The organism is Halomonas sp. HP20-15, from assembly GCF_033446685.1.
Lineage (GTDB): Bacteria > Pseudomonadota > Gammaproteobacteria > Pseudomonadales > Halomonadaceae > Modicisalibacter.
This window is the reverse complement of sequence record NZ_JAWQLY010000004.1, coordinates 285,127-339,385: the sequence shown is the minus strand read 5'-3', so window position 1 is coordinate 339,385 and position 54,259 is coordinate 285,127. Positions and strand designations below refer to the sequence as shown.

The following is a 54,259-nucleotide window of genomic DNA, read 5'->3' as shown; positions in this document are numbered from 1 at the left end:
AGCACGGCCGGCTGGACCCTGCTGAGATTGCCCCGCGAAGTGGCCCCGCTGTTCGAGGATTGGCTCGGGCAGCACTACCCGGAACGGGCCGGCAAGGTCATGAGCCTGATCCGTCAATCGCGAAACGGCGCCGACTACGATTCGCGCTTCGGTCAGCGCATGCGTGGCGAGGGCGTGTTTGCCGAGATGCTGGCTCAGCGTTTCCGCCATGCCAGCCGTCGGCTGGGATTCGCGGCACGAACCGACGGCACATTGGATTGCGAGAACTTTCGCCCGCCTCGACGACAGGGCGACTTGTTCGGGTAACATGGTCGGCCCCTTTCAAACCGAGCGGTAGCCATGTCCGTCAGCAAGACCCGCACCAGCTTCTACCGTCGCCTCTATGTCGCCTATCTGATCGATCAGGGCACGGCCAGCATCCCCGCCATCACCCAGGCGACCGGGATGCCGCGTCGCACGGCCCAGGATACGCTCAATGCCCTGGCCGAGCTGGATATAGATTGCGTCTTCGAACAGGCTCCCGGCGAACGCCACCGGATCGGCCGCTACGTGATTCGCGACTGGGGGCCGATCAACAAGCGCTGGGTGGCCGAGCACCAGCAGCGACTCCGCACGCTATTGGGTTATCCCTGAGTCCACCCTGGTGAACGCTCACCCGATCGCCCCCCGCATACTTGGCGCTATACATGCATCCATCGGCGGCACTGAGCAATGCCTGGGGCGTGGCGAAGCACTCACCGTAGCCATGCGTGGCGATGCCATACGATGCGGTGACCGGCAACCCGCTTGCCGAGGCGCTGTTCCAGGGCGCATTCGCCAGCTCCCGACGAATGCCCTCGACGCAGCGCCACGCCTGCTCGCCGTCGTGATCGCTCAACACGATGACGAACTCCTCACCGCCATAACGCCCCACGTGCGCCTTCGAAAGCGTGCATGACGTCTCGAGAAGCGCGGCCAGCTTGCACAGAATGGCGTCGCCGAAGGCATGGCCATGGGTGTCATTGAGCATCTTGAAACGATCGAGGTCGATGAATACCACCGATACCCCCTGGGACGCAGCTACAAAGGCCTTTTCCAGGGTTTCCTCGAGGTAACGGCGGTTGCCAAGCTGGGTCAACGGATCGCAACGCACCTGCTTGCTCAGCGATTGCTGCTGATCCTTGAGCCTCTCGATCTCCTGTTGCTGACGGATCAGATCCTGCTGCAATTGGGCATTCTGCTCCGCCAACAGCTGCTTGGAGGCGTATAGCAGACGCTGGCCATCGAGACGCTTGGGCGGCTCGATGCGATACGCCGCAGCGATCGCCGGCACGTCTTCCTGCAGGGCCATCATCGCCTCGACCAGGGTCGGCGTATCGACGCCAAAGGTCACCTCGATCTCCCCCAGTGCCGCGCTCAACGCGGTTTCACCCTGCAACCAGGCATCGGCGAGCCGTCCCGAGGCGATGATGCAACTGGCGGCACGGCATTCGTCCACCGCCGTGCCCTGGAGGTGTTCATGGCTGGCTCCGATCCAGCTGACCGTGCGCTCGGACAACCGCCAGCGTTGCGCCAGCCAGGCACCCACCGCCGCATGATCGACCCCATAATGGTCGCGCTCGAGTTCGACCAACTGAGCATGGTTGGCGGCTCGCGTACAGAGGGCGCGATAGTTGTCCCGGTCGCTGGCATATAGCGCGAGCATGCCGATATCCTGTAGCAGCGCGGCGGTGAACAGCACGCCGCTATCCACGGCTTGCTCGAGCGTGGTCGCCAGTTGCCGGGCGATAAGCGCACTGACTAGCGAACGTTGCCAGTAGTTGTCGAATGTCGTGCTGGGGTCGGCGTCGCTTGTCGTCGCCGCGGCCAGGCTGCAGCTCAACGCCATGGAGAGGGTTCGCTCGAGGCCGATGCGATTGATCGCCTCTTGAAGATGCTCGACGGGCCGGTGACTGGCGTAAAAAACGCTATTGGCCAACGATAGCAGGCTTGCCGATAGCGCCGGGTCGCTATGCAGTACAGCAACGATTTTCTGCAGGCTGACGTCCGGATCGCGGGCCAGTTCGATCACCCTGAACACGACCGAAGAGGGGGATGGCAGCGTCTTGCAGCGTTCCAGCGAGTCGCGAAGTGCATCGGGTATCAAGCGAATTCTCCTTTATCAAGAGCAACATGGACTTTCGCAAACCCGCTCCAGCCCATCGAACCCCGCCGGCTACCGCCAATCCGGGAGGGCAGATAAGATGTGCAACTTTGGTGGCGCTCAGTTCATGCTGGCTGTACGGTCAGCGCTCGCCATCCGTGACGAGTCGGTATTTTTCTATATTCGCTCGCCGAAATAGTTACCTTTTACGCTGTAGGCGTCAACTTAAAAAGCAACTAATTAACGAACCTAAAAGGCATTATTGTTATTTATATTACACAGCCAAAACACGTGTTATATAGGTGAAAATTCTCAGCCCTTGGTATTTTAAAACAATCGTTTTACATACAACGATTTATCGATCAAAACTCTCATAGAACACACAAGGCAAATCGCATGTCAGATCGAGACGCACGCCACCGCCAGTCGATGCAAAAACTCAAGGCCCATGTCGATGAGCGCGTCGCCGCAGCGACCGAGCAACGCGGCCTGCTCATGGTCTTTACCGGCAACGGCAAGGGCAAGACCACCGCCGCCTGGGGCACCGTCACCCGTGCGCTGGGCTACGGCTACCGGGTCGGTGTGGTGCAGTTCATCAAGGGACTATGGGAATGCGGCGAGCGCGAACGTCTGGACGGAGACGCCAATCTCGAGGTCGCGGTGATGGCCACCGGCTTCACCTGGGAAACCCAGAATCGCGACAGCGACATCGCCGCCTGCCGCAGTGTCTGGCGCGAAGCCGAGCGCATGCTCGCCGACCCTGCCGTCTATCTGGTGGTGCTCGACGAGATCACCTACATGCTCAAGTTCGGCTATCTGGATTTCGCGACGCTCAAGCAGGCGCTCGATAATCGCCCCGCCGAACAGACGGTAATCGTCACCGGACGCAACGCCCATCGCGATCTGCTGAGCATGGCCGACACGGTGACCGAGATGCAGGAGATCCGCCACGCCTTCAACAGCGGTATCCAGGCGCGCCGTGGCATCGACTACTGAGCGGCGTCCGTCATTTCTGACCCTGCCGCGCTGACCGGCGTAGCGCGCTACACACCTGATCCATGGCATCGAGCAGGCGCGGGCCCGGCCGGCTGATCCAGTCAGGCTCGAGGGTATACAGCTGGCCGCTCGCCACCGCCGGCACCAGTGGCCAGCGCTGCCACGCCGCCTGCCAAGCGTCGTCGTGCGCGGCACTTAGGATGACCGTCGGCCGCGCGCTAATCAGCGCCTCGCGACCGACCTGCGGCACCAGCACCGGCTGCTCGGCGAATAGCGGCGCCCCGCCGCACCCGCGAATCACCTGAGTGACGATATGCCCACCGGCCAGCGTCGTCAGCGGACTGGCCCCCAACTGATAGAAGACCCGCGGCGGCTCGTCGAATGTCTGTTCGAGAGCCGCCAGGCGCGCCAGATAGACCGCCGACTGATACTCACCGCGTTCGCCGTGTCCGGCGAGCCGGCCCAGTTCGCGCAGGTTTTCGGCGATGTCGGGTAATGCGCGCGGCTCGCTGGCGTAGACCGGGATGCCTATCGCGTGCAGTCGCTCGACCAGCGCTTGCGGCGTGCCGCTCGCCCAGGTCACCACCAGATCGGGCCCGCGAGCCAGCACCGCCTCGAGGAGAATGCCACGGTAACTGCCCACCCGCGGCAATAGCCGCGCCGCCGCCGGGTAATCGCTGCCGTCGATCGCCCCGACCAGCGCATCCCCCGCGCCCACCGCGTAGAGCATCTCGACCGCATGCGGCGCCAACGCCACGATACGCCTTGCCGGCGCATCCAGGGTCACCTGGTCGCCATTATCGTCGATGACCGTGACGGCCGCCGGCGCCTCGACGGCCAGGCCGAGACCGAGCGTCAGCGCGGCCGCTCCTGCCACTGCGCGTATCAAGCTTTTAGCCACCGGGGTTCTCTCTATTGTTCTCTCTGTTTCGCTGGCCAAAAAAGCCGTGAACGGGGAAACAGGATCAGGGAAAAACTGTGCAACACTGATGCCCAGCGGGAACCGTCGCGGCTCCCGGCGATCCATGCTTTCACCCATGTTCGAATCACTGCAAGGAGGCTCTATGCCGTCACGTCATGCCCTCGTTCCACGACTCCAGCCCCGCTCGCTGCTTGCCGCCCTGCTGTTCGGGGGGCTACTCGCCGGCGCCGCTGGCGCGTCGCAGGCACAGAGCCTACCCGGTGAAGCGCTCGAACACCGCCTGCAGGTACAGGCACGCTCCGAACTGAGCGTGGCGCCGGACATGGCGACGCTCAATGCCCGACTGTGGGAGCGTACCCCGAGCGTCGCCCAGGACGGCAGCGAACAGGCCGATCCCAAGGCCCTGGCCGAAGCGCGCGATAGGCTGGAAACGCGAACCGGCGAACTGATTCGTCGACTTGAAGGCCAGGGCATCGACAGCGCGGCGATCAGCGCCGGCTCGTTAATCGTGCGCCCGGACTACATTCAGCAGCCGGGAGACAACGGCAACCCCGGCGAAACCCTGGTGCGCACCCAAATCGAACGCCCGCTCAGCCTGCGTATCGACGACCTGTCGCGGCTGCCGGCGATTCTCGATGCACTGACCCAGGCCGGCGTCGACGCCCTCGACGGTGTCACCTACGACCTCAAGGACCGCGACGCGGCCACCGACGAGGCATTGAGCCAGGCACTGGAAAAGGCCCGACACAAGGCCCAGTTGATGGCCAAGACGCTGGATATCCAGCTCGGCCAGGTCATTCAGGTCGAGGAAACCGGGGCGCCGAGCTATTCGCCGCAGATGATGTCGATGCGCAGCGATGCCATGGAGAGCAAGGCGGCCCCTGAATACCGTCCCGGCGAGATCACCCTCGACGCCAGCGTCAGGGTCGCCTGGTCGATCGCCGAAACGCCGGCCCGCTAAGATCCCGGTCTGCGCGCAAGCGGCGACGACCACGACATGGCCGTCGCCGCGTCCGCCGAAGCTTACTCGACGTTGAGTGTCTCGAGCCCGCCCAGGTAGCCGCGCAGGGCCTCGGGCACCCTTACCGAGCCGTCGGCCTGCTGGTAGTTCTCGAGCACCGCCAGCAGGCAACGCCCCACCGCCAGCCCCGAGCCATTGAGGGTATGCAGCAGCTGCGGCTTCTTGATCGCCGGGCTGCGGTAGCGCGCCTGCATGCGCCGCGCCTGGAAGTCCTCGCAGTTGGAAACCGACGAGATCTCGCGGTAGGTCTGCTGGCTGGGCAGCCAGACCTCGATATCGTAGGTCTTGGCTGCACCGAAGCCCATGTCGCCGGCACACAGCGTGACCACCCGGTAGGGCAGCTCGAGCGCCTTTAGGATCGACTCGGCATGACCGCGCATCTCTTCCAGCGCGGCGTAGCTGGTCTCGGGCTCGACCATCTGCACCATCTCGACCTTGTCGAACTGATGCTGGCGAATCATCCCGCGAGTATCCTTGCCGTAGGCGCCGGCCTCGCTACGAAAGCACGGCGTGTGCGCGGTTAGGCGGATCGGCAACGTTGAAGCCTCGACGATGGTGTCGCGGGCGAAGTTGGTCAGCGGCACCTCGGCGGTGGGAATCAGGTAGTAGTCGCTGTCGCCCTCGAGACGAAACAGGTCCTCGCCGAACTTGGGCAGTTGGCCGGTCCCGGTCAGTGAGTCGCTGTTGACGATGTAGGGCACATAGCACTCTTCGTAATCGTGCTCGAGAGTCTGGCGGTCGAGCATGAACTGCACCAGCGCACGATGCAGCCGGGCGATCGGCCCCCGCATCACGGCGAAGCGCGAACCGGTCAGCTTGGCGGCCAGCTCGAAGTCCAGATACCCCAGCTTGGCGCCCAGATCGACGTGGTCGCGCACCGCGAAATCGAACGTCCGCGGGCTGCCCCAGCGGTGCAGTTCGACATTGTCGGCCTCGTCGGCACCCGCGGGCACGCTTCCGTGGGGCAGGTTGGGCAGGCTGGCCAGCAGTGCCTCGAGCTCACCGGCGACCTCGTTCAACTGCGCCTTGGCCGCATCGAGCCGATCGCCGAGATCGCTGACCTCGGCGAGCAGCGGCTCGATGTCCTCGCCGGCGGCCTTGGCCTGGCCGATCGCCTTGGACCGGCTGTTGCGTTCGCTCTGCAGTTGTTCGGTCTCGGTCTGCAGGTCGCGGCGCCGGCTTTCGAGCGCCTCGAACGCGGCCGTATCCAGGGTGAAGCCGCGCAGGGCCAGGCGTTGCGCAACGTAATCGAGCTCGCTGCGAAGCAGTTTGGGATCGAGCATGGGATCCTTTCCGTTAACGTGACAAGCGAAGAAAAGCGTGGTCGGCGCCGAACGCACGACGCGAATGTCGGACCATTGTAAGAAAAACCGTCGCCATGGGCCACGCCGGTGCACCACGGCCGCCAGACATCGTGCGACAGTCGCCGATCTCGGTTAAGGTAGACGGCCACCGACCGTTAGCTAGCAATCCCGAGATCATGATCGCACGACTGGATTCTCTCTCCCGCGTCGACGCCCGCTACCTGGCGTTCCTCGATGCCCTGCGTCACGCGGGCTTTCGCGGCGACATCGCGCCGGACTACGCCAACCGCACCGTGCTCGCCACCGACAATTCGATCTATCAGCGCCTGCCTCAGGCGGTGCTCTATCCCCGCGACGCCGACGACCTGCAACGCATCGCGCGCCTCGCCGGGGACGGCGCCTATCGCGATATCGTCCTCGCCCCGCGCGGCGGCGGCACGGGCACCAACGGCCAGTCGCTGACCGACGGCCTGATGGTCGACGTCTCGCGCTACATGAACCGGATCCTCGAGATCGATGTCGAGCAGCGTCGCGTGCGGGTCCAGGCCGGCGTGGTCAAGGACCAGCTCAACGCCGCGCTCAAGCCTCACGGCCTGTTCTTCGCCCCGGAGCTGTCGACCTCCAACCGCGCGACCATCGGCGGCATGATCTCGACCGACGCCAGCGGCCAGGGCAGCCGCGAGTACGGCAAGACCCGCGACCACGTGCTGGCGCTGGACACGATCATGCTGGGCGGCGAGCGTTTCGAAAGCCAGCCGGTGAGCGACGACGAGCTCGCGATGCTCTGCGCGCGCGATGACCTCGTCGGCGAGACTCACCGCGTGGCAAGCGCCATCATCGACACCCAGCGCGAACAGATCGAGGCGCGTTTCCCCAAGCTCAACCGTTGCCTGACCGGCTACGACCTGGCGCACCTACGCACCGCCGACGGTCGCTTCGACCTCAATAGCGTGTTGTGCGGCTCGGAAGGCTCACTCGGATTCCTCGCCGAGGCGACGCTCAACGTCTTGCCCATCCCCAAGCATTCGACGCTGGTCAATATCCGCTACAGTGGCTTCATGGATGCGCTGCGCGACGCCAGGGCGCTGATGGCGAGCGATGCCCATCCCACGTCGATCGAGACCGTCGACGACAGCGTGCTGGCCCTGGCGATGGAGGATTTCGTCTGGGACAGCGTCGCCGAGTTCTTCCCTGCACCGGACAACGACCGTCCGGAGCCGCTCGACGCGCTACCCGCTGTCGCCACCGCCCCGGCCACGCGCCGCGGCGAGCTGCCGACGATTCGCGGCATCAACCTGGTCGAGTTCAACGACGACGACCCGGCGACGCTTGAGACGCGGGTCGCCGCCTTCACCGCTCACCTGGCCGCCGATGCCAGCGTCGAGCGGCTGGGCTACACGCTGGCCGAGGGCCGCGAGGCGATCGGCCGCGTCTACACCATGCGCAAGCGCGCCGTGGGCCTGCTCGGCAACGTCAAGGGCGAGAAACGCCCGATTCCGTTCGTCGAGGACACCGCGGTGCCGCCCGAGCACCTTGCCGATTATATCGCCGAGTTTCGCGCGCTGCTGGACGAGCGCGGGCTCAGCTATGGCATGTTCGGCCATGTCGACGCCGGCGTGCTGCACGTGCGTCCGGCAATCGACATGAAGGACCCGGCCCAGGCGGCGCTGATCCGCGCGTTGTCCGATGAGGTCGCCGCCCTGACCCACAAGTACCATGGCCTGTTGTGGGGCGAGCACGGCAAGGGCGTGCGTTCGGAGTACGCGCCGACGTTCTTCGGCGAGCTCTACCCTACGCTGCAGGGTCTCAAGGCCGCGTTCGATCCGCACAATCAATTGAACCCGGGCAAGATCGCCACGCCGCTCTTTATCCGGCCCGAAGACGCGAAACCATCTCCCCGGCCCGAAACCGCCGGCACGGCTATCCCGTCCGAAGCTGTGGGGAGCCCGTCCGAAGCCACAGGCAGCGCGTCCCGGGGCGAAGATACGGTCGTCGAAGAGACCGTCAAGTGGGTCGATCCGGGGCTGCTGACCATCGATGGCGTGCCGACCCGCGGCGAACTCGATCGCCAGATCGACGAGCGCGTGTGGCGCGCCCATGCCAGCGCGGTGTACTGCAACGGCAACGGCGCCTGCTACAACTACGATCCCGACGACGCCATGTGCCCGTCGTGGAAGGCCACCCGGCAGCGCATCCACTCGCCCAAGGGACGCGCCAGCCTGATGCGCGAATGGTTGCGCCTACAGGGCAATGCCGGCATCGACGTGGTCGAGCAGTCGCGCAGGAAGAAGGCCGCAGGCGCCTGGGGCTTCGTCCGCGATTTTCCGCGGCGCCTGCGCAACACCCTGGCGCAGCGGCGCGGCGAACCGGACTTCTCCCATGAGGTCCATGAGGCGATGGCCGGCTGCCTGGCCTGCAAGTCCTGCGCCGGTCAATGTCCGGTCAAGGTCAACGTGCCCGAGTTCCGCGCGCGGTTCCTCGAGCTCTACCACGGTCGCTACCTGCGCCCGCTGCGCGACTACCTGATCGGCGGCCTGGAGTTCTTCGTCCCCTACCTGCAGCCGGTGGCGCCGGCGTACAACGCCTTGCTCGGCAACCGCCTGGTCGAGCGCCTGCTGGCCGGTCCCATCGGCATGGTCGACAGCCCACGCCTATCGCGGGCGAGCCTGGCCAAGCAGCTGCGCGCCTGGGGGATCAGCGAGGCCACGCCGACCGCGCTCGGCCTGCTCACTGAACGCCAGAAGGCGCGCAGCGTGATTCTGGTTCAGGATGCCTTCACCAGCTATTTCGAGTCGCAACTGGTGATGGACATCGTCGAACTGCTCGCGCGGCTCGATATTCGGGTGTTCGTCGCGCCGTTCTCGGCCAACGGCAAGCCGCTCAATGTCCAGGGCTTCCTCGGTGCCTTCGAGCGCACTGCCGAGAAGCAGGCAAGACGCCTCAAGGCCCTGGCCGAAAGCGGCGTGCCCTTGGTGGGTATCGACCCGGCGATGACCCTGACCTACCGCCAGGAATACGTCCAGGCGCTGGGTCCGGACAGCGCCCCCGAAGTGTTGCTGCTGCAGGAATGGCTGGTATCGCTGGGCCAACGGCTGCTGCCCGGCCACATGACGCTCGTCGATCCCGGTTTCAAGCTGCTCTCGCACTGTACCGAGCGGACCAATGCGCCGGGCTCGCCCAAGGCCTGGCAGCAGGTGTTCGCCAACGCCGGGCTCGGCCTGGAACTGCTCGCCACCGGTTGCTGCGGGATGTCCGGCACCTACGGTCACGAGGCGCGCAATCGCGATACCTCCGAGACGATCTACGCACTCTCGTGGCGCGCCCCGGTCGAGGACCCGGCCAATGCCGGCACGTTGCTGGCCACCGGCTACTCGTGTCGCAGCCAGGCCAAGCGCCTCTCGGATACCTCCCTGGCGCATCCGCTGCAGGGCCTGCTGGCGATCATCAAGCGCGCCTGACAACAAACAAGCCAGAGAGGAGCCCATGTCGCGTGCGCTGATCGTCATCGGCCTGGTTGTCGTCGCCATCGGCCTTTTGTGGCCCTGGCTGTCGAAGCTACCGCTGGGCCACCTGCCCGGCGATATCGTCATCCGACGCGAGCACTTTTCGTTCTATTTCCCCGTGACCACGATGATCCTGACCAGCGTCGCACTCTCGGCGCTGGTCTGGCTGTGCAACCGTTGAGTCAGCGACGGCGGCCGCAGATGCCTTGTACGCGCTTTGAGCATAAACTGACCTCGCTGTAGCGCTTATTCCAATAAAAAGTATGATCCGGGCTCTCATCGCCGCCTGACCGGCGATCCATCGAGGTCGTACGCGTGCGGGGAACTCCATGACCAGCCATCGCTTGAATCGCCCTTCGTTTCCTCGCGTCATGCGTTCGCTGTTCCACTTCGCGCTGCTAGCGATATTCTGGACGTCTGCCAACACGGCAAGCGCCGACGAGCCACTGCGCTTGCTGACCGAGGAGTTGCCACCGCTCAACTTTCGCGAGAATGGCGAGTTGACCGGTCTGTCGGTCGCCCTGGTGCGCGAGATCCAGCGCCGGCTGGACAATGAACAGCCGATCCAGTTGATGCCCTGGGCGCGCGCCTATCACAGCCTGATGGAAAAGCCTGGCGTCGCGCTGTTTTCGACCGCCCGCAGCGCCGAGCGCGAGGATCTGTTCCAGTGGGTCGGACCGCTCGCCAACCTGGCCTTCGTGTTCTACAAGCGCGCCGGCTCGCCGTTGACCCTCGACAACCTGGACGACGCACGCAAGCTCGAGACCATCGCCACCTACCGCAACGACGTGCGCGAGGAATTTCTGCTCAACCACGGCTTCACCAACCTCGACAGCGCGACCAAGCTGGTCAGTGGCGCGCGCAAGCTGCTCGAAGGACGTGTCGACGCCTGGCTCGACTCCAATCTCTCCGCGCCCAGCGTGATCGAGAGCCTGGGCTATCCCGCCGACAGTATCGAGCGGCTGCTCGTCGCACACAGCGAGCCGCTGTATATCGCCTTCTCGGCCGAGACCGCGCCGGAGACCGTCGCCCGCTGGCAGCGCACGCTCGACGCCATGGCCCGCGACGGCACCTTCGCGCGCCTCCATCGACGCTGGCTGCCCAACGAGCCGATGCCGTCCCGCATGGCCGCACTGAGCCCCGACCCGGCCCTGACCGGTTACCCGCTCACGCTGAAAACCGAGGAGCTGCCGCCCTACAACTTCCTGCAGGACGGCGAAGCCGACGGTGTCTCGGTCGATATCGTCAAGGAAATTCAGCGCCGGCTCGGCCGCCGCACGCCGATCGAATTCGTGCCCTGGACGCGTGGCTACCAGACGGTCATGGAGGCCGCCGGCAGCGCCCTGTTCACCACCGTACGCAACGCCGAGCGCGAGGAGCTGTTCCAGTGGGTCGGCCCGATCGGGCACACCCAGGTGAAACTCTATGGACGCCGGGACAGCGGCCTCGCCATCGACAGCCTCGCGGACGCTCGGCGGGTCGAGAGCATCGGCACCTACCAGGACGACGCCGGCGAGCAGTATCTCAAGCGTCACGGCTTCACCAACCTCTATGGCCATCGCTCGGCGGCCTCGATCGCCCGTAACCTGGCAGCCGGGCGCATCAAGCTATGGGTCTCCGGCGAGCAAAACGCCGCCGAAATCATCGCCCAGAGCGACTCGCCGCGGGCCGACTTCAAGGCGTTCTACACGCTCTACGAAGCGCGTTTCTACATCGCCTTCTCGACCGCGACACCCCCTGCCGTCGTCGAGCTCTGGCAACAGACGCTCGATGCCATGCGCGCCGATGGCAGTTTGGCCCGCATCTACCGGCATTGGGGCTTCTCGCCACCGGGGGAAGACGCGTGAATCGGTCAACATCGATGTCCGGCACCACGCTTCGCCGACCGCGCCCCAACCTGGCCATCAAGCTGGTGCTCATCGTGCTGCTGGCGACCACCGCCACGCTCGCTCTGTTCACCTGGGTCAAGTACGACGAGGCACGCCAGTCGCTCACCCGGCAACTCGCCCGCGACGCCCAGCGCGACGCCGAGGTGCTCGCCGCGGCGATGAGCGTGCCATTGTGGGATCTCGACAAGAGCGCGGCGGCGGCCATCGCTCGAACCTTCATGAATGAACCCGGTGTGCTGGGCGTGGCGGTCAGCGAGAGCGCGACCGACGGCGAATCGCCGACGGCTCGCGCCACCTGGCTGGCGCTGTGGCAACAGCCGGACGGTATCAACGAAGTCGCCTGGCTACCGGACACCGCCAAGCACGAGGCGCTCGTCGCCCAGAGCGCCATCGTCAAGCGCGCCCTCGGTGAGGAGAGCAAGCAGATCGGCACCGTCACCATCTACGTTTCCAGAGCACCTCTGGCAGCAGCGCTGGCCGATTCGCTCAAGGATCTGCTGTTGCAGATCCTGGTCCTCGACGCGGTCCTGATCCTGCTGTTGACGCTGGTGATCCGGCGCGTCCTGCTCACGCCCCTGTCATCGTTGCGCCAGACCATGGACGCCCTGCGGGCCGGCGATCTGGCAGCGCGCGCGACCATCGGTGCGCGTGACGAACTGGGCACCATCTCGGACACCTTCAACCGCATGGCCGCCGAGCTGGGCCGCAAGCAATCGGAACTCGTCGAGAAGACCCAGCGCCTCGAATCGCTGACCACCTACCAGGAGGAGCGCATCGCCGCGCGCACCGGCGAATTGCGACTGGCCAAGGAGCAGGCCGAAGCCGCGACCCAGGCAAAGAGCGAATTCCTCGCCAACATGTCCCATGAGATCCGTACGCCCATGAACGGCGTGGTGGGCATGGTCGAGCTGCTCAAGCAGACCCCGCTGAGTCCGCTGCAGCGCGACTACCTGGAAACCGTCGCCGGCTCGGCCGGGGCACTGCTGACGATCCTCGACGACATCCTCGACATCTCCAAGATCGAGGCCGGACACATGCGCCTCGAGCAGGTGCCCTTCGACCTCTACCACAAGCTCGATCACGTCAGGCAACTGGCGGTTGCCCAGACCACCGAGAAGCCGGTCACCGTCAGCATCGACTACCCCGCCGAAGTGCCGCAGCGGGTCATCGGCGACCCGCTGCGGCTGCGCCAGGTGCTCAACAACCTGGTCGGCAACGCCGCCAAGTTCACCGCGCGCGGCCATCTGCAGCTGCGGTTGCGCCTCGTCACGCTGGACGCGGAGGCCGTCACGCTACGCTTCGAAGTCGCCGATACCGGCATCGGTATCGAGGCCGACGCGCGCGAAGCGATCTTCGAGAAGTTCACCCAGGCCGACGGTTCGGTCACGCGCCATTACGGCGGCACGGGACTGGGCCTGGCGATAAGCCGCGAGCTGGTGGCGCGAATGGGCGGCCGGCTCGACGTCGACAGCCAGCCGGGGCAAGGCTCGACGTTCCACTTCACGCTGCGCCTGGCACTGGCCGAGGAGGCCATCCATGTGCCCGTCAATCTCGAAAGCGACGCTTCGACGCATTTCCAGGCACGGGTGCTGCTCGCCGAGGACAACCGCACCAACCAACTGGTCGCGCGCGGGCTCCTCGAAAGCATGGGCTGCCAGGTGGACACCGTCGACAATGGCCAGCAAGCGCTCGAGACGTACCGGTCCGGGGTCTATGCGGTGATACTCATGGACGCCAACATGCCGGTTCTCGATGGCCTCGAGGCCACCCGACGCATCCGCGCCAGGGAACGCGACCAGGGCCCGGACGCGCCGCGCGTGCCGATCATCGCCATGACCGCCCAGGCGATGCGCGAAGATCGCCAACGCTGCCTCGATGCCGGCATGGACGACTACCTCGCCAAGCCGCTCACCCGCCTGGCGCTGCATGCCGCGCTGGCGCGTTACCTGACGCCCCGCCTACCCGCGCCGAGCGAACCGACCGGCGGCGAGCAGTCCGAGCCTCCGTCGCCGACGCTCGACGAGCACTACCTCGATACCGTCGCCCAAGGGCGCCAGGCGATGATCGACGAGATCGTGACCATGGCCCTCGAGGATCTTCCCGACAAGCTCGGCCGCATCGAACGGGCCCTCGCGCGACACGATGCCGAGACCCTGGCCCAGCAACTGCACTCGCTGTCGGGCATCGCCAGCAGCGTCGGCGGTCGCGCGCTCGAACACGACGTGCGTAAGCTGGAAGCCAGCGCCCGCCGCGGCGACATCGAACACTGCCGCGACCAGCATGTGGCGCTCAGCGAGCGGGTAACCGCGCTGTGCGCAGCGCTTGCTGCCAAACGCGACAATCCCGGCCCGGAGAGCATTGCATGACCGCGACCGCTTCACTGGAGATTCTCATCGCCGACGACGACCGGGTGCCGCGGCGCCTGCTGCGCCATCTGCTGGAAAACTGGGGGCATCGCATCATCGAGGCGGAAGACGGGACCCAAGCCTGGCAGGCACTCGACGTCGCGAGTCCGCCGCACATCGCCATCCTCGACTGGATGATGCCGGGTACCAATGGCATCGATCTGTGCCGGCGCCTCGCCGAGCGCGACCCGCAGGCGCCGCTGGTATACACCATTTTGCTGACCAGCAAGCACGACGAGAACGACCTGGTCATGGCGCTCGACAACGGCGCCCACGACTTCCAGACCAAGCCGGTCAGCCCTGCCGAACTGCAGGCCCGTATCGCCGTCGGCCGCCGGCTGGTCGATCTGCACGACCAACTGCAGCAGTCGCTCGCCGACATGCAGCGCCTGGCGGCTACCGACATGCTGACCGGCATCGCCAATCGTCGCCACTTCTATGACTGCGCCAATCGCGTGCTCGACGAGGCCCACGCGCGGGGCAGGCCCGTCGCCGCTTTGTTGCTGGATATCGACCGCTTCAAGAACATCAACGACCAGCACGGCCACAGCGCCGGCGACGATGCCCTGCGCCGCGTCGCCCAGCTGTGCGAGGAGCATCTTCGCCCTACCGACATGGTCGCCCGCTTCGGCGGCGACGAGCTGGCGATTCTTTTACCCGGTACCCGCCTCGACGAGGCCCGGGTGATCGCCGAGCGGCTGCGTCAGGCGGTCACCACGATCACCGTGACGAGCGCCCAGCATGCTGTCCAGGTTCCGCTGTCGGTGAGCATCGGCTGCGCCACCGTGACGACACCCGACGAGGATATCGAAAACCTGCTGGCGAGCGCCGACAGCGCCCTGCTCAACGCCAAGAACCAGGGCCGCAACCGGGTCAACTGAGCGGATCAGACGCCGCCACCCGGCGATTGCATGGCGTGCGCCCGGCGCGTAGGCTGCGCGCTGCTTTCGACGCAATGGCGAACACCCGATGGAGTACCCTGCCCTCGCCCTCACCGGCATCGGCCTGCTGGCCCTGATCAGCCAATGGACCGCCTGGCGGCTACGCCTGCCGGCGATCCTGCCGCTGCTGATCGGCGGCATCCTGGCCGGCCCGGTGACCGGGCTGCTCGAGCCCGACGCGCTGCTCGGCGAGTTGCTGTTTCCGCTGGTCTCGCTGGCGGTGGCGATCATTCTCTTCGAGGGCAGCCTGACCCTGGATTTCAAGGACCTGCGCGGTCATGGCCGCACGGTACGCCGCCTGGTGACCTGGGGCGCGCTGATCACCGCCGGGGTCGCTACGCTGGCCGCTCACCTGCTGCTCGGCCTGGCCTGGGAGATGGCCAGCCTGCTGGGCGCGGTGTTGGTGGTGACCGGCCCGACCGTGGTGTCGCCGCTGGTCCAGACGCTGCGCGCGCGCCAGCACCTCACCCAGATCCTGCGCTGGGAGGGCATCCTGATCGACCCGGTGGGCGCGATCGGCGCGGTACTGGTCTATGAGTTCGTCGCCCTCGGCCTGGCCCAGGGTGCCGTCTCGCACACCCTGATGCTGTTCGGCGAGACCGCGGCGATCGGTTTCGGCCTGGGCGGCCTGGGCGGCTATCTTTGGGGACTGGTGCTGCGCCATCACTGGCTGCCACAGCGATTGCACAGCTTCGGCACGCTGATGGTCATGCTCGGTCTGTTCACCGCCTCCAACCTGCTGTTTCACGAGTCGGGGCTACTGACGGTCACGGTGATGGGGGTGTGGCTGGCCAACATGCGCGCGGTGCCCACCCAGCAGATCATCGAGTTCAAGGAAACGCTGTCGGTGTTGCTGATCTCGGGGCTGTTCATCCTGCTCGCCGCCCGGCTCACCGTCGAGCAGCTGGCGCTGCTGTCGTGGCCGGCATGGGGCTTTCTCGCAGTGCTGGTCTGGGTGGCCCGACCGCTGGCGGTATGGCTGTGTACGCTGGGCAGTGGCCTCACCTGGCGCGAAAAGGCGCTGCTGGCCTGGCTGTCACCACGCGGCATCGTCGCCGCCGCGGTAGCCTCGCTATTCGCCATCAAGCTCGAGGAAAACGGCGTCGCCGATGCCGAGATGCTGGTACCGGTGACCTTCCTGGTGATCATCAGCACGGTGGTGGTGCAGAGCCTGCTGTCACGTCCGATCGCCCAGCTGCTCAAGGTCAGCGAGCCGGCGCCGTCGGGCTTTCTGATCCTCGGCGCCAACCCGCTGGCCCGCGCCATCGCCAAGGCGCTGACCGATGCCGGTTTCGCCGTCCGGCTCACCGATACCAACTGGGAAGCCGTCCAGGAAGCGCGCATGGCAGGGCTACCGGTCTACTACGGCAACCCGCTCTCCGAGCATGCCGCACAGCATCTCGAACTCACCGGCATCGGCCATCTGCTGCCACTGTCGCCCTACCGCGAGCTCAACAACCTCGCCGCGCTGCACTTCGAGCATATCCTCGGCCATGGCCGGGTCTATCGGCTGGCCGAAGACGACAATCGCAGTGCCCGGCGTCATCGTGAACAGGCGCTGGCGCACCTGCCGCTACTCGGCGACGGCGAGACGACCTACGCGGGGCTGCTCGGCCTGGTCGAAGCCGGCGCGGAACTGCGCAGCGCACGGCTGACCGAGAATTTCGGCCTCACGGACTACAGGAATATCCACGCCCAGCGGTTGCTGCCGCTGTTCTGCATCGCTCAGAGCGGTCGCATCCGCATCGCCAGCGACCAGGCGCCGCTGGCTGCGAAGGCCGGGGAAACACTGATCAGCCTGATCTACCCCGAGTCGCCGGAGTACGCGCCGGCGCGCCACGAAACCACTCCCCAGACGAGCGCCGAGAACCGGCGCCGCTGAACTGGCTTTAGCGCACAATTTAAAACATCGACTTTGGAGAAGCCGGCGGTAGATTAAAGGCTTTTTATAAGTTGACAGGGATTATTAGGCAATTATAGTAGTTAACTTTCCAAGTTCAATAAAGTTTACATCGATTGATTGAGTTTTCAGCTATGACAGCGACCGGATCAGCCTCCTCGAGCCTTAACGCACCACGCCACAACTGGACACTGGAAGAGATAGAAGGCCTGTTCTCCTTGCCTTTCAATGATCTGCTGTTCCGGGCTCAGCAGATACATCGCGCTCACTTTGATGCCAGTGCCGTGCAGGTCTCGACACTGCTGTCGATAAAGACCGGCGCCTGCCCGGAGGACTGCAAGTACTGTCCACAGTCCGGCCACTACAATACGGGCCTGGGCAAGGAGAAGTTGCTGGAAATCGAAAAGGTCGTGGCACAGGCGGAGGCAGCGAAGCTGGCCGGTGCGAGTCGCTTCTGCATGGGGGCCGCTTGGCGCAGCCCACGCGAACGCGATCTCGATGTAGTGCTGGAAATGGTCCGTCAGGTCAAGGCGCTGGGGCTGGAAACCTGCATGACCCTGGGCATGCTGGATGGGGGCCAGGCCGAAAGGCTGGCGGAGGCGGGTCTCGATTATTACAACCATAACTTGGACACATCGCCTGAATTCTATGGCGAAATCATTACTACCCGAACTTATGCCGATCGTCTCGAGACGCTGGGCAATGTCCGGCAAGCCGGAATGAAGGTCTGCAGTGGCGGCATCCTGGGCATGGGAGAAGCACCGCGTGATCGGGCCGCCCTGCTTCAGCAACTGGTACGCCTAGAGCCGCATCCTGAATCGGTGCCCATCAACATGCTGGTCAAGGTGCCGGGGACGCCTCTGGACACGATCGAGGATCTCGATCCGCTGGAGTTCGTTCGCGCCATTGCCGTGGCACGTATTTTAATGCCGCAAAGCCATGTGCGACTCTCTGCTGGGCGTGAACAGATGGACGATTCAACTCAGGCACTGGCGTTTCTCGCCGGCGCCAATTCCATTTTCTATGGCGACAAGCTGCTGACGACCGAAAATCCCCAGGCCGAACGCGATCGCGCTCTGTTTGCTCGCCTCGGCCTGCATCCCGAACGGATTGAAACCTGCCGCGATGATGCCGCCCAGGAATCGGCACTGGACGAGGCGCTCGAAAAACAGGCTCTGGAACAGACAGCGCGTGCCATGTTCTACGATGCTTCGGCGTCTCGTCAGGAACATGCTGCCGACGTGAATTGATCATGTGGCGCCCTCTCCTTGAACAGCGACTTGAGCAGCAACGTCGGCAGGACCTTTGGCGACAAAGAGTCACGCTGTCTCCGCTGGAGGATAAGCGGCTGGTTAACGGCCGCCATACCCTGGTTGATTTCGCGGGTAGCGACTATTTGGGACTCGCGCACGATCCTCGCCTGGCCGAGGCCTTGGCACAGGGGGCACGACGCTACGGTGCCGGTAGTGGTGCCTCACATCTAGTCAGTGGCCATCTCGAGCCCCACCACGCCCTTGAGGAACGCCTGGCCGACCTGACTGGACGGCCTCGGGCATTACTGTTCTCTACCGGCTACATGGCTAACCTCGGTACGTTGCAAGTGCTGGGTGCCGGTGGCGTACAGATCTTTCAAGATCGCCTCAATCATGCCTCGCTACTCGATGGCGGGCAGCTGGCCGGCGCGCGCGCTCGACGCTTTCATCACCGGGATTACGATGATCTTGCACGTTTATTGTCACGATCATCCAATGATAAGCCAAGGCTTGTGGTCAGCGACGGCGTGTTCAGTATGGATGGGGATACGGCCGATATCAGTGTACTGGCCGATCGCTGCCAACGTTTCGATGCTTGGCTGATGATCGACGATGCCCACGGCGTCGGTGTATTGGGCGAGGGCGGCAGTGGTTGCGTCGGTCGCCGGTTCGCCAGCCGTCAGGTACCGGTGCTGGTCGGCACGCTGGGCAAGGCGCTGGGCAGTGCGGGGGCTTTCGTAGCCGGCGATGACTTGTTGATCGATAGCTTGACCCAGTTCGCGCGCGCTTACATTTATACTACTGCGCAGCCGCCAGGCGTGGCCTGTGCGACCTTGCGGGCGCTAGATATCCTCGAGAGCGAGCCCGAGCGTCGGACAGTCTTGGGGGACCACATAAGCCATTGGCGTGAGCAGGCAAAACGACTCGGCTTGCCCATGATGCCATCTGAGACGCCTATCCAGCCGCTACTACTTGGCGACAGTCAGCGTGTCCTTAGCTGGAGCCGTTTACTGCGCCAACGAGGCTTCCTCGTCGGGGCGATTCGCGAGCCCACCGTGCCGCGCGGTCAGGCGCGTCTTCGCTTTACCCTTTCAGCGGCGCATACACGCCAGTCCATTGATGCGTTGCTGGAGGCACTGGCTGAACTCGCCACGAATGAGCCTCAGCCGGGCTTACGGGAGCCGCTCGCATGAGCCGTCTCGTACTGCTTTCCGGCTGGGGCTTTGACGCTCGCATCTGGCACCTCCTCCAGGCCTACTGGCCAGCGGGACTGCGCGTGGCCGCCCCGGACTGGCCTGGCTATGGCGCGTCTCCCCCGCTGGATGCGCCTGGCGATCTCGATGCCTTGGCCGACGCCATGGCCACTAAGCTATCCACGGATGCCATCTGGGTAGGCTGGTCATTGGGTGGATTACTGGCCGCAGAATTGTTGCAACGCCTGCCCGTACCGCGCGGCCTGGTCATGCTCGGCATGCGTCCAAATTTCATTACTAATGTCCCCACCCAGGGTGGGGTAACGGTGCGGGACCTGGACGCCTTTCGTCATGCTTTTTCGCGTGATCCGCAGAGAACCTGGCAGCACTTCCTCCGCTTCCAGCTCCGTGGCGAACCTTCACCAAGACAGGCTTTTCAGCGCCTAGTCTCATTACTAGGCGATAACAGGCCTGCGAATATCACCACCTTGGCAGCGGGCTTGGCCCAGCTCGCCAGCCTAGACGTACGCCAAGCTCTGCAAGCCCCCTGCCCTGTCTATTTCATGCGTGGCGAGCAGGATCCTCTACTGCCTGAACTAGCCGACGAGAATTCCATTCTGCTTCCTGGCTGCGGTCACTGTCCGCAACTGTCGGTGCCGCATGACCTGGCTCGCTGCTTGAGCGAGCTGGCACAAAGTCACTAACGTTACGGCCTGCCAGAGGGAGAGATACCATGCACGCTAGAACGGTGCCGACAGGTTGGCAGACTCGCGCCGATATCGAGTGGCGACGCCGAGTGGCTCACGCCTTCAGCCGCGCGGCGCCGCGCTACGTTGAGCTGGCCAGTGCCCAGCAAACCATGGGGGAGTCGCTATGGCGACGCCTGCCGCCGCGAGCTGGCACAGTACTCGATCTTGGTTGCGGTCCTGGCCATTGGACGGCACGCCTGTCGCAACGCTATCAACGATGCGCTATCGGTCTGGATCTGGCGCCAGGCATGTTAATCGAGGCTCAGCAGCGCCATGGCCGACAGGGGCATTGGCTGTGTGGAGATGCCACTGCATTGCCGCTGAACAACCGCAGTATAGAGTTGGTGTTCTCCAACTTGGCCATCCAGTGGTGTTGTGATCATGACGCTTTGTTCGCCGAGCTGTACCGAGTGCTGATGCCGGGTGGCCGAGCACTGCTGAATACGCTGGTTCCCGGCACGCTGAATGAAGTCAGCTACGCTTGGTGCCGACCCGACCAATCAGCAGCCGTGAGGCGATTTACCGACACGCAGACCCTGATTCATGCCGCCCGCTGTGCGGGCTTCGAGGCCGATGCGGAACAAGCCGCTAGGCGCTTTCATTACCCCGATATCGCGGCAGTCATGGCTTCGATCAAAGGTATCGGGGCCCAGACTGCACGGGCCGGCGCTCGCCTCACCCGTAGGCACCTTGCCCAAGCCACTCGCCGCTACGAAGCGCTTCGCGAAAACGCAGGGCTGCCGGTGACCTATCAGTGCTTGACACTCGACCTGACTAAACCCGAGAGAAAAGCATGAACGGCTATTTCATCACCGGCACCGATACCGATGCCGGCAAGACGCTGGTCGCCACCGCCCTGCTGACCAAGGCGCGGCGCCAGGGCCTTTCCACGCTGGGCCTCAAGCCGGTAGCGGCGGGCTGTGAATGGGGGCCCGACGGGCTATGTAATACCGACGCCTTGTCCCTGCAGGCTTTAACGAATCCACCGGTTGATTACCGCACCGTCAACCCGGTGGCCCTCGAGCCGCCGATCGCTCCGCACCTGGCTGCCACCCAGGCAGGCATGACGCTACGCCTGGCCGAGCTAGAGAGGGCCGTAAGGCCCGCCCTGGATGCGTCTCGCGACTTGATTCTGGTCGAAGGCGCCGGTGGCTGGCGGGTTCCGCTCAGTACACAGGAAGACCTCAGCGGCTTAGCGGTCAGGCTCGCCCTGCCGGTGATTCTAGTGGTCGGTCTGCGCCTGGGCTGTATTAGCCATGCTCGGCTGACGCTGGAAGCCATTCGTGCTGATGGCTTACACGTAGCGGGCTGGGTGGCTACCCAAACTGACGCTGACATCCAGGAGTACGCAGCCAACATAGCAACGCTGGAGGCTCTTCTGGATGTACCCTGCCTAGGCAAGGTGCCGTGGTTAGGCAAGACAACAGCTCAGTCAGACAGCCTACTGCTGGCTGAGCGCGCCGCTGACTACTTAGTACTGCCTGGCAGCCCAAAGCTCTATTGACACAAGAGACACACCGCATGCCGCCACCAACGCTATGGCACCCTTATGCACAAATGAAGGCGCTGCCGCCTGCTCCCAAAGTTGTCGGGGGGAAAGGCGCCTGGCTGCAGCTCGAAAATGGCGAAAGTCTGCTCGATGCGACCTGCTCATGGTGGTGCATGATTCATGGCTACGGCCACCCCCGCTTGATAGAGGCTCTCAAGCGCCAAGCCGATACCCTGTGCCACGTAATGCTTGGCGGGCTGACGCACGACCCAGCCCAGCAGCTCGCCGATGCCCTGGTACGGGTCACACCCGAGGGACTGAACCATGTCTTCTATTCCGATAGCGGTTCGGTGGGCATGGAAGTCGCCATGAAGATGGCCGTGCAATACCAGGCTCAGCGTGGCCGACCGGAAAAGCATCGCATGCTGTCGTTGATGCGGGCCTATCATGGCGACACCTCAGGTTGCATGGCAGTATGCGATCCCGAGGAGGGCATGCACTCGCTGTTTGCGGGCTTTCTACCCAAACAGCATTTTGCGCCGGCCCCCACAGCCCCCTTCGATGCCCCTCGCGAGGCTGTCGAAGCCGATATCGCTGCCCTGCGCAGCACGCTGGAACGCTGTCATCATGAGCTCGCCGCCTTGCTCATGGAGCCGCTGCTCCAGGCCGCGGGTGGCCTGAACATGACCTCGCCCCACTACGTACAGGCAGCAAGAGAGCTTTGCAACGAGTTCAATGTACTGCTGATATTCGATGAAGTAGCCACCGGCTTCGGGCGCACGGGCAAGCGCTTCGCTGCGGAGCATGCCGGCGTCACCCCGGATATCATGGTGCTCTCCAAGGGGCTCACGGGGGGCTATTTGGGCCATGCCGCCACGCTGGCGACTAGCCATGTTTACGAGGCCTTTCTCAGCGACGAACCCGATCATGCCTTCATGCACGGACCAACATTCATGGGCAATCCGCTGGCCTGCCGGGTGGCGTTGGAAAGCCTAGCCGTGTTCGAGGAAGAGAATTACCTGAGCAAGATCGACACACTCAACGCCATGCTACGCCAGGAGTTGGCTGAGGATGCCTCACTGCGGCAGGATTCTCGCATCGAGGACATTCGTGTTCTTGGTGCTACCGCTGTAATAGAAGTGACCGATGCGCAGAGCCTGGAGGGGGTGCAAGCCTTTGCACGGGAACACGGCGTATGGCTACGTCCGTTCGGTCGTTGGTTGTATACCATGCCAGCGTATGTCACTACACCCGAAGAAATGCACCGAATCACCAGCGCCATGAAGGGGTGGTTCGCTTTTTCCAAGCTTTGAAAGCATGAAAATTCCCCTTCAAGTAGTGCATGCCAAGCCCGGACAGCGAATCCGGGCGGGCGCCTCTCATAGCCAGAACGTCAATGCCCATCATGGAGTTGAAGCGCTGGATGGGCCGTTTTCGTGGGGTAACTACCCAGATCTCGCCAACTACCCGGCTGGAGCGCTATACAAAGGCAATACAGCCCGCTCACTGTCTGCAGCAAGCAGTTGGGCATCCCATGCAACACGAAACGGGGACATAGCCTTGAGAAAGCCTGCCCCCGGAGCCAGCAGTTAGAAAACGTGCTCTTAGAAGAACAACCGCCGCAGCGCCGCCCCCGGGTCGGCCTCGCGCATGAACGCCTCGCCGACCAGGAAGCCGTTGACGCCGTGTTCGCGCATGTGTTCGACGTCGCCACGGGTGTGAATGCCCGACTCGGTGATCACCGTCACCGCCTCGGGAATGCGCGAAAGCAGCTGAAAGGTGGTATCGAGGCTGGTCTCGAAGCTGTGCAGGTCGCGATTGTTGATCCCCACCAACGCCAGGTCCAACGCCAAGGCGCGCTCCAGCTCAAGGGCATCGTGAACCTCGACCAGTACGTCCATGCCCAGCGCCACGGCCTGCTGATGCAGATCCCTGAGCCGGTCGTCATCGAGCGCCGCGACGATCAGCAGGATGCAGTCGGCGCCGATCGCCCGCGCCTCGCTGACCTGATAGCCGTGCACGATGAAATCCTTGCGGATCACCGGTAACTCGCAGGCATTGCGGGCGGCGATCAGGAAATCCTCATGGCCCTGGAAGAAATCCGCATCGGTGAGTACCGACAGGCAGCTCGCCCCGGCCTCGGCGAAGGCGCGGGCGATCGCCTCGGGATCGAAGGCGTCGCGGATCACGCCCTTCGACGGCGAGGCCTTCTTGACCTCGGCGATCACCGCCGGATCGCCGTCGGCGATGGTCCGGTCGAGGGCTTCGACGAAACCGCGTGGGGCGCCCTGCCGGCCGGCGCGCTCGAGTAGTGTCGCCTCGCTGACCCGGGCCCGGCGCATGGCGACCTCCTCGTCCTTGCGAGCGAGAATCCTGGCGAGGATGGTCGGCAGTTCACTGCTCTGGCTCATCGGATTGCCCCGTTGTGTTCGGCGAAGACTCGCGCGAAATCGGCGAGCTCCTTCATCTTCTCGCGGGCCAGGCCGCTGTCCATGGCGTCCTGGGCGAGCGCCACCCCCTCCTTGATGCTGGAGGCTATGTCGCAGGCATAGAGTGCCGCGCCGGCATTGAGCGCGACGATGTCCGCTGCCTCGCCCACGCCGGCCAGCGCTTCGCGAACCAGGCGCAGGCTGTCCTCGGCGGTGACCACCTTGAGCGGCGCCAGCGACCGGCGCTGGATGCCGAAATCCTCGGGGGCGATGGTGTATTCCTCGATCGTCCCGTCGCGTAGCTCGGCAACCCGCGTCGGCGTCGCCAGCGAAACCTCGTCGAGGCCATCCTCGGCGTGCACCACCAGTACGTGCTGGCTGCCCAATCGCTTGAGCACCTCGGCCATCAGCGGCACCAGCTCGGCCTGATAGACGCCCAACAGCTGGTGGCGAGCGCCGGCCGGGTTGGTCAGCGGGCCGAGGATATTGAAGATGGTGCGCACGCCCATCTCGCGACGCGGGCCGATCGCATAGCGCATCGCCTTGTGATGCATCGGCGCGAACATGAAACCGACGCCGACCTGTTCGATGCAGCGCGCCACTTGCGCCGGCTCGAGATCCAGCTTGATCCCCGCGACGTCGAACAGATCGGCGCTGCCCGACGACGACGACACGCTGCGATTGCCGTGCTTGGCGACGTGTCCGCCGGCGGCGGCGACCACGAAGCTCGAGGCGGTGGAGACGTTGAACAGGTTGGCGCCATCGCCGCCGGTGCCGACGATGTCCACCAGATCGTCGCAGGTCACGCTGACCGGAGTCATCAGCTCGCGCATGACCTGCGCGGCGGCGGTGACCTCGTCGACCGACTCGCCCTTCATCGACAGGCCGATCAACAGACCACCGATCTGGGCGTCGCTGGCCTCGCCGGTCATGATCGTGCGCATCACCGCGTGGGTGTCGGCGTAACTCAGGTCCCGACCGCGCATGACCGCGTCGATCGCCTCTCGCATCTGCATGGTGATTCTCCCTTAGGCTAGGCGCGGCGTTCGAGAAAGTTTGCCAGCAGCTCGTGGCCCTGGCGGGTAAGGATCGACTCGGGGTGAAACTGCACGCCCTCAATGGCCAGCGTCTTGTGACGCAGCCCCATGATCAACCCCGGGGTGACGTCGTCGTCGTCGACCCACGCGGTCACTTCGAGGCATTCGGGCAGGCTGTCGGCCTCGACCACCAGCGAATGGTAGCGAGTGACCTCCAGCGGATCGTCGAGGCCGGCGAACACGCTCTCGCCGCGGTGGCGGATCCGCGAGGTCTTGCCGTGCATCACCTGAGGCGCGCGCACCACCTTGCCGCCATAAACCTGGCCGATCGCCTGATGGCCCAGGCACACCCCGAGAATCGGCAGCTTGCCGGCGAAGTGACGGATCACCTCCATCGAGATGCCCGCCTCGTTGGGCGTGCAGGGCCCCGGCGAGATGACGATATGGCTGAGCGACATGCGCTCGATATCGGCCAGGGTGATCGCGTCGTTGCGGTAGGTCACGACCTCGGCCCCCAACTCGGCCAGGTACTGCACCACGTTGAAAGTGAAGCTGTCGTAATTGTCGATCATCAGCACGGACATGGCTGTATGCACCTTGTTTCTACTAAATTTTTCCTTTCACCTTTAGCGATCTTACCCAGGATTTTACCCAGGTCGATCAAGGTACCCTCGCCGCCGTGCCGGGGCCAGACACACGAAAACGCCGCCCCGGAGGGCGGCGTTCTCTTATCATCAACTGGCCGCCCTCACTCAGGAGGGCCACCACTGGCAAATGCTGTGCGTCTGACGGGTCGTGTTCATGTCGGCAATCATGCCGTCAGGCGGGCCGCAGTGTCAATCGCGGCGGTCACCTACCCGTAGCTCACACATGGGGTTGATGCCTCACGGTTTGGCCTTGCGAATCAGTATGCTGCAAGACGCCCAGTCTCACAATTCGCCAGTTGTCTCACAGATCGGGGCGCGTTCGCAGGGGCAATCGCATTTCGCACCGTGCGCGATCGGGTATTGCCAGACGCCATATTGCTTGCCGATACTGTACATTCAGACAGTGTTCGACAAGGGGAACGACATGGCCAAGGCCTCGACCTATCAGCAGCTGGGCAAGCGGGTGCAGCAGACGATCGCTTCCGCGACGGCAAAGGATCAGCGGCATGTCTACCTCGAGCCGCGCGAAGAAGACAGCCTGGATGACTGGGATCAGCTCATCGAGGAGATCAGTACCAACGAGAATGTCGAGGTGAACCGTACCGACGATGGGCGGTACCTGGTCAGCTGGAATCCTGCCGCCGCGGTGTAGCGCCATGAGGGGACGGGAGCGGCAGCCTGCGTCAAAGGAACCCTACGAGCGTTGGGGCGAGGCAGCTTTCTGGGTGATGCCCAGCGATACCCGCCTTGCCGGCCAGCGCCTTATCTCGCAGATGAGCATTGATCTGCATTTCAGAGACGAGCGCCTCGAAAAGATCATGGGCAAGACGTGGTGGGAGAGGATGCTGCGGGACGGGAGCAGAGAGCCGGATAAAGCCAAGCGGCTGTGGCTGTATCTGGTGGAGCATCGAAGGATGCCTAGGCGGTGATGCTGGGCAAATAATTAAAGCATAGGTAGCATATCTCTAATACTAAACAATATCCGGGGGCTGGATTTGTCTATTGATCCACCGCGCGAGCATTTCGCGCCCGTCTTGGCGTTATGGAAACGTCGCTTCAGGAAGGGAGCTTTCGAACTAGTCAAATCCAAGGACTTTCCGGGTGCATATGCGGCATCTCAGGGCCACCCTTTGTGGCTCCAGCGCGATGGATGCGGAGTCATTGGCGATAAGCTGGTGTGCAGCGATGCAGACCTTGTGCGCGCTGTCAGCGCCCGGTCATGGCCTGACAAGGCGGTAGAGGATATGTTGGCCGCCAGCGGCAGCATATGCGCGTACCTGGTGGACGAGAAGCGCAAGCAGGCTTATATGATGCCTGACCCGCTGGGCGGCTGCTTGTGCTACAGGTACGAGGATCGGGAAGTCATCGCATACTCTTCGGACCTGCGCCACATGGTCGATTGGCTGACCTCAATCGGCAAGAGCCCTAAGACTTCATCGCACTACTTCGCCATGATCCTGTCTATTGGGAATGGTGCCTATGGGCACTCAAGCTATGAGGGCATAACCGTTCTGCCTGGGCATGTTTACGTGTCTATCTCGAACGGAAAGGCAGTGGAACATCAGTATCCGGTGAACGATTATCTGCTTGATCGCTCAGAGCCCTTAGAGCATTTGATTGATAAGGCGGTTGGGGAAATACGCCACAACGTGCGAGCCATCATCAATCACCCCGCGCCCCGAAAGATCGCCCATTTAACCGGCGGTTTCGACACTCGCTTAGTATTGTCGGCCATTCTGGCGGAGGGGAAGCAAGACAGCTTTCGCTTCATGTGCTCAGGGCCGAGCGGGACCATAGACAAGACGACCGCGCATGGGCTTGCTGTGAAGTATGGACTATCGATGACGAACAGCGATGGACTGTTGACACGAGTGATGGCCAAGGATGCTGATGAGCAGTCCCGCTGGGGTATGCTTTATTCTGCGGGCATGCGACCGAACTGCAAGATAGATGACGGCCACGATGTTTCTGACCAAACAATCATCGTGAGCGGTGGATATGGAGAATGCGCGCGCAGCTTTTACAGCCAGAAGGTGCCAGCTGACACGCCACCCAGTGAAGTAGCTTATACAATTTGGAACCATAGCTTAACGTCCAGCGAGAAAGGGAACCGGATTACCAGCTCTGGAGTGGCACAGATGATCGCCGAGGATACAGGAAGGTATCTGGAACAGCGGTTGAAAGATGGTTGGGAAATGCCCGAGGCGCTGGACTTGATGTATGCGGAGCAGCGCAACCGTTATTTCGTTGGCAATATTGCAACTCTGTTTAGTCGAAAAACGCCTCGTTTTGACCCGCTCTACTCTCTCTCTAGCTTGAAAGCGGCCTTGTCGGTCACGGCTGAAGAACGCCAGTTCAATAAGGTTGGGTTCGAGATCATGCGACGGTTGCAACCAGAACTCATGGCCATGAAGTTTGGAGGCAAGGAGTTCTCGGAAGCCACTTATGCAGAATTTCCATCGATTAATTCAGTAGATCATCCAGTAGGCACAGCGCTATACGACGACATTGCACCTGCCCAACATATTGCAGATAAGGCAAACAAGATCACCAGCAAAGATGTCGAAGTGGCCAATAGAATCGGAGGCACTGCTTGGCAGGTGGCGCGCCTCTCCGACGCTCAGTCTACGTGCAAACGTCTCCTATCTAAGGACGACGATTTGTACAGCGTTATGGATCAGGGGGCGGTTGAGTCCATGCTGAGCGGGCCCATCAGAAATCGTGTCAAAATGCGCCAAGTACATTTATTGAAATCGATCCTTTCTTACAGTGTAGATTGAAATGCGGGCGGCACAAAGCCGCCCTTTAACTTTCGTATAATAGTAGAGGTGGATACTCCTTTATAGGACGTCAACCATCTCTGCTTCTAAGGCTAAGCCGCGAGTAGCGGGCGATTTTCTCCGAGGCTATAGACCGGCGCCAGCAACACACCGTAGTTATCGCCCATTACAGTGCTGGTACTGTAGGTAAAAGCCGGGTCAGGGCAATTTACGGTACTTACCGCGTCTGCCAATGTATCCATAAAGATATTACCATAGATAACCGTAGCTGCCGTATTAGGCGATGTCTGGATGTAATAATCAGCAGTAGCCCCATCCTTGTGGTTGTTCTCGGATATAACCGCCCTGTTAATATAGCTACCAATCAGTATACGACACCCGCTAAGGGAATTGCCCTTTATGAAGTAGTCAGACTGAGCAGTCTTGACCTGATCCGTCCAGCCAGTGAAAGAAGGGTTGGGAAGTGTACCATTCCCCGTATGCCTCAACTGAATGCCAGACGACCCTAGCACTGAGCCCTTCTGAGTGATCGTGTTGTTGATTATACGAAATGCTCGCGTGTCATTATTGTTCATGCAATCAGAAGAAAAAGGAACAACATTGATACCCACAAATATTCCTCCGGTATTCTGGTCAATGATTGTATTGCCCTGAATAGAAGAATAAGAGGTAAAACCACCGAATGTTAGGCCCGTATTTTCGGTGTATATTGTGTTCCCTTCAACAATGTTGCGCAAGCTGCGAATCAGAATACCTGTATCTATGGCCTCTATGTTATTTCCGATAGCAACCAGGTTGTAGGTGCCGGGGTGGGTGGTAAATCCGTTCGAGCATTTCTCGAAAGTGTTGTGGCTAACGTCCATAAACTGAACAGTCAAGGAATCGGTCTTAACGTCTACCGAAGTATCGCCACGGAAATCCCCGATAAGTGGATAGGTGAAGTCAATAGTTTGGCCTTCCCCGGTGAAGTGGCAATTGTTTACCTTTATATACTGGCAGCCGCCCTGGAAGAAGTAGCTATTCCACGAAGATCCTGATACGTTTTGGGGATTCCGATAGCTGTAGCACTCCTCCATGACGAAGTCATGAACTGACTCGCAGACGAACTGAGACCCGGGGAGGGTGTCCGCAATAAACTTGCACCCACGCAGTCTTATGTGCGCGCAATTCTTGAATAGGAGCGTCCGGAAACTATCATTAGTGACGTTCTTAAACTCAAGCCCTTCAATTGCAATATCTGTGAGAGGGTTGAGCTTGCGAATCTCGGCAGAAGTAACGCCAGACATCGGGAAGTTCTGTCCCGTGGTGTTGTCCTTGTAGCCTGGATATGTAATGCCACCATAGATTCTGAATTCAGTATCTGAAATGACTTCTGCAATCCGGTGGATTTCGGAGAAACGATTTTCCCTTTGCAGCAAGGTCGTCGGGTTCTCGCTTGCAAGCTGCCAAATACCTGCATCCGTGGTATTGGCATTGATTTGTGACAGGACTTGAATGTAGTCGCCAACCTGAAAGTTATTGGCAGACGCCGTAGTGAGTATGTCGTCACCTGTAGTGAATCCGGCACTACCGATAGCAACCGGAAGCTCGGGAGAGCCACCAGCGAACCACAGCATGTTTTCTACAATCACCTCACCGATAGCTTTAAGCTTGGTTCCGCTCTTAATGATGTTGACCCAATTTACAGACTCGGTAGGGGGACGATAGGGGGCGAAGTAATGCCCGGCCTCAAATTCGACAGTACGTCCCGAGCCAAAAGCCACTGCGTTCTGTATGGCAGGGAAGTCATCGGTTGTCCCATCGCCAGTAGCGCCAAACTGGCGAACGCTCACCTTGCTCCTGAAAAGTCCTTTGGCCTGCTTGCTGCCATCGCCGACATCTATAAAGCTGCCACCGTCGTCGGCGCCTGTTGCGCCGTTAACAATGAAATACTCGTTGCCGCCGCCATCTCCTGGGGCATAGTAGCCGGCTGTGGTAAAGACCTGCCCATTGGCGAGCGTGCTCGCATCAAGGGCTTGCAGGTCAGCCACAGTGCTGAGATGGATGACACGACTATCAAGCGCCTCAGTGAGGGTTTCAGTGCCGGTGGAGCTATCTACGGCAGCTGTCGACAAGTCATCCTTGCCGAACAGTTCATCAACCAGCACTTGCTTGCCAGTAGCCAGGCTCTGAAGCGTGTTGAAAATACCCTTAGACATTATTGGACCTCTCCGTTAGCGATTGTCCAGGTAGAGCCTTCGCTGACTGTTACAGTCACGCCGTCGGCTATAGTGATCTCTGGTCCAAATGACCAGCCGTTCATGCCGGTGGGGATGGTGAAATCTTTGTCGATGGTCTGGCTGTGCCAGCTGATCGGCGACGACATGCGCCCGTATTCGTTGGGGTGGGTCTTGAAAACCAGCGCGCCGGACTCAACGCGGTAGCGCGATTGCCGGCCTTCGCGCGTCTCGTCAGCGAAGACGTGCACGATCTGGTCTTCGGTCAGCGTTGCCGCATCGGCATCGGCCTTGGTGTCGTAGAACAGGATGTTGCCGCTGGCCTCGGATGCCGCCCGGGCATCAGCCGCGTCGGTCGCTGCCTGGCTGGCGGAAGCTTCTGCCTGGTTTGCATCCTGCTCGGCCGCCGTCGCTGCCGCTTCCGCCCGATCCCGCGCTTGGAAGATGAGCGCGACCATTTGCCACGACGGGTAGCGCTTCTTCTCGATCGCGACGCCGTTCACGTTCTGGTAGAGGATCGTGTATTCCTCGTCGACATCGCTGACGACTTGAAAGAAACCGCCCTCGCCGGCGCCGGCCAAGCCTTCCGCTACTGTCGCGTAGGTATCCATACCCAGCAGGAATGACGCCGCCAACTTGGCCAGTACAGGCCGTGTCTGGTTGTCGAGCGTGGCGTCTTCGCTCGCGCCGCCGAGGCATATCTTGTTGAAGAAGTCGACCAGTTCGGAGAGCCGGTTAACGTCAGTCGTCGCTTGGGAGAGATTGCTGGCCATGCGTGGCTCCTGCAGTCACGAAAAAGCCCGCCGGGTGGCGGGCTGCGGTTGTTGGTTGAGGCGTGGGTCTACGCCGGCGCGTTGTCGTCGTCGAGGTAGACGCGGGCGTCGTAGTTCACGGCCTCGATGCTCACGCTCTCGAAGCCGTTGGGGCTGATGTCGGTGATCAGTGCGGGGAACACCCAGCGATCGGCTGGGCCGAACAGGAACTGGGGCGGCTCCATTCGCTGCCCAGGATCCGGCAGCTCCTCACCGAGGCTGACGCGCACCTGGTACTCGGTATCGCCGTGGCTGGCCGTGAATGGGCCGGCAAGCGTGCCGTCCGGCCGGCGCCAGCCGAACACGTCTGGGTTGTTTTCGTCGGCGCTGTCAAGCCAATCGAGCGGCTCGGATAGCTCGAGCAGATAGACGCCCTCGCCCTCGTCGGCGACGGCCTTGATCCAGCCGCTCTGGCCGTAGCCGGGCACGTCGCCCTGCAATGCCACGTAGCTCATGTATCGGCTGTTCAGTGCGTCGAGCTCGGTCTCGGTACTGTTCGTCCAGCGCCTGAACTTAAGCTTGCGCCGCTCGCGCATACCGATGCGCCAGGCCTGGGTGCGGTTGGTCACACCGTCGAGGCTCAGCTTTTCAAGCTTCACGCCGGCATCGCCGGGCAGCGTGCAGATCACAGTGTCCTCGCTCCATGTGTCGGAGTTGAAGAACGTCACCTCCACGCCATCGGGATCTTCCGGGCGCGGCGCTTGAGCGGTGCGCTGCAACGGCTTGGTGGTGTTCTGCGGCGTGTAAGTGTGCTCGAAGACGGTGCGCGGCTCGTCCCGCACCGGGCGAACCTGCCCGGCGTCGAGCGTGAACTCGGCCATACCCGCCGCCAGGGCGCGGTTGAGGGATTCCTTGACCGTGCTGTCGTCATCGGTGACGAAATCGAAGTGCTCGCCCCGGCCGCGCCATATGGCGTCGAGGCGGTCGAGCTCGTCGAAGTCCACCTCGGCACCGACCGAGTCGGCGATATAGGCCACCCAGGGTGCGATGTCGCGCGTAGCTTCTGGCGGTTGCCAGGCGCCAGCTTGCCGCACTGGTAACAGCCGTGTGGCTACGCAATTGATCTGGTTCTCGGTCTGGCTGGCGATGGTATCGCTACCGACCAGCGTGACCGCCAGCACGGTGACACCGGGATAACTGGACTTGTGCGGGAGTTCGCAGCGCAGGCCGTACCACTCGAGCCGGTCGAGCGCCTGGGTACTGTTGGACTCAGCACCGATGCGGCGCATGCGCACCTGAGGCGTGATGCCCGCCGGCAACTCAGTCCTGAACGTCCAGCCCAACTGGTCGCGGGTCCTGCCGGTGAGCGTGCGAACATCCGAGGTCCACTCGGTCGCGCCGTAGGCCCGGTACTGCAGTTCGACCTTGCGGGTGCGCGTCTCGATGTCGCCGTCATCGTCGATGTAGCCGAGGCCTGACGGCCCGAACACGTCCCACTCGATCAGGCGGGTGGTCTCCCCTTCCGGACACGCCAGGTAGGGGCCGGTCCATCCACCCTCGAGGCTTGTGGTGTCGAGACGAATCGCCGCGTCGCTGGTGGTTTGCGTGGCGAAGCCTGGCCAGCCGCTATCCTCGGTGCCGTCCGGCTTGAGCCGGGTCACGCTCCAGCCGATATTGCGGGTGCGCGTCTCGGAGACCGTGGAGGTATTGCCCGATTCATTGGTGACCTCGTACTCGACCTGGTAGTCCTCGGTCACGATGGAGTCGATCCGGTACCGCACCCCGGTGTAGTCGATCGCCGCCATGAACAGGCCGTCCGGCAGGAACGCAGTCGGCACCGAGTCCGTGCTATTCAGGGTCAACTGATCGGGCTCGCCGGCGGTAGCAGCCGAAGTGAACGTCTGCACCAGGTAATTGCCGCCAATCGCAGACCCGCCGCTGATCGAGATGGCATCACCCTGGGCGAACGCCGGAAACTCGCCCTCCAGGATGTCGCGCAGGTAGACGCCGTTGATGTCCTGCCCGCCGTCGGTGACGGTGATCTCCTGCAACAGATCCACCTCGAGCAACATTCCAACCTCCCAGTCGGCCGGCGGAGTGCCAGCGCCAGACGGGAGAGTGATCTCGCTGCCTGAAAACGAGATTGCCGCGGCATTGAGCGACAGCGTCAGGTCGCGTCCATCCTTGAGGCGCAGGCCGGACGCCCCCACGGATGCACCCACCTCCGGCGCGTTGTACCAGTTCCGGTGCGCCTGATGGCTGGTGACGCTTTCGCCCGGGGCGAATACCCGGTAATCGACGTCGGTACCCAGCGACTGTAGCGGCGTGCTGCCGATCTTGATCTCGGCGTCTGGCAGCAGGTACTCGCCCTTGCCGACGCACAGCAGCAGGTCCAAGGCCTGAGTCTTGTTGTCGACGAAGTAGCGGCGCGGCGCCGTGAGGTAATCGGGGTACGTCTTGTGGCGGCCGGCGATCTCTGGAATCACGCCGCCCAGCTTGGGTTTGTTGCCTTCCGCGCTGGCCTCGTAGATCGATGAGCCGCGCGTCGTCTTGCTGTTGGTGCTGGGGATCGAGGGCTTGAGCAACAGCGCGGCGCCGATGGCCACGGCGCCAGCAATGGCTGCGATCAAAATGGTTCCCGGGTCGCCCGGCTGAACGCGCAGCTCCACTCGGTCGGTCGCGCGGATCCATGTAGCCGCCCAGGCCTCCGGCGCCAGAACGCTGCCATTGACCGTGGCGCTGATAGGCTGCTGCGGGCCCGCCCGGTAGCTCGGCACGTTCTCGACAAGCCATTGCTCGAGCGTCACGCCGTCGGCGGCGTGGGTCTCAATCGGCGCGCCGGGCAGAATCGACGGATAGATCTCGATCATGATGGAAGACGACCTTGAGGAATTGGCGGCGAAAGACGCTGACGGGCTGCCAGCGCGGGCCAGTGGCGCGACCGGTATCGAGCACACCCGGGCGGCCGTCGAGCATGACGCAGACGCCGACATGCACGCATAGCCGACCGCGCCAGGCGGTGACGATCGCACCGGGTACCGGCGGGCCTTCGGCGAATTTGCCGGCCTCGGCGTTGCACGCCGCGGTCAGCGCCCGCTTGTCGTCCGGCGAGATGGCCCCGTAACTGGGCAGCAGCGGCAGGCCGAACAGTTCGTGGCGCGCGGCGCGCACCAGCCCCCAGCAGTCGTACACGCGCGGCCCCCTGCCGCCATCGGCATAGGCGGTGCTCAGGTAACGTTCGATCATGGGTCAGATGTACTTGAGGCCCGGGGCAAACGAGATGGTGTAGCGCTCGCGTGGCCAGGCGTAATTGATCATGTCCATGTAGGACGCGGTGACCTGGGTGGTCGCGCCCTCGAAGCTGGGCGAGACCAGCGCCATCTTGAGCGGCGGCTCGGCCGGAGCCGACAGATCGCTGGCGAGGAAGGTGCGGTAGATCACGTCGATTTGCCCACCCGCTTCCAGCGCGTCGCGGATAGCGCGCTCGGCGCGGCCAGTCACGTTCTCGATGGCGAAGTTCAACTCCTGCCGGCCGGTGGCGTTGCGCTTGGGCAGCGACACATCGAGCCCCGATGCCTCGAACGTCACCGTGGCGCCGGTCTCCAGCGTGCAGGTCTGGTCCTCGAAGCCGTTGCAGGTGCGGATCGCGCCACCCTCGAACGCCGGGTGCAGGATCTCCAGCGTCAGGATCGGCACCTCATTCGCCGGTGCCGAGGCGTAGACGATTTCCAGCGCCTTACTCATGCCTCACTCCCGGGGATCGTGTAGTAGCGGTGGGCGATGTCGGTCAGGTCGGCGTTGAACTCGCCGATCGGCACGCCGAGCATCAGGTCGATGGCGTCGGATTCGCTAAGCGTTTGGCGCTCGCGGATCTCGAGCTCGGCGGTGATCCGCCAGTCCAGGCCCACAAGCTCAGGCCCCTTGTAGATGTCGGTGAACCGCACCTCGTACCAGCTGACGATTCCGCTCTCATCCAGCGACGTCTTAACTGGGCACTTGAACCAGTCCGTGCCGTCGGCAATGCCGAAGCGAAACCAGGCCTCGAACAGCTGCGCCTGATGTTCGGAGAGCAGCCAGGCCACCGAAACCATGGTGGGCACCGATGTGAACCGCTTGCGTTGCCGCTCCCGACCGCTCTGCATCTCGGTACGCATGAGCGGCGAGACGTGACGCAGCCCATAGCCTTCGCGCAGTGGCACCGGCAGCGCCGTGGGATATTCGGCCAGAGCCATCAGCGCCCCCTCGTCTTCAGCGGATACTTACCGGTCAGCGCCTTATGCACCTGCCCGTCGCCCATGATGTTGGAGACCACCAGGTCGAGGACCCAGCGGCCGTCATCCTGCTGCCGGCTCGATACCTGGCCGGCCCGGCTGGCGTCCTCGTTGAGATTGACGATCGGCGCCTGGTTGCCGGCAGCGGCGGGCTGCTGGGTCTTCGCCACATCGTCGAGCGTGCGGTCGAGCTTGGCCGAAGTCTCGGCCGTGGTGACGCGCTCGCCTTTCTTGAGGTTCCACGTGCCATCCTCGGGCACGGACATGATGCCGTCGTGCGCCTGGCCCGCCATCGTGATGGCCGAGATGTTGGAGACGATGCCGGCAGTGGCCGCCGCCACCGAAGCCATCGCCGCCAGGTTCATCGGCCAGGGGTTGGCGGCTGCCAGGGCGATACCCTGCTGGATGGCGACAACGGACTGAGCGATCGCCGCGGCTTTCTGGACGGCGAACATCGCCTGATAGATGCCTGACTGCTCGCCGGCAAAGTTCTGCGCCATCGCCGTGAGATCGCCGAATACCGATTCCGCCGCGACGAGTTGGGCCATCTGGCGTGACTGCTCGATCCTCGCCAGCTCATCCTCGTGCTCGCGCTTGAGCTGCCGCTCCTGCTCATCCCACTGGCTGGTGAGATCCGTGCGCTCTTCTCGGTACTGCTCGAGCATCTCCAGTTGGGTGTCGTACCACTCCTGGAGCTTTTCCTCCGCCTCGTCGATCTTGGCGAGCTCACCGAACGCGCCGCCCACCTCGGCATCGAGGCCGCCATATTCGGGGGCGTCCTTGAAGCCCGCATCTGCGACGCGGGCCGCCATCTCTTGATATTCCTCGGTCGAGAGTTTCACCGCGTCGAGGATGTCGAGACGCTCGAGCAGTTGGTGGTTGAGCTGCTCCTCGTCGGTGCGCAGGCCAGCGACCAGTGATTGGTAGTCCTCGCTGGCCTTTTGCTGTTCCTCATACGCTGACACGACTTGGAGCGACGCCCGAGCCTGGGCAATCTGCGCACCAGTCGCGCCCTCGGTGGCCAGCTTGTAGAGCGTCTCCTGCTCGGCGGTCATGCCAACAGTGGCCGCCTGCTGCTCGAGGGCGGCGATCTGCTTGCGAATGGCATCCGCCGCATCATCGCCTCCCGAGCCGCCGCCTCCACCACTATCGCCCGCCCTGCTGCTGCCGAAGGTGGCGATCATCTCGTCGAGCGTGCCCAGCTCATCCTGTGATGCCTGGATGACCGCCCGCTGCTCCTCGAGCTGGGCGGTCAGTTCCCGCCCCCGGGCCATGTCGTCGGCGGTGGCGACCGGGCGAGCACCGCCGAATTCATCCAGCTGCCCAGACTCGCGAATCGCTTCCGCGACCGTATCGAGCTGCGCCTTGGTCTTCGCCGCCTCGAGCTGGGTCTGCACCAGCATCGCAACCAGCGGCACTTTCTTGTTCTCGAGCTGTGCGGCGGTCAGATCCTCGACGCTGCCGGTGAGCAGGTCGATCTCATCGCGGGCGTCGCCGGCCTTGTCTTCGGTGAGACCTAGCTCCTCGCGGTAGGCATACAGCGCACCGCCTGCCGCGCCGAGCACGGTGATCAGCGCGCCGATGGGGTTAGCGCTGGCAGCCGCGTTGAACGCCCATTGCGCAACAGCAGCAGCGGCGACGGCGCCACGGTAGGCGGCGTAGGCGGTTGCAGCGCCGCCGGCGACGGTGGCCGCCGTCGAAAGCACCTCGATCTGGCTGCCGTATTCACCACTGCGCCAGGCCTCGGCGACCCCGACCAGTTCGTCGGCCAGTTCCGACATCGCCGGCGCCAGCTCGGCCACCGCCACATCGGCGCTGCCTTTCATGATGCCCGTCACGCGGTCGAAGTCATGGGCGAAGTCGGTGAGAGCATTCGCCTGCACATCGGTCAGCACGATGCCCAGTGCATCCGCCTCGGCGCCGAGCTCAGCGAAGCCGGCGCCGCCATTCCGCAACAGCGGAATCAGCGCGGTGGCCTCGTCGGAGATCGACTCCATGTAGAACGTCAGTTCAGCCTGGCTGAGGTTGGCTTTCTGCAGCCCGTCGAAGTAGAGCTGCAGCGCCTGGGGCCCGCTCAGGTTGCGGAACTGCTCGGCGGTTATCCCTACCTTCGGGGCGATCTTCTCGAAGAAGTCCGCCATCTCGCCGCCGCCGGTGTTCATGAAATCGCCGACCCGGTCGTTGACGTCCTTCAGGATGTCGCCGAGTTTCTCTTGCTGAACGCCCACGGTCGCGCAGGCATACCCCATGCGCTGCATTTCTTCGACGGTCGTGTTCGCGATCTGCGCCTGGTTCTTCAGCTCGCGCGCCGACTGGGCCGCCATGTTGGAGTAGGCCAGCACGCCCGCACCAGCGGCTGCCGCTGCAGTCACGATTGTGGCAATGCCAGCGGCGGCATCCCGGCCGCTCTGCTCGATCTCCTGCATGCGCTTCTTGCTGCTGCGAGAAGCCTTCTCGAGCGGCTGCTCGAAGCCGCCAATACGGGCGACCAGGTCAAGCGTTAGTTGTCCGAGTGATCGCGTGGCCATTCATACTCCGGGCGTAAAAAAGCCCGCGATGGCGGGCCGGTGGCACTACACTGCATTTCGCTCAGGTCCACGACTCCATCGCCTGTTCGACACTGATTGCAGGCTCGTCCTGGTGCGGCATGAATTCGTAAATGGTCCTCGCCGGATCGCTCTCCTTGCGGTGACGATTGGCATAGAGCGTTGCCAGCATCGCCGCGCCGCGCTCGATGCGCATGCCGGTGTTCAGTGACCCGCGCTTATTGCGATAGGCGGCCCAGGCCTTGAACTCGGGGAAGCTGATGCGCTGCTGGGCCTCGGCGATCGTTCGACCGCCGATGCCGTTCATGACGAGCTCGTGCCAGATCTCTTCTTCGTCGGCGACTTCGCCGGGGCCGCCGCCGTCTTTCCCAGGCCGGACACCTCACCGATCAGCCCCAGCAGGGCCATGGTCAGGTTGCCGTTCAGCGGGCCGCGCTCGGGGTCCGCCTCGCCGGTGATGTCCGGAATAGTGAAGACGGGCGTGCCGTCGGCCTTGCAGACACAGGCGGCGATGCGGCCGGCCGCCGCGCTCTTCTCGGCTTTCAGCGTGGCCAGGTCGCTGGTGGCGGAGTGGTACGAAAGCGGACGCACGTAGACGTCGGCTTTCTTCTCCTCGCCCGCCTGGTGCCAGGTTACCGTGCGCTTGACCGGGGGGCCGGTGAAGGCCCCCTCCTTCTGCAAACTCTCGATGCTCAGTTCCATGTTCTAACCCTTATGCGGCCGGTGCGCCCTTCTTGGTCCAGACGCCATCGCCGCTGCGCTGGATGCTGACCTGCGAGCTGACGACAGAGTTGGTGGCGAAGTCGAACGGGAAGTCCGCGATGTATCCCTCGAACGCGAACCAGCTGCGCGTGGTCGGGAGCGTGAACTCGCCGGTGGTGACGGTCGGCGGCTCGGTGCCATCGCTCATGCCCACCACGAACTTGATGTTGCGGTCGACGCTATCGTTGGCGAGATCGTACAGCTGCAGGTGCGCAGGCTCCTGCGGGTCGGCGTTGACGGTCAGGCTCGCCTGGCCGGGCGTGCCGAGCCCTTTCTTGTAGGTGCGCGAGGTGGTGGCTTCGAGGCTGGTGTCCTCGATCTGGTCGCGCGGGTTGCCGCCGGGGTTGAAGGCGGTGACGCCGGGGATCTTGATGATCGCGGTCTCGTCATCAGGATCGATCATGAACACCTGGGTGCCCTGGGTGAGAATGGACATGCGTTTCTCCTGTCCCCCTGCTGGGGTAATGGTCATAGAAAAGCCCAGCACTTGGCTGGGCTCGGTTTCGTTCTCTAGGTTACCTGAGGAATATGCTGCCCCGGTGGGCTAAGCACAGCCACGTCAGCAGCGCGAATGGGACGTTTACGACCACTTCGAAGGTAAGTTTCATCGTCACTATAGAACTCCATCTAATGAGAGGCGGCGCCTTCTCTTGTCCTATAGTGGTCCCTTTGCCATTCCCTCCTCAGTCTACAGTTGTAGACCCGGCATCAACGCGGCACCCACCAATCCACGTCGAACGCGACGTGGTAGTGGCTAGTTTCGGGGTCGGTGTCGTCACCACCCCAGCGGACTATGTGAGCCTTGAGCTCGATGGCATCGCGCAGCGCCTCGGCCACCGCCGTGGCATCGCCGGGCGTTGCGGCGTAGACGTCGACCTGCAGCGTGGCGCCGTCGATGTCGGGGCGATCTGCCAGGTAGTTCTCCGGCGCTCCGGTGACCGTGCGCCACACGGCGTATGGCAGGGCCACGCCGGCCGGCGCTTTGCCGAATGGGTAGAGCCGCGTCGGCAGCGTACCCAGCAGCGCGGTCACGCCGGGATCGGCGGCACAGGTCGGGAAGATCGGCGGAGTCATTGGCTGGCCTTCGCGGCGCGCTTGAGCGCGCGGTCGAGTGACTTGTGGTACTGGCGGACGAATTCCTCGCTGGCGGCCTGGATGCTCTCGGCCAACGCGGGGCGCATGAACGGCTGGGCCCGGGTGTGCTCGGTACCGAACTCGACGTGGCGCCAGTGGCGCGTGTCGCCACCGGGCAGGCCGGCGAGCGCTTCGCTATTGGCCCGGCCGCCGGCGCCGCCCATGATGCCGACGCGGAACTTGAGATCGCCGGTCTGTTTGAAGTGCCGGCCCGACCAGCGCACCGCCATGTTCTCGCTGATGTCCGCCGCGGACGTCGGGTCGTCGATGCGCTTGGCGTTGGCCTTGGCCTTGTCGCGAATGACGTTGGCCGCCTTGCGCAGCGCGAACCGGCCGCCCTTGCGTTTCATGTCGTACTGCAGCCCCTCGAGGCGATCACCCAGCGCGACCAGTCCGTGAACCTCGAAGCGCACGGCGTCAGCCATCGTTGGCCCCCTCACTCACTGGTAGCGTCAGGTACTCGCGGCCCGAACCGTTGTCGGGCAACACGCCATGGATGTTGAAGATCTGATCACCGCGCACGGCGCGCATGGTGGCGCCGATTCCTGTGCGGTAGCGGATGGTGATGCGAGCGGAGATCTCGACTTGGCCGGAGCGCGCGGCGATGAACTCACGGACGCTGAGATACTCGATGCCCGCCCAGACGGTACTGACGTCGAGCCATGTATCGATCGTGGCGCCGCTGTTTGGGTCCTGCTGCTGACCTTTGCGCTGCAGGGTGATGCGCTTGTTGAGCTTGCCGGCGCGCATGTCAGTCCTCCAGGCCTCGCTCGTCGAGCAACCGCGGCCGATGGTCGTCGGGCTCGACGTCCATGTCGGCAGCGATCAGGTCGACGAGATCGCGGTTGCTCTGGGCGAGGTCGCCGATCGCATCGGTCAGCGCCTGCTGTGACGCGATGAGCCGCTCGACCTGGTCGGCGGTGGGTGTGTCAGCCATGGCGACCTCAAAGATGGAAGTGACGGTAAGGGCTGATCAGCGCATGCACCGCCATCGGTACCTCACTGGTGATGGTGCCGATGACCACGCTCTCGCGGTTGGCGTACCAGTGGCCGATGATCAGCAGCATCGCGGTGGTGATGTCGTCGTCGAGCACCAGGGCGTGCTCGTCGGTGATGTTGCCCTCGCTGTCCTTGGGGATCTCGGTATCGGTGGCGTACAGCGTCCGCCCGGTCTTGTTCTCGACCAGGCGCCGGGCGGCATTGGAATAGGTGTCGAGGAGCGTGTCGTCCTCGACGATGTCCGGCTCGAGCCGGACGTGTTGCTTGATGATGTCCAGCTCGAGCATGACGGTTCCCGAAGCAATCGGGCCGCCCGGAGGCGGCCCAGTGGGTTAGGCGGCGGGCTTGCCTTGCAGCGCCTTGATGGCGGCAGCGTCCTGCAGGATGCAGCCGAAGCGCGCGAAGGCCAGGAAGCCGGTCTGGTCGAAGTCGGCATAACGCTCGATCAGGCGCTTGAGCACCATGTAGTTGACGCGGCGAAGCACGAACTGTTTGAAGTCGCCGCCGTACATGAACTTGCTCCCGGCACCAATATCGGCAATGCCCGAATCGATGACGTACTGGCGGTTCAGCACCACGGAGGGCGCAACGCCAGCGACGCCCGGCAGCCACAGCGGGCGGCCCTGGCTGTCGACCATTTCTTCGATCAGCTTCAGCGTGTTGTCGTTGAAGGCCAGGCGGTAGCCTGCGGCACGGCGATAGGCGGGATCGACGGCGTGGATCAGCGAGTTGATTTCCTGCCACTTGAGCGTGGTGGCCGCCGCGGTTGCCACGGATGCGGTCACCGAGGCCTCGAGACCCTTGGGCTGTAGCGGAGTGCCCGCGCCCGTACCCTTGACGATGTAGTGCGCCTCGGCACGCGCCAGGCGGTTGCCGATGCGGCCGGCCAGGTAGCTCTCCATGTTGATGCCGCTGTCCTGCAGCAGCTCGTTCGACACGCGAATGACCTTGGAGCTCAGCTTGTGAGCGCCCAGGCTGTCCATGCCGAACTCGACATCCTGCTCGCCGGTCTGCTGGTTCTCGCCGAGCAGCTCGCCCATGTCGCCGGTGCCATCGCTGGTCGGCCACTCGATGGTGTTGCCGCTGCCGGTGGTGAGGATCTGGGCAACCGAGGCGATACCGCCGAAGTCCTGCATGGTCTCCTGCACCTGGCGCAGCATCTCGGTCGGTACGGTGTAACCGCCCGCCTCGCCCGGCGAGGTCGCCTGAGCACGCATCTCGCGCAGGAGCTGACGCTGCTCGGGGGTGACATCCTGCATGCCTTGGCGAAGGAAGGCTTCGAATGCCGCTCGTTGCTCATCGACGGAAGCGCCGCCGTTCTCGTCGCGGGCCGCACGGGCGCGATGCTCGTCTTCGTTATCCTCGACGAAGCGCTGGTCGGCGTCGCGGAGCTGTTCCTCGCGCTGGATCTTGTCGTTGAGCGCATCGAGGTCGGTCTTCATCGACTTCCAGTTGGTGCGCTGTTCTTCGCTCCAGGCGTTGTCGCCGATTTCTTCGTTCAGCGCCCGCATATCCTTGGCGATGTCGTTATAGCGCTGCTTGAGTTCGTGCAGTTTCATAGGTCCTCCAGGGGACGGTCAGGCTTGGATGATTTCAAGGAAGCGCTCGCGGGCGCGGCGCTGGTTGATAGCCCGCTGGGCGAGACCTTGGATCTCGGCACAGCGAGCTTCGAGGGAGCGCTTTGCAGCGCCCGCATCCGGATAGGCCGGGTAGGTCACCGGCGATACGTCGAGCAGGCGGCTGAACCGCGTGATGGTGCGAACGATCAGCCCGTCGTCTTCCTCCCGCCATTCATCGCCGTCGGGCGCGACGCGGAAGGCGAAGCTGGAACCGGTGATGTCGCGTCGCATCAGCGGCGCCAGCACCATGTCACGCACCGACTGGGTGTCCGGCGGATCGATCTCGTAGCGCAGCCCCTCGGTATCGATGGAAAGCTCGAGCGTGCCGCTACGAGTGCGGCCGAGTACGAAGCTGGGGTCGTGGTTGAACAGCGCACGGACATCGTCGCCGAGCACGTCATCGAAGGCGCCGGGGGCGATCTCTTCTTTGAACATGCCCAGGATCATCTCGCTGCGCTTGCCGAAGACCGCACCATGCCCGACGATCCGCGCCGGCTGGCCTTCCTCGACCTGTTCTGCGCGTACCTCGCAGGCAAGGGCGCGCTTCTCGATCTCGCTCATGGTTATTCCTCGGGCTGGTTTTCGTTGCCCAGTTGGCTGGACGGCCGGGCGTTGACGCTGATCAGCATCTCGTCGAGGCCCTCGCGGGGGTTCAGGTCTTCCAGGGCGCGCACTTCGTTGCGGTCCATCCAGCCGTCGGTCACGGCGTAGTGGTAGAACTCGGCGCGTTCCTTGGCGGTGCCGCGCAGCAGCCCGGCCAGGTTGAACTTGACGTAGTAGCCGGCGGCTCTCTCGGCGCGGGTGAAGATGCGCCGGTTGAGTTCCTGCTCCCAGTTCACTACCCACGGCATCATGGTGTGGCGCACGAACTGGATGGCCTGCTCGCTGATGTTCGAGAAGGTGGCCTTGTCCAGGTCGTTGATCATGTGCGCCGGCACGTTGAAGATGCCGGCGACTTCGGAGCGGTTGAGCTTGCGGGTCTCGAGGAACTGGGCGTCTTCCGGCGGAACGGTGATCGACTTGTAGTCGAGGTCCGCCGGCATCATTAACGTCTTATTGTCGGACGTTCTAAGCCTGCCCACTGCCGCTTGCCAGGCACTCTTTAGCCGGTTCCAGCTATCCTCTCGAAGGTCGTTTTTGACGGAAACGAGCCCCGTGGGTCGACCACCGCCAGTGAAGAAATCCTTGCCGTAACGCTGGGCGGCCAGACCGAGGCCGATGGTTTCGGCATGCTGCCGGATCAGACTGGTACCGGTGCGGCCGTCGGATCCCAGGGCGCGGACGTGGACCATGTCCTCGAGCGCGACCGCCCGGGTGCCCTCTTCCTCATCGGTCACGGCGTAAAGCCATCGCGTGCCGTTCTTGACCAGCTGGCACTCCCACGGCCGGCGGGTCACCAGCTCGCGCAGTTCGCCGCGGTTGCTACGCACCACCTGGGTGTAACCGTTCCCCCAGCCCACGACGTGGTGCTGTTGGGTCTCGCGCCACTTGTAGCTGGTCTGCCATGTATTGGGTTCGTCGTGCAGCAGCCAGTACGCGGGGTGGTCCTTGGCGGCTTCGATGCGATCGCCCTGCTTGCGCATGACGTGAAGCGGCAGCTGCGCCAGTGAAGACGACAGCACGTAGATGCACGAGTAGACCGCCGACAGCGTCATCGCGCTCTGGTTGTTCACGGCGATGGCGTCGGCCGGGTGCAGGTACTCCTGCAGGTTCTGCCCGGTTAGCGGCGTGTCCGGGTTCTCGACTGAGCGCCGCTCGAGAAGTTGGTCGAGAATCATCGGCGCCCTCCCCGCGTGGCCGAAGCCAGCGCCAGCAGGACTAGCATGGCGCCGCCCGAGATCAGCGAGACGTCCAGGCCATAGCGCAGATAAACGCCGCCCATGAGGCAGCCGAAGCCGGCCAGCCCCAGTATGTCGATCAGGATGGTTCGCATATCACATGACCAGAATGTCGTCGTCGGAGAGGGTATCGAGGATGTTTGTTTCGGCTTGATCCGCCAGCATGGCGCGGCCGATGGCCATGATCAGCGCAACCGCACCATCGATTTTGTTGTGGCTGCCCTGCTTGATCGGGCGCACCACATCGTCGTTGCCGGGCAGGTGCTTGCCGACCACGTTGCTGATACACCAGGTCATGATCGGATTGCCGTCGTGATGGAACCGACCGGCGATGATCGCCGCCTCGAGCTCCTTCATCGGGTCCGACATGTTGGTGTAGTTCTGCGTGATGCTGATCGGGCAAAGCCCTTCGTCCTCGAGCTGATGCGAAAGGTTGGCCGCGCCATGCGGATCGATCGGCGATTCCAGCGCGGGTGTCACCGAGTGCACTTCCTTCGCGGTTTCGAGGATCTCGCGATAGTCGACCTCGCTACCCTCGGTCGCCGCCATGTGGTGGCTCTCGACCCAGCCCTGGTATCGCTGCGCCATGCGAAGGTCGTCGCTGTCGTACGCGGTGGCTTCCGGAACCCAAAACTTCGGGGCGACACAGTAGTAATGTCGCTTGCCGTCGATGGTCTTCACGAAGAGACGCGCCATGCTGTTCATGTCGAGCTTTCGCGCCAGGTCGAAGCCGAGGTAGCAATTCCAGCCTGCGAACTGTTCGGGCGTGAGCGCCGGGTCCGCGCAACGCTTCCACTCCTCGAGATTGAAGAAGGCCTCCTTCGAGGTGACCCACAGATTGAGGTGCTTGACCTTGAACTTGTTGGTCTGTCGCGCGCGGGCGATAGCCTGCTGCTGCATCGACTTGAGGAAGCTGAGCTTCACCGAAACGCCAATGTTCGGGTTGGCCTTGTAGAGCGCGGCCTCACTCTTCCAGTCGTCGTCGGCATCGATCGTGTAGACGATGCCGAATAGCTCGTCGTCCTGGCTGGTACCTTCCAGCATCTCGATCACGCGCTCGCGCAGTTCGTAGCACGGCCCGGCGATGTCGTAACCGGCGGTGGTGATAACCCACATCATCGGCTGTGTGCGGGCACCCATGCCGGTAATCATCGTGTCGTAGAGCCGCGAATCAGGGTGCTCGTGGTACTCGTCGACTACAGTGAACGATGGCGACGAGCCGTCGCCTGGATCGCCGATCACCGGCTCGAACTTGCTGCCGTCGGTGCGCTCGATCTTCCGCGCCCAGGGCACGATGCCGAAGTGCTTGCGCAGGTTCGGGAGCTTCTTGACCATCTTCATGGCCGGCCCGAAAACTTCCCAGGCTTGCTTTTCTGAGGTGGCACCGCAGTAGACTTCGGCACCGTATTCTTTGTCGGCACAGAACGCATAGACGCCGGCGCCGGCTGCGATGATCGACTTGCCGTTCTTCCTCGGGACTTCGGTGTAGACCTCGCGGAACCGGCGGGCCTTGTCACTCTTGCGGACCCAGCCAAAAGCCATCGAGAACAGGAACAGCTGCCACGGCTCGAGCTTGATACGCTGCTTGCCGCGCGCCCACTCGCCCTTTGTGTGCGGCAGTTTCTGAATGAAGCGGCAGACCCGCTCAGCCAGATCGCGGTCGAATCGATACGGGTAGTTCTTGGCCTTTGAGGCACGGACATCATCGAGATGCCGGGCGCAGGCAGCACGGACATAGCTGCATGCAGGGATGCGCCCACCAACTATGTCGCGGGCGTATTTCTGAGCCGCGTTCACATTCGGGTAAGCGGCCATAGATCAGAACTCGTCGAATTCGTTTTCCCCCTGCCCGTCGTCACCGTTTCCTGATCCGGCGCCGAGCATGCGCATGCGCGTGAGCGGGTCGAGTCCGAGCAGCGAACCGAGCCGCGAAAGCTGCTGCACAGACTTGTCGCGGACGTTGACCACCGGGTGCATCTTCTCGCTGCCGTCGGCAGTCGGAATCGTTAATCCCTCATTGGCGATACGGATCTCAGCATCGAGCATCAGCTGCCAGGCGTTGCAGTAGGCCTGTAGCAGCGGCGCGTCTTCGATCTCGAACGTGCCGCGCTCGATGAGGACCTTGGATTGCTGCTTCCAGATTCGGCGGGCGGCATCGCCCATCAGTTCGTCGGGGGGATTGATGCGAGTGATCGAGCTTTTCTGGGTGCCGAGCGACTTGCGTTTGCGGCCCCCGCCGGAGGCCCGAACGGGAGCGTTGTTGTTCACCGGGGCCCTCCAGAAAAAGTTTCGTTATTTCTCATGCATAAAAAAGTGACTGAGGCTGCGGTGTCCGGGTTTTGAGCTGGTAGAGATTTACCCTCCCCCTCCCCCTCAGGCGTGCGGCTGGCGCGCCCGCTGGGCCTCTCTGGCGGTCTTCGCCTTGTGACACGGACCGCATATGGCCTCGAGGTTGTCGGCGCTGTCAGTGCCGCCCTCGGCCACGTTGACGATGTGGTCGACTTCGTTGGCTGGCGTCGCCCGTCCGGTGCGCTGGCAGGGCTGGCAGAGGTAGCAATCGCGCTCAAGCACTCGCTGGCGCAGGCGGCGCCACGGCCGACCACCGCGACCGCTCTTGCCCTGGCGGCGCTGTGTCCAGCCAGTGGCCATGTCGGCGTGCAGGTCGCAGTAGCCATGGCTGGCGGTAGTCTTGCCGGCGCACATCGGGGCGCGGCATGGACGCGGGGGCTTACTCGGCATCGTCGACATCCATCCGCTGCAGGATCTCGCTCACGCTCAGCCGATCGGCATTGAACCGGCGGCGTTGCTCCTCATACCGCGCAAGCAGCTCGAGCAGGCTGCCGTTGCTATCCATTGCCACGGTTGGCGGCGGCAGCGGTGTCAGCAGGTGCGGCGGCACGTTCGGCGTCATCACGATCGGCACCGGCGTCGGCGCCGAGCTGGCGCACCCAGCGAGCAACAGAGTCAGGCACAGGCTGAGCAGCCCAGTCGCGAGTTTCCGCATTGTTGCGCTCCAGGGTATTGAGTGACTGGCGCTGCGCGGCCATGTCCGACGCGATGGCGCCGAGCGCATCCTCGCGCTCGGACAGCACCCGATTGATCAGCACCTCCTGCTTGCGATGCCAGTCGAGCGCCGACTGCAGCGCGGCGGATCTCGCCAACTCTCGGTCGACTCGCTCCTGTGCTGCGTCACGCTCGGCTGTCAGCGTGTCGGCCCGCATGTACTGGTAGACCGCAAAGCCCAGCAGCGCGGCCAATAGCCAAGGCATCGCATTGCCGAAGATCCGCTTGATTACTTGCCAAGCCATCGTCCGATCACCTTTTCAGCGATTGCGCCCGCGCGGTCGCGCAGCCACTCGACACCCAGGAACGCCACCGCCGCGCCGAACGCCACGGCCAGGTCAGGGCTCAACCCGAAGTGATTAAGCACCGGCACTAGCGCCAGGGTCAGGCAGCCGCAAAGGATCGCTTCCAGCAGCGCCTTGAACGGTTTGCCGCCGGCATAGAGCGCACGCACCAGGGCGACCAGGAACGCCAAGCCCGCGGCGTACAGCTGCGGCCAGATGCTCGCGAGTAGCTCCAGCAGCCAGCCCCAGTTGTTCGGGTCTTTTGCCGGCATGGGATGGGTCTCGTATTGATGGGTCATGGTGGGCACCTCTGGGGCAGCCCGCGTACCGATAGGATTATCGTTATGCGACGTTGCCGCCGGCGCGGCGGTAGACGTCGATCAGCTCGTCAGTGGCGACCTCGCGCTGGCCGTAACCGGCGCCAGGCAGGCTGGCCCAGATCGTCCGGCAGGCATGGATGGCTTCACGAATGCGGCCGTCATAGATCAAGCGAAGCGCCTTGCACTGGCGGATCAGTTGCGTGGCACCGGCGTCCTGGCTGGCTGGCGAGAAGTCCCGAAAGCCGAATCGATCGACCAGGTCATCCCACGTGCCGGCCAGGAACTGATACCGCCCCGCGGCCGTGCTGTGAATGTTGTAAGCCGGGAGCCAGACCGAGCGGCGTGGGTGATCATCGAAGCTGTGGAACAGCCCGCCACCGACCAGCACGTTGAAGCCGTCCTGGTTGCCGAAGCGGACCGTGCCCTCGGCATGCGCCAGCATGTCGAAGAATGCCGCCAGGTTGGGCGCGTCATCGATTTTCGGGTCAACAGGCGGATCGAACGGAGCCAGCTCGACCTCGTCGAGCCAGTGCGTGGGAGCGTGGGCAGACATGACGAGGCCTTGAATAGGGGCCGCCCGGCCGAAGGGAACGGGAGCGCTGGGGAACGCAACCGGGCGACATAACGAACTGCGCCCCGGCCACCGCTAGGGTGGTCGAGGCGCAGGAATCACAAGCTTAGCTGAACACTAGCACCGCTATCGCGGTTTTACAACATATTGTGGTTTTATAGCCATTTTGGCCTGTTGCACCACCAGGGGTAGTAGTTTCGCCCTCGCACGCCATGCCGTGTCGCGCATCGCTCGCATCGTTGAGAATACCTCCCGGCTGCCCGGCTCCTGCAGCTGCCGCATCCGCTGCCGAGCGTGCCAGGCGTTGTGCCGTGCTGGCGCCAGCGACCACGACACCGGCTTGAACGCCACCCACTCGCCAGCCGCGTACCCAGCACCCGGTGCCCAGCCCAGCCGCTTTAGCACGACCAGCTGCGAATCACAGACCTCGGCGAGCGTCAGCCCCCGGTCACCGGAGAGCACCGCGTGGTGCCGCTCGACCTGCCCCATGGCCATGCGCTGGTGGCGATGCTCGGGGATCGCATACCCGCACAGCAACACCGCCATGCGCTGGCGCTCGTTGAGATGCGCCAGCAATGCCGACGCCATCGAGCGCCAGCGGCACGCATACCGGTAGCGCTCGGCTGCCAAGCCGACATGATCGACCCGGCCGGTCAGTTGCCCGCGGGCCTCGCCAGCGCCAGCGATGGAGCTGGCCTTGTGATAGCCCGCATTCTGGTGACGCAGATCCAGCCGCCACTCGATCTCTACCTCGATCAACGAGGACAGCGCCGTCGCCAGCGCCCGCTCCCGTCGTTCCCCCTCCGGCTCACGGCTGATGATGCCCAGCAGCTCACCGATCCCCATATCCTCGATGCGGCGCATCAGCCCCTCCACTCTGTCCCGTGCGTCATCCCCTGCCGCTGCCCGACGATCTCGGTCTCCGGCCAGCTCATGTACTCCCGCAATACTGCCTTCGCCTCCTCGAGCCCGCGCGCCAGCACCGCGCAGTAACCCTCGTCTTCCGCCAGCGCCAGCCACTCGCGCTGTGATTTCGCCGTGGAGGCGTGATGCGGCGGCGTCGCCTTGAACTCGATGTACAGCCCATGCCAGCCACCCCGCGCCAGCTTCACCACCAGGTCGGACACGCCAGCCTTCACGCCCTGGGCTTTCAGGTCGCTGGCCGTCTTCTTGTTGCGCTGGCCACCGTTGGGCACGTGGTAGGTGTGCTCATAGGCCAGCCCGACCGCCGTACCCCGCTGCTGCTCGCCCAATAGCCACCGGATCAGCACCGCCTGCTCGACGCCTTCATGATCGACCCGGGCCCGGCGCGGCGTGGCGCGACGTGTTTGAACCATCAGCCAGCCCCCATCGCGCGCAGACGCTTTGCAGCCTCCGCCATTACCAAGTCGGCATCTCTATCCAGTTCGGCGGGAATGCGGACCGTGAATTCACGCTGCCAATCTTCGCCCCGCTTCGTCAGAGTGTTCGAGAGCTCGTCCAGCCGAGCGGCCAGCACTTCATTCGGTATCCGGTCACCAATGTCGTATTTTCGGCTCATCAATCACCCTCCATCTCATGGAAGTTCTGAGCGACCAGTTCGTCGGCCAGTGCTTCGGCTGCTTCTTCAAACTCTCTGTGAATCCGGTACCGGTCAATCAATGGAATATCTCGTTCCTGCGAGGCCTTCACCGCGGCGCGAGCCTTTGCCAGCCGCTTACCGGCCGGGCTGCTGATCGACATCATGTGCCTGCCCTCCGCTGCTTCCGCTCCCAGCGCTGGTAGTCCGCCACGATCTTGTCGAGCATTTGCCGGGCGCGGTCGTTGTGATCGATCTCGGCCCGGCTGGTGACGCCGCAGGCCTCGCGGATGAACTCGGCCACATCGTCCTGGCTGTGCGTGCCATCCGGCAGCTGCGCATGGCTCAGGCCGTGGCCATGCCGGCGGCGGTGGTCCAGATACAGGCGGAACCGCTCATTGGTACCGAGCAGCGCCGCCCGCTTGGATTGCGGCCCGCCCGGTCGATGGGTGGTCTGGGTCATTGGCTGGCCTCCCTGCGCCCGAGCAGCTCAGCGGGAACGAAGAACGCCCGTACGGTTCGCGCCCGAATGGACTCGCAGTGCGCCAAGAGTTCGCGCAGCGGCTCTGACTCGTCTGGCATCAGCGTGATGCGGTCGTGGGTGCGCTCGATCAAGCCATCGAGCAGCTCTACCACCTCGGCCTGCAGCGCCTGGTCGTGATGCGTTGCCGGATCCGCGCCCGCGACCAGGGCGTCAAGCATGGAGCCAATGCCGCTCTCGGTGGCGCCCGGCGGGTGGGCGACGGTCCCTGCCTCCTCCGGCTCGTCATATTCCGTAGCAAGCTCGCAGGCCTCGCAGCGGGTCTCGTAGAACTCCAACTCATCGGCGGACAGCGCCGCATCACAATCGGCGCACAGGGGGATCTTGGGCTCGGCCACCTGCTCATCATTCGCTGGCGTTGGCTCTGGTTGCTCCACGGCTCCAGCCAGCCCCTGCTCGGTGGCCCAGTAGCGCCCCTGGTCATAGGTCAACGATCCCTCGTCGCGAAGGAGCGCCAGCATCTTGCCGACGCGGGCCCGGTCGTTCTTGCCGCCGGCGTTGACCAGCGTGGCCGTCATATCGGCGGTGACGCCACGGCGGGTCTGCTGGCTCTCTTCCTGGATGGCGCGCACGATCGCGGCGCCGGTGATCTGTGCCTTAGCCATGGTGGGCGTCTCCCGGTAGTTGCTTGGCCTCGATCCGCCCGGCGGCGGTGAGTGAGTAGACCGGCTGGCTGATGCCAACAGTCGGATGTTTCTTGAATGTGATGCGCGCCAGTCCGTCTCGGCAGAGCGCACCTAGGGCACCAGCCGCCTCACTGCCCGATATTGACTGGCCAGCATCGCGCAGATCCCGGGCGAGGCGACTGGATGTGGCTGAGGTTCGCAGTTGCAGCGCCAGCAGGCAGGCGTTCTGAACGTCGATGGGTTTCATGCTCACGACCGCGCCCTCCGCAGGATGTCGTCAGCTTCTACCCGTCCGCGCTCGGTCAGCCGCAACGTCGAGCGAGCGGACCGCGCGCCGGGCACCAGCTTCGTGCCGGCCTGCTCGACGAACTTGGCGTCCTTGAGCGAGCCGACGCGACCACACGCCGCGCTCAGGGCCATGCCGCCACGCTCGGCGATTTCGTGGCGGGTCAACGGCTCGTCAGCCAGCGCCAGCACCACCAGCACGGCATCCTGCTGCCGATAGAGCTCGCCGCTATGCAAGTGGTCCAGGTAGGCGCCGAGCGACACCTCGTTACCGCTGGGTACTCCGATGGGTTGCATGGTCACGCCCTCCCCAATGCGGCCCGCATCGCGCGCAGGCCCTGGTCTGAATTCATGCGTTGCGGCAGTCCGGCGGCCTCGGCGCGCTGGGCGGCCTGCTCGTTGCTGGCGCGCTCGGCCAGCTCGGCCTGGCGGCGACGGGCGTCATGCTCGAGAGCTGCCTGGGGGCGCATCGCCGCACCGCGTGCCACCCGCTCGACGACACACTCACGGCTGTTGCTCGCGTAGTAGTGCTCGAACTGGCGGCGGTGCTCGGTCAGTTGGTGATAGCTGGCGCTGCGCAGGTTGTGCAGATCCACATGCTCGGCAGCGGCGGCCACGGCCTCGTGCATGAACGGCTTACCGGCAAAGGCATGCTCCTGGACGTTGCGCCACGCCACCTCGATGCTGGGCAGGCCCAACGGCTCCGGACGCAGGCGGCACGCCTTTGCGAACAGCATCGGGCTATCCGGTGGCCACGCAGTGCGACCCTGAGAAACGGCCTCGGCGGCGGCATCATTGAGAGCGGCCAGGCCGCACTGCACATGCGCCACGCTCAGATGTTGCAGGGCATGCAACCACTCGCCTGTGGCGTCAAAGCTCACCCACTCGCCGTTGAGGTTCTGCCCCCAGGCGCTGTCCACACACCGGCGGCGCCAGTGCGCCCCGTACAGCTGGCCGAGCGCGTCGAAGAGCCAGTCAATGGTTTCCGCCGTCACCGGCGACAAACTCCCCGTCGTAGACCCGCCCTGCTCCGCCTGGCGGTGCCGAGTCTTCGTCGCGGCGTTGCTGTTCAGCGAGGCGACGAGCTTCTGCGGCGCTGACGTTGGCGAATCGCTGGCGCTGTCCAGCAGCTGGCTGACGGTTTCCATGGGCACCTCCGGGGGTGGGCTGGTTGGCTTGCTGGCGCTGATCGTTGCGGATCCAGTCGACGAGCTTGGCGGTCCACGCCATGGCGCCGTAGCGGCGGCCCTGGTCGGCGTGGTGAGCGGTGAACTTGGCCAGTTGGTGGGTGGCTGGCTGGGTGTCGGCAGGCAGACCGGCACGCTGGCAAGCGGCGGCCAGGTGCTCAGGGTCGGGTTGCCAGTCGAGCGTCATCACGAATTGGCGAGCGCCAGCGGTCGGCGGCTGCTCGCCGTCGTCGGTGCATTGGGCCGCTTGCTCGAAGATCGATTTGCCCGCGCCAGAGAGAGAGTGGGGGTTGGTTAAGGACGTTTCGGGTGCAGCTCTCGCACCCCGTGGCGTCGTCATTTGCACCCCGTTCCCGCTACGGGGTGCATCTGTTGCATCCCGCGATTCTTCACGGGGTGCATTTCCTGCACCCTGCGGATCAAGCATGTCCGGGGTCTGCTCATCGCCGAGGTCGATGGCCTCGATACCCTTGCCGAGCGCCAGGTCATAGACCACCGGGCGACGGTCGGCGCGGTCAATGATCGCCGCCGCCACCTTCTGGTTACCCTTCCGGATCAGCCCTTCTTCCTGCAGGAACTTGAGCTTGGCGATAACCGTGCGGCGGCCCAGCCCGGTGTAGCGGCACAGCAGGTCGACGCTGGGGAACGCATGGCGCCCTTCGTGGTTAGCATGGTTTGCCAGACCGAACAGCACGGATCGGGCCGCCGGGTCGGTCACGGCCTGCTGCTGGAGGGCCCAGCTCGTGGCCTCAACACTCACATGCACCTCCCCGCCGCCGCGACGGCGCGGGCTTTGCTGTTGGCCTTGCTGCTCGACAGCTGGCACGTCCGGCATGCCAGCAGCTTCGAGCGCTCGAAAGTCAGCGGGTCGGTGATCATCATCTGGCTCTCACCCACGTAGTGAGCGCCAGCCGGGCACCAGTGCAGGCCGCGACCGCGGCGTAGCTGTGTCATAGCGAACCCACCCCGCCCAACCAGGCGATCAGTACGAGCGAACCGGCGAACGCGATAGTGAGTGCGTCGCTCATAGGCCACCCCCGGTCATGCGGTGGAACAGGGCCACCTGCGCCAGCAGCACCAGCCCGAGGCCGATGCACAGCGCCAGCG

General features: G+C 63.7%; 61 protein-coding genes (1 of these 61 cut by a window edge). 19 read left to right on the top strand and 42 right to left on the bottom strand.

Translation table 11 applies throughout. The features are described 5' to 3' along the window. Both R6258_RS08055 and R6258_RS08050 read left to right on the top strand, forming a co-directional pair. Positions 1–306: the end of a PA0069 family radical SAM protein gene (locus tag R6258_RS08055; RefSeq protein WP_318449152.1), read on the top strand. Its footprint begins 768 nt before the window's first position; the window shows 306 of its 1,074 coding nt (coding positions 769–1,074); its start codon lies beyond the left edge, outside the window; the stop codon is at positions 304–306. Between the two features lie 33 nt (positions 307–339). Beyond that, entirely contained in the window at positions 340–633 is a 294-nt protein-coding gene (locus tag R6258_RS08050; protein WP_318449151.1) for a winged helix-turn-helix domain-containing protein, read from the top strand. Here R6258_RS08050 and R6258_RS08045 read toward each other — a convergent pair. Beyond that, positions 572–2,125 carry an HDOD domain-containing protein gene (locus tag R6258_RS08045; protein ID WP_318449150.1) on the bottom strand — a complete coding sequence of 518 codons (1,554 nt, stop codon included), beginning with the start codon at positions 2,123–2,125 and terminating at the stop codon, positions 572–574. The genes R6258_RS08050 and R6258_RS08045 overlap by 62 nt on opposite strands. A gap of 393 nt (positions 2,126–2,518) precedes the next feature. Between R6258_RS08045 and cobO the strand changes: the two genes are divergently transcribed. After that, on the top strand, positions 2,519–3,118 hold the full coding sequence (cobO, locus tag R6258_RS08040; protein WP_318449149.1) for a cob(I)yrinic acid a,c-diamide adenosyltransferase: 600 nt from the start codon (positions 2,519–2,521) through the stop codon (positions 3,116–3,118). Between the two features lie 10 nt (positions 3,119–3,128). Here the strand turns inward: cobO and R6258_RS08035 are convergent, their stop codons facing one another. Beyond that, positions 3,129–4,019: a cobalamin-binding protein gene (locus R6258_RS08035; protein WP_318449148.1), complete on the bottom strand. Its 891-nt coding sequence runs from the start codon at positions 4,017–4,019 to the stop codon at positions 3,129–3,131. 163 nt (positions 4,020–4,182) lie between these two features. Here R6258_RS08035 and R6258_RS08030 point away from each other — a divergent pair, with 163 nt between their 5' ends. Beyond that, on the top strand, positions 4,183–5,001 hold the full coding sequence (locus R6258_RS08030) for an SIMPL domain-containing protein (RefSeq protein ID WP_318449147.1): 819 nt from the start codon (positions 4,183–4,185) through the stop codon (positions 4,999–5,001). Positions 5,002–5,063: 62 nt separating this feature from the next. Here the strand turns inward: R6258_RS08030 and serS are convergent, their stop codons facing one another. Beyond that, complete coding sequence (serS, locus tag R6258_RS08025) at positions 5,064–6,344, bottom strand: serine--tRNA ligase (protein ID WP_318449146.1); 1,281 nt, start codon at positions 6,342–6,344, stop codon at positions 5,064–5,066. Between the two features lie 197 nt (positions 6,345–6,541). Here serS and R6258_RS08020 point away from each other — a divergent pair, with 197 nt between their 5' ends. The 12 genes from R6258_RS08020 to bioA all read left to right on the top strand — a co-directional run bounded on the left by R6258_RS08020 (position 6,542) and on the right by bioA (position 23,000). Beyond that, entirely contained in the window at positions 6,542–9,823 is a 3,282-nt protein-coding gene (locus R6258_RS08020) for an FAD-binding and (Fe-S)-binding domain-containing protein (protein ID WP_318449145.1), read from the top strand. Between the two features lie 25 nt (positions 9,824–9,848). After that, the gene (locus tag R6258_RS08015; protein WP_318449144.1) at positions 9,849–10,049 is read left to right on the top strand and encodes a DUF2905 domain-containing protein; all 201 of its coding nucleotides are present in this window, start codon (positions 9,849–9,851) and stop codon (positions 10,047–10,049) included. Positions 10,050–10,197: 148 nt separating this feature from the next. Next, complete coding sequence (locus tag R6258_RS08010) at positions 10,198–11,715, top strand: substrate-binding periplasmic protein (protein ID WP_318449143.1); 1,518 nt, start codon at positions 10,198–10,200, stop codon at positions 11,713–11,715. Continuing rightward, positions 11,712–14,123, top strand: coding sequence for an ATP-binding protein (locus R6258_RS08005; protein WP_318449142.1), 2,412 nt, complete (start codon positions 11,712–11,714; stop codon positions 14,121–14,123). The genes R6258_RS08010 and R6258_RS08005 overlap by 4 nt, the downstream gene beginning before the upstream one ends. Continuing rightward, positions 14,120–15,043 (top strand): diguanylate cyclase, encoded by a 924-nt coding sequence (locus R6258_RS08000; RefSeq protein WP_318449141.1) that lies wholly within the window; start codon positions 14,120–14,122, stop codon positions 15,041–15,043. Before R6258_RS08005 ends, R6258_RS08000 begins: the two co-directional genes overlap by 4 nt. 88 nt (positions 15,044–15,131) lie before the next feature. After that, positions 15,132–16,985, top strand: coding sequence for a sodium:proton antiporter (locus R6258_RS07995; protein WP_318449140.1), 1,854 nt, complete (start codon positions 15,132–15,134; stop codon positions 16,983–16,985). A 152-nt stretch (positions 16,986–17,137) separates the two neighbouring features. Further along, a complete protein-coding gene (gene bioB / locus R6258_RS07990) occupies positions 17,138–18,253 on the top strand; it encodes a biotin synthase BioB (protein ID WP_318449139.1) in 1,116 nt (371 codons plus the stop codon). A 2-nt stretch (positions 18,254–18,255) separates the two neighbouring features. Further along, the gene (gene bioF, locus R6258_RS07985; RefSeq protein WP_318449138.1) at positions 18,256–19,449 is read left to right on the top strand and encodes an 8-amino-7-oxononanoate synthase; all 1,194 of its coding nucleotides are present in this window, start codon (positions 18,256–18,258) and stop codon (positions 19,447–19,449) included. Next, the gene (locus R6258_RS07980) at positions 19,446–20,153 is read left to right on the top strand and encodes an alpha/beta fold hydrolase (RefSeq protein WP_318449137.1); all 708 of its coding nucleotides are present in this window, start codon (positions 19,446–19,448) and stop codon (positions 20,151–20,153) included. Before bioF ends, R6258_RS07980 begins: the two co-directional genes overlap by 4 nt. 29 nt (positions 20,154–20,182) lie before the next feature. Next, a complete protein-coding gene (locus R6258_RS07975; protein WP_318449136.1) occupies positions 20,183–20,995 on the top strand; it encodes a methyltransferase domain-containing protein in 813 nt (270 codons plus the stop codon). Beyond that, positions 20,992–21,702 (top strand): dethiobiotin synthase, encoded by a 711-nt coding sequence (gene bioD, locus R6258_RS07970; protein ID WP_318449135.1) that lies wholly within the window; start codon positions 20,992–20,994, stop codon positions 21,700–21,702. Before R6258_RS07975 ends, bioD begins: the two co-directional genes overlap by 4 nt. 17 nt (positions 21,703–21,719) lie before the next feature. Continuing rightward, complete coding sequence (gene bioA, locus R6258_RS07965) at positions 21,720–23,000, top strand: adenosylmethionine--8-amino-7-oxononanoate transaminase (RefSeq protein WP_318449134.1); 1,281 nt, start codon at positions 21,720–21,722, stop codon at positions 22,998–23,000. A gap of 291 nt (positions 23,001–23,291) precedes the next feature. Here the strand turns inward: bioA and trpC are convergent, their stop codons facing one another. From trpC to R6258_RS07950, 3 genes are read right to left on the bottom strand one after another with little or no spacing between them, the layout of a single operon-like run. Further along, a complete protein-coding gene (gene trpC / locus R6258_RS07960) occupies positions 23,292–24,098 on the bottom strand; it encodes an indole-3-glycerol phosphate synthase TrpC (protein WP_318449133.1) in 807 nt (268 codons plus the stop codon). Further along, positions 24,095–25,132 carry an anthranilate phosphoribosyltransferase gene (gene trpD, locus R6258_RS07955; protein ID WP_318449132.1) on the bottom strand — a complete coding sequence of 346 codons (1,038 nt, stop codon included), beginning with the start codon at positions 25,130–25,132 and terminating at the stop codon, positions 24,095–24,097. The genes trpC and trpD overlap by 4 nt, the downstream gene beginning before the upstream one ends. Positions 25,133–25,149: 17 nt before the next feature. Further along, positions 25,150–25,737: an aminodeoxychorismate/anthranilate synthase component II gene (locus R6258_RS07950; RefSeq protein WP_318449131.1), complete on the bottom strand. Its 588-nt coding sequence runs from the start codon at positions 25,735–25,737 to the stop codon at positions 25,150–25,152. Positions 25,738–26,224: 487 nt separating this feature from the next. On the opposite strand from R6258_RS07950, the gene R6258_RS07945 reads away from it, so the two are divergent. The 3 genes from R6258_RS07945 (at position 26,225) to R6258_RS07935 (ending at position 28,580) form a co-directional block, all read left to right on the top strand. Then, on the top strand, positions 26,225–26,452 hold the full coding sequence (locus tag R6258_RS07945) for a DUF1654 domain-containing protein (protein WP_318449130.1): 228 nt from the start codon (positions 26,225–26,227) through the stop codon (positions 26,450–26,452). A gap of 4 nt (positions 26,453–26,456) precedes the next feature. After that, entirely contained in the window at positions 26,457–26,729 is a 273-nt protein-coding gene (locus tag R6258_RS07940; protein WP_318449129.1) for a hypothetical protein, read from the top strand. Between the two features lie 66 nt (positions 26,730–26,795). Continuing rightward, positions 26,796–28,580, top strand: a complete 1,785-nt coding sequence (locus R6258_RS07935) for a hypothetical protein (protein WP_318449128.1) — start codon at positions 26,796–26,798, stop codon at positions 28,578–28,580. A 92-nt stretch (positions 28,581–28,672) separates the two neighbouring features. On the opposite strand, the gene R6258_RS07930 is transcribed toward R6258_RS07935, so the two are convergent. The 36 genes from R6258_RS07930 to R6258_RS07755 all read right to left on the bottom strand — a co-directional run bounded on the left by R6258_RS07930 (position 28,673) and on the right by R6258_RS07755 (position 53,987). Beyond that, entirely contained in the window at positions 28,673–30,778 is a 2,106-nt protein-coding gene (locus R6258_RS07930) for a hypothetical protein (protein WP_318449127.1), read from the bottom strand. Continuing rightward, complete coding sequence (locus R6258_RS07925; protein WP_318449126.1) at positions 30,778–31,569, bottom strand: hypothetical protein; 792 nt, start codon at positions 31,567–31,569, stop codon at positions 30,778–30,780. The genes R6258_RS07930 and R6258_RS07925 overlap by 1 nt, the downstream gene beginning before the upstream one ends. Positions 31,570–31,637: 68 nt before the next feature. Next, complete coding sequence (locus tag R6258_RS07920) at positions 31,638–34,418, bottom strand: host specificity factor TipJ family phage tail protein (protein ID WP_318449125.1); 2,781 nt, start codon at positions 34,416–34,418, stop codon at positions 31,638–31,640. Further along, positions 34,375–34,794 carry a hypothetical protein gene (locus R6258_RS07915; protein ID WP_318449124.1) on the bottom strand — a complete coding sequence of 140 codons (420 nt, stop codon included), beginning with the start codon at positions 34,792–34,794 and terminating at the stop codon, positions 34,375–34,377. The genes R6258_RS07920 and R6258_RS07915 overlap by 44 nt, the downstream gene beginning before the upstream one ends. A 3-nt stretch (positions 34,795–34,797) precedes the next feature. Then, positions 34,798–35,292: a DUF1833 family protein gene (locus R6258_RS07910; protein WP_318449123.1), complete on the bottom strand. Its 495-nt coding sequence runs from the start codon at positions 35,290–35,292 to the stop codon at positions 34,798–34,800. Continuing rightward, positions 35,289–35,780: a hypothetical protein gene (locus tag R6258_RS07905; RefSeq protein ID WP_318449122.1), complete on the bottom strand. Its 492-nt coding sequence runs from the start codon at positions 35,778–35,780 to the stop codon at positions 35,289–35,291. The genes R6258_RS07910 and R6258_RS07905 overlap by 4 nt, the downstream gene beginning before the upstream one ends. Then, positions 35,780–38,245 carry a hypothetical protein gene (locus R6258_RS07900; RefSeq protein WP_318449121.1) on the bottom strand — a complete coding sequence of 822 codons (2,466 nt, stop codon included), beginning with the start codon at positions 38,243–38,245 and terminating at the stop codon, positions 35,780–35,782. Before R6258_RS07900 ends, R6258_RS07905 begins: the two co-directional genes overlap by 1 nt. Positions 38,246–38,408: 163 nt before the next feature. Further along, positions 38,409–38,672, bottom strand: a complete 264-nt coding sequence (locus R6258_RS07895; protein WP_318449120.1) for a hypothetical protein — start codon at positions 38,670–38,672, stop codon at positions 38,409–38,411. Beyond that, positions 38,669–39,067: a phage tail assembly chaperone family protein, TAC gene (locus tag R6258_RS07890; RefSeq protein WP_318449119.1), complete on the bottom strand. Its 399-nt coding sequence runs from the start codon at positions 39,065–39,067 to the stop codon at positions 38,669–38,671. The genes R6258_RS07895 and R6258_RS07890 overlap by 4 nt, the downstream gene beginning before the upstream one ends. Positions 39,068–39,077: 10 nt before the next feature. Further along, a complete protein-coding gene (locus R6258_RS07885) occupies positions 39,078–39,563 on the bottom strand; it encodes a phage tail tube protein (RefSeq protein WP_318449118.1) in 486 nt (161 codons plus the stop codon). Between the two features lie 272 nt (positions 39,564–39,835). Next, entirely contained in the window at positions 39,836–40,201 is a 366-nt protein-coding gene (locus R6258_RS07880) for a DUF3168 domain-containing protein (protein ID WP_318449117.1), read from the bottom strand. After that, the gene (locus tag R6258_RS07875; protein WP_318449116.1) at positions 40,198–40,686 is read right to left on the bottom strand and encodes an HK97-gp10 family putative phage morphogenesis protein; all 489 of its coding nucleotides are present in this window, start codon (positions 40,684–40,686) and stop codon (positions 40,198–40,200) included. The genes R6258_RS07880 and R6258_RS07875 overlap by 4 nt, the downstream gene beginning before the upstream one ends. Continuing rightward, entirely contained in the window at positions 40,679–41,011 is a 333-nt protein-coding gene (locus R6258_RS07870; RefSeq protein ID WP_318449115.1) for a phage head closure protein, read from the bottom strand. Before R6258_RS07870 ends, R6258_RS07875 begins: the two co-directional genes overlap by 8 nt. 1 nt (position 41,012) lies before the next feature. Beyond that, positions 41,013–41,198 (bottom strand): hypothetical protein, encoded by a 186-nt coding sequence (locus R6258_RS07865; protein WP_318449114.1) that lies wholly within the window; start codon positions 41,196–41,198, stop codon positions 41,013–41,015. Between the two features lie 7 nt (positions 41,199–41,205). Continuing rightward, entirely contained in the window at positions 41,206–41,547 is a 342-nt protein-coding gene (locus R6258_RS07860) for a head-tail connector protein (protein WP_318449113.1), read from the bottom strand. Positions 41,548–41,592: 45 nt separating this feature from the next. Then, a complete protein-coding gene (locus R6258_RS07855; RefSeq protein ID WP_318449112.1) occupies positions 41,593–42,819 on the bottom strand; it encodes a phage major capsid protein in 1,227 nt (408 codons plus the stop codon). A gap of 18 nt (positions 42,820–42,837) precedes the next feature. Next, positions 42,838–43,440 (bottom strand): HK97 family phage prohead protease, encoded by a 603-nt coding sequence (locus R6258_RS07850; protein WP_318449111.1) that lies wholly within the window; start codon positions 43,438–43,440, stop codon positions 42,838–42,840. A 2-nt stretch (positions 43,441–43,442) separates the two neighbouring features. Further along, positions 43,443–44,657 carry a phage portal protein gene (locus tag R6258_RS07845; protein ID WP_318449110.1) on the bottom strand — a complete coding sequence of 405 codons (1,215 nt, stop codon included), beginning with the start codon at positions 44,655–44,657 and terminating at the stop codon, positions 43,443–43,445. Continuing rightward, positions 44,654–44,812, bottom strand: a complete 159-nt coding sequence (locus R6258_RS07840) for a hypothetical protein (protein WP_318449109.1) — start codon at positions 44,810–44,812, stop codon at positions 44,654–44,656. Before R6258_RS07840 ends, R6258_RS07845 begins: the two co-directional genes overlap by 4 nt. A gap of 1 nt (position 44,813) precedes the next feature. Further along, complete coding sequence (locus R6258_RS07835; protein WP_318449108.1) at positions 44,814–46,532, bottom strand: terminase large subunit; 1,719 nt, start codon at positions 46,530–46,532, stop codon at positions 44,814–44,816. A gap of 3 nt (positions 46,533–46,535) precedes the next feature. After that, positions 46,536–46,985, bottom strand: a complete 450-nt coding sequence (locus R6258_RS07830; protein WP_318449107.1) for a phage terminase small subunit P27 family — start codon at positions 46,983–46,985, stop codon at positions 46,536–46,538. 105 nt (positions 46,986–47,090) lie between these two features. Beyond that, positions 47,091–47,456 (bottom strand): HNH endonuclease signature motif containing protein, encoded by a 366-nt coding sequence (locus R6258_RS07825; RefSeq protein WP_318449106.1) that lies wholly within the window; start codon positions 47,454–47,456, stop codon positions 47,091–47,093. Further along, entirely contained in the window at positions 47,446–47,571 is a 126-nt protein-coding gene (locus R6258_RS07820) for a hypothetical protein (RefSeq protein ID WP_318449105.1), read from the bottom strand. The genes R6258_RS07825 and R6258_RS07820 overlap by 11 nt, the downstream gene beginning before the upstream one ends. Then, positions 47,564–48,025 (bottom strand): hypothetical protein, encoded by a 462-nt coding sequence (locus R6258_RS07815; RefSeq protein ID WP_318449104.1) that lies wholly within the window; start codon positions 48,023–48,025, stop codon positions 47,564–47,566. Before R6258_RS07815 ends, R6258_RS07820 begins: the two co-directional genes overlap by 8 nt. Next, positions 48,010–48,363, bottom strand: coding sequence for a phage holin, lambda family (locus R6258_RS07810; protein ID WP_318449103.1), 354 nt, complete (start codon positions 48,361–48,363; stop codon positions 48,010–48,012). Before R6258_RS07810 ends, R6258_RS07815 begins: the two co-directional genes overlap by 16 nt. A 43-nt stretch (positions 48,364–48,406) precedes the next feature. Further along, complete coding sequence (locus tag R6258_RS07805; protein ID WP_318449102.1) at positions 48,407–48,937, bottom strand: glycoside hydrolase family 104 protein; 531 nt, start codon at positions 48,935–48,937, stop codon at positions 48,407–48,409. A gap of 144 nt (positions 48,938–49,081) precedes the next feature. After that, positions 49,082–49,819, bottom strand: coding sequence for a hypothetical protein (locus tag R6258_RS07800; protein ID WP_318449101.1), 738 nt, complete (start codon positions 49,817–49,819; stop codon positions 49,082–49,084). Further along, positions 49,819–50,292 carry a VRR-NUC domain-containing protein gene (locus R6258_RS07795; RefSeq protein WP_318449100.1) on the bottom strand — a complete coding sequence of 158 codons (474 nt, stop codon included), beginning with the start codon at positions 50,290–50,292 and terminating at the stop codon, positions 49,819–49,821. Before R6258_RS07795 ends, R6258_RS07800 begins: the two co-directional genes overlap by 1 nt. After that, on the bottom strand, positions 50,292–50,495 hold the full coding sequence (locus tag R6258_RS07790) for a hypothetical protein (protein WP_318449099.1): 204 nt from the start codon (positions 50,493–50,495) through the stop codon (positions 50,292–50,294). The genes R6258_RS07795 and R6258_RS07790 overlap by 1 nt, the downstream gene beginning before the upstream one ends. After that, positions 50,495–50,680: a hypothetical protein gene (locus R6258_RS07785; protein WP_318449098.1), complete on the bottom strand. Its 186-nt coding sequence runs from the start codon at positions 50,678–50,680 to the stop codon at positions 50,495–50,497. The genes R6258_RS07790 and R6258_RS07785 overlap by 1 nt, the downstream gene beginning before the upstream one ends. Beyond that, entirely contained in the window at positions 50,677–50,976 is a 300-nt protein-coding gene (locus R6258_RS07780) for a hypothetical protein (RefSeq protein ID WP_318449097.1), read from the bottom strand. The genes R6258_RS07785 and R6258_RS07780 overlap by 4 nt, the downstream gene beginning before the upstream one ends. Beyond that, positions 50,973–51,659: a hypothetical protein gene (locus R6258_RS07775; protein WP_318449096.1), complete on the bottom strand. Its 687-nt coding sequence runs from the start codon at positions 51,657–51,659 to the stop codon at positions 50,973–50,975. The genes R6258_RS07780 and R6258_RS07775 overlap by 4 nt, the downstream gene beginning before the upstream one ends. Beyond that, a complete protein-coding gene (locus R6258_RS07770) occupies positions 51,652–51,927 on the bottom strand; it encodes a hypothetical protein (RefSeq protein WP_318449095.1) in 276 nt (91 codons plus the stop codon). The genes R6258_RS07775 and R6258_RS07770 overlap by 8 nt, the downstream gene beginning before the upstream one ends. A gap of 2 nt (positions 51,928–51,929) precedes the next feature. Continuing rightward, complete coding sequence (locus R6258_RS07765; RefSeq protein ID WP_318449094.1) at positions 51,930–52,262, bottom strand: hypothetical protein; 333 nt, start codon at positions 52,260–52,262, stop codon at positions 51,930–51,932. 2 nt (positions 52,263–52,264) lie between these two features. Next, entirely contained in the window at positions 52,265–52,885 is a 621-nt protein-coding gene (locus tag R6258_RS07760; RefSeq protein ID WP_318449093.1) for a hypothetical protein, read from the bottom strand. A gap of 55 nt (positions 52,886–52,940) precedes the next feature. Then, positions 52,941–53,987 carry a DnaT-like ssDNA-binding domain-containing protein gene (locus R6258_RS07755; protein WP_318449092.1) on the bottom strand — a complete coding sequence of 349 codons (1,047 nt, stop codon included), beginning with the start codon at positions 53,985–53,987 and terminating at the stop codon, positions 52,941–52,943. Positions 53,988–54,259 lie beyond the last annotated feature (272 nt).

What these genes read in the sequence shown, in the direction of transcription:
- R6258_RS08050 (WP_318449151.1), top strand. Translation starts at nt 340, where the DNA reads ATGTCCGTCAGCAAGACCCGCACCAGCTTCTACCGTCGCCTCTATGTC.
- cobO (WP_318449149.1), top strand. Translation starts at nt 2,519, where the DNA reads ATGTCAGATCGAGACGCACGCCACCGCCAGTCGATGCAAAAACTCAAG.
- R6258_RS08030 (WP_318449147.1), top strand. Translation starts at nt 4,183, where the DNA reads ATGCCGTCACGTCATGCCCTCGTTCCACGACTCCAGCCCCGCTCGCTG.
- serS (WP_318449146.1), bottom strand. Translation starts at nt 6,344, where the DNA reads ATGCTCGATCCCAAACTGCTTCGCAGCGAGCTCGATTACGTTGCGCAA.
- R6258_RS08020 (WP_318449145.1), top strand. Translation starts at nt 6,542, where the DNA reads ATGATCGCACGACTGGATTCTCTCTCCCGCGTCGACGCCCGCTACCTG.
- R6258_RS08015 (WP_318449144.1), top strand. Translation starts at nt 9,849, where the DNA reads ATGTCGCGTGCGCTGATCGTCATCGGCCTGGTTGTCGTCGCCATCGGC.
- R6258_RS08010 (WP_318449143.1), top strand. Translation starts at nt 10,198, where the DNA reads ATGACCAGCCATCGCTTGAATCGCCCTTCGTTTCCTCGCGTCATGCGT.
- R6258_RS08000 (WP_318449141.1), top strand. Translation starts at nt 14,120, where the DNA reads ATGACCGCGACCGCTTCACTGGAGATTCTCATCGCCGACGACGACCGG.
- R6258_RS07995 (WP_318449140.1), top strand. Translation starts at nt 15,132, where the DNA reads ATGGAGTACCCTGCCCTCGCCCTCACCGGCATCGGCCTGCTGGCCCTG.
- bioB (WP_318449139.1), top strand. Translation starts at nt 17,138, where the DNA reads ATGACAGCGACCGGATCAGCCTCCTCGAGCCTTAACGCACCACGCCAC.
- bioF (WP_318449138.1), top strand. Translation starts at nt 18,256, where the DNA reads ATGTGGCGCCCTCTCCTTGAACAGCGACTTGAGCAGCAACGTCGGCAG.
- R6258_RS07980 (WP_318449137.1), top strand. Translation starts at nt 19,446, where the DNA reads ATGAGCCGTCTCGTACTGCTTTCCGGCTGGGGCTTTGACGCTCGCATC.
- R6258_RS07975 (WP_318449136.1), top strand. Translation starts at nt 20,183, where the DNA reads ATGCACGCTAGAACGGTGCCGACAGGTTGGCAGACTCGCGCCGATATC.
- bioD (WP_318449135.1), top strand. Translation starts at nt 20,992, where the DNA reads ATGAACGGCTATTTCATCACCGGCACCGATACCGATGCCGGCAAGACG.
- bioA (WP_318449134.1), top strand. Translation starts at nt 21,720, where the DNA reads ATGCCGCCACCAACGCTATGGCACCCTTATGCACAAATGAAGGCGCTG.
- trpC (WP_318449133.1), bottom strand. Translation starts at nt 24,098, where the DNA reads ATGAGCCAGAGCAGTGAACTGCCGACCATCCTCGCCAGGATTCTCGCT.
- trpD (WP_318449132.1), bottom strand. Translation starts at nt 25,132, where the DNA reads ATGCAGATGCGAGAGGCGATCGACGCGGTCATGCGCGGTCGGGACCTG.
- R6258_RS07950 (WP_318449131.1), bottom strand. Translation starts at nt 25,737, where the DNA reads ATGTCCGTGCTGATGATCGACAATTACGACAGCTTCACTTTCAACGTG.
- R6258_RS07945 (WP_318449130.1), top strand. Translation starts at nt 26,225, where the DNA reads ATGGCCAAGGCCTCGACCTATCAGCAGCTGGGCAAGCGGGTGCAGCAG.
- R6258_RS07940 (WP_318449129.1), top strand. Translation starts at nt 26,457, where the DNA reads ATGAGGGGACGGGAGCGGCAGCCTGCGTCAAAGGAACCCTACGAGCGT.
- R6258_RS07930 (WP_318449127.1), bottom strand. Translation starts at nt 30,778, where the DNA reads ATGTCTAAGGGTATTTTCAACACGCTTCAGAGCCTGGCTACTGGCAAG.
- R6258_RS07925 (WP_318449126.1), bottom strand. Translation starts at nt 31,569, where the DNA reads ATGGCCAGCAATCTCTCCCAAGCGACGACTGACGTTAACCGGCTCTCC.
- R6258_RS07920 (WP_318449125.1), bottom strand. Translation starts at nt 34,418, where the DNA reads ATGATCGAGATCTATCCGTCGATTCTGCCCGGCGCGCCGATTGAGACC.
- R6258_RS07915 (WP_318449124.1), bottom strand. Translation starts at nt 34,794, where the DNA reads ATGATCGAACGTTACCTGAGCACCGCCTATGCCGATGGCGGCAGGGGG.
- R6258_RS07910 (WP_318449123.1), bottom strand. Translation starts at nt 35,292, where the DNA reads ATGAGTAAGGCGCTGGAAATCGTCTACGCCTCGGCACCGGCGAATGAG.
- R6258_RS07905 (WP_318449122.1), bottom strand. Translation starts at nt 35,780, where the DNA reads ATGGCTCTGGCCGAATATCCCACGGCGCTGCCGGTGCCACTGCGCGAA.
- R6258_RS07900 (WP_318449121.1), bottom strand. Translation starts at nt 38,245, where the DNA reads ATGCAGGAGATCGAGCAGAGCGGCCGGGATGCCGCCGCTGGCATTGCC.
- R6258_RS07895 (WP_318449120.1), bottom strand. Translation starts at nt 38,672, where the DNA reads ATGAACGGCATCGGCGGTCGAACGATCGCCGAGGCCCAGCAGCGCATC.
- R6258_RS07890 (WP_318449119.1), bottom strand. Translation starts at nt 39,067, where the DNA reads ATGGAACTGAGCATCGAGAGTTTGCAGAAGGAGGGGGCCTTCACCGGC.
- R6258_RS07885 (WP_318449118.1), bottom strand. Translation starts at nt 39,563, where the DNA reads ATGTCCATTCTCACCCAGGGCACCCAGGTGTTCATGATCGATCCTGAT.
- R6258_RS07880 (WP_318449117.1), bottom strand. Translation starts at nt 40,201, where the DNA reads ATGACTCCGCCGATCTTCCCGACCTGTGCCGCCGATCCCGGCGTGACC.
- R6258_RS07875 (WP_318449116.1), bottom strand. Translation starts at nt 40,686, where the DNA reads ATGGCTGACGCCGTGCGCTTCGAGGTTCACGGACTGGTCGCGCTGGGT.
- R6258_RS07870 (WP_318449115.1), bottom strand. Translation starts at nt 41,011, where the DNA reads ATGCGCGCCGGCAAGCTCAACAAGCGCATCACCCTGCAGCGCAAAGGT.
- R6258_RS07865 (WP_318449114.1), bottom strand. Translation starts at nt 41,198, where the DNA reads ATGGCTGACACACCCACCGCCGACCAGGTCGAGCGGCTCATCGCGTCA.
- R6258_RS07860 (WP_318449113.1), bottom strand. Translation starts at nt 41,547, where the DNA reads ATGCTCGAGCTGGACATCATCAAGCAACACGTCCGGCTCGAGCCGGAC.
- R6258_RS07855 (WP_318449112.1), bottom strand. Translation starts at nt 42,819, where the DNA reads ATGAAACTGCACGAACTCAAGCAGCGCTATAACGACATCGCCAAGGAT.
- R6258_RS07850 (WP_318449111.1), bottom strand. Translation starts at nt 43,440, where the DNA reads ATGAGCGAGATCGAGAAGCGCGCCCTTGCCTGCGAGGTACGCGCAGAA.
- R6258_RS07845 (WP_318449110.1), bottom strand. Translation starts at nt 44,657, where the DNA reads ATGATTCTCGACCAACTTCTCGAGCGGCGCTCAGTCGAGAACCCGGAC.
- R6258_RS07840 (WP_318449109.1), bottom strand. Translation starts at nt 44,812, where the DNA reads ATGCGAACCATCCTGATCGACATACTGGGGCTGGCCGGCTTCGGCTGC.
- R6258_RS07835 (WP_318449108.1), bottom strand. Translation starts at nt 46,532, where the DNA reads ATGGCCGCTTACCCGAATGTGAACGCGGCTCAGAAATACGCCCGCGAC.
- R6258_RS07825 (WP_318449106.1), bottom strand. Translation starts at nt 47,456, where the DNA reads ATGCCGAGTAAGCCCCCGCGTCCATGCCGCGCCCCGATGTGCGCCGGC.
- R6258_RS07820 (WP_318449105.1), bottom strand. Translation starts at nt 47,571, where the DNA reads ATGGATAGCAACGGCAGCCTGCTCGAGCTGCTTGCGCGGTATGAGGAG.
- R6258_RS07815 (WP_318449104.1), bottom strand. Translation starts at nt 48,025, where the DNA reads ATGGCTTGGCAAGTAATCAAGCGGATCTTCGGCAATGCGATGCCTTGG.
- R6258_RS07810 (WP_318449103.1), bottom strand. Translation starts at nt 48,363, where the DNA reads ATGACCCATCAATACGAGACCCATCCCATGCCGGCAAAAGACCCGAAC.
- R6258_RS07805 (WP_318449102.1), bottom strand. Translation starts at nt 48,937, where the DNA reads ATGTCTGCCCACGCTCCCACGCACTGGCTCGACGAGGTCGAGCTGGCT.
- R6258_RS07800 (WP_318449101.1), bottom strand. Translation starts at nt 49,819, where the DNA reads ATGCGCCGCATCGAGGATATGGGGATCGGTGAGCTGCTGGGCATCATC.
- R6258_RS07795 (WP_318449100.1), bottom strand. Translation starts at nt 50,292, where the DNA reads ATGGTTCAAACACGTCGCGCCACGCCGCGCCGGGCCCGGGTCGATCAT.
- R6258_RS07790 (WP_318449099.1), bottom strand. Translation starts at nt 50,495, where the DNA reads ATGAGCCGAAAATACGACATTGGTGACCGGATACCGAATGAAGTGCTG.
- R6258_RS07785 (WP_318449098.1), bottom strand. Translation starts at nt 50,680, where the DNA reads ATGATGTCGATCAGCAGCCCGGCCGGTAAGCGGCTGGCAAAGGCTCGC.
- R6258_RS07780 (WP_318449097.1), bottom strand. Translation starts at nt 50,976, where the DNA reads ATGACCCAGACCACCCATCGACCGGGCGGGCCGCAATCCAAGCGGGCG.
- R6258_RS07775 (WP_318449096.1), bottom strand. Translation starts at nt 51,659, where the DNA reads ATGGCTAAGGCACAGATCACCGGCGCCGCGATCGTGCGCGCCATCCAG.
- R6258_RS07770 (WP_318449095.1), bottom strand. Translation starts at nt 51,927, where the DNA reads ATGAAACCCATCGACGTTCAGAACGCCTGCCTGCTGGCGCTGCAACTG.
- R6258_RS07765 (WP_318449094.1), bottom strand. Translation starts at nt 52,262, where the DNA reads ATGCAACCCATCGGAGTACCCAGCGGTAACGAGGTGTCGCTCGGCGCC.
- R6258_RS07755 (WP_318449092.1), bottom strand. Translation starts at nt 53,987, where the DNA reads ATGCCGGACGTGCCAGCTGTCGAGCAGCAAGGCCAACAGCAAAGCCCG.